Consider the following 52,596-nt stretch of genomic DNA (forward strand, 5'->3'; position numbering starts at 1 on the left):
GAATATGCTTGGTATCGCCCACCGCCCGGTTGTTGGGAATCAGCCGCTCCAACAAGTCGAACGACATTTCCTCCGTAGCGATCATATAGCTTTGCACTGGAATGGTTCGCTGACGAAGCCACTTCACCTCCGGCCCCACATAGCCGTTCAAACCCAACAAGATCTTTTCCGCATGGATTTCGACCGAGGTCCTGTTCTGGACGTCTTCCATAAACGCCACATGCCCCTCGGCGCTTTTGCGGGCACCCTTATACCGCCATCCGGTGAAAATACGCACACCCAACGCCCGGGCACGGTTGGCCAAAGCGCGCACATATTTCGCCGGATGGATGGTTCCCTGATCGTGGCGAACCATCGCGCCGCGGTAAATATCCGTCTTGAGCACGCTATGGATCTGTGACTCATCAAGGATTTCGTATTTCTCCCGGTCCTGTGGGGCAAGACCATCACGAAATGCGCGCAGTTTGGCCAAATCCTTGCGTGAATGGGCAGCAGCAACACTTCCGGCAAGGTTCAGATCAATCGGGTCCTGCAGAGACTGCGCGCGTTTGACCATGAAATTCATCGATGAACCATAATCATCCATGATTTCCCGAGCTCGCTTTTCCCCAAAACGCGCAGTTGCCTGAGCAAGCGTGAACTTCGGCGCATTGCCAATCTGCCCACCATTACGCGAACTGGCCCCTTCACCTATGCGCATGGCATCCACAACCATGATGTCGGTCTGCCCGGCTTCCGCCAAAGTAATGGCCGCCGAAAGGCCCGTATAGCCGGAGCCGATGATCAGCACGCTGCACGACGTCTTGTCGAACACTCGCTCGCCATGTTGCGGTTCGGCCGCTTCCCACCAGAAAGGCGTCGTCTTCATAGTATCCCCTCCGTCATAACCTGACATTCACTCAGACAGCACAAGCCGCTCAAACGCGGCTGTCCAAAGCTGATCCGTCACTGGTTGTTGTGAAATAGATCTTCTTGACTGTACTGGTGGTCTTCCAGCTGCCGGTAAATCCCGGTTCAAGCACAACAAGATCGCCCGGACCAAAATGTTTGGGTTGCTCAACGCCATCCTCGAACAACGTGATCTGGCCCTCGAGAATATAGAAGGTTTCAAACGTGCTTGTGTCGCGCACAACGCGATGATGGCCCGTCGTTGCCGACCAGACCCCACTGGCTATCCGTCCGTCGAGCAGAGGCCAGGACCGAAACTCCGGAGCGCCCTCAAGCACGAGAGCGGGATTGGGATAGCTAGCCTCACCGGACCCTAGATCCCCGGTTGCTGCCGATTTGAGTTTATCCACGAATTCATTCCCCATTTAATTGAGCAAAATGCAGTCTTTTGCATCGAAAGCGATCTGTACCGGAGCATCTGTCAAGAGCGCCCCGTCGCGCGCGCTGCCATAAGTTGTAATTGTGCGACCGTTCGGCAGTGAGACCGTGTAAAGCACTCGATCACCGGAATAGGTTGACGTGGCCACCACACCGGAAAGCATGATGTCGCCAACTGCGTTTGCAGTACCGGATGATGCGCCGAGCCGAATATCTTCCGGACGCACCACCAGTTCAGCCTTTCCGATGCGGTCAGCACCTGCGTTAAAATCTACGCCCGCGAGCTTGAATTCGGCAGCGGCGAATTGCGGCCCCGATGCCGTGTGGGTGAGTGCGCCTTCAAATATGTTCGACTTTCCGATGAAGTCGGCCACGAAACGCGACCCCGGCTTGCGATAGAGGTGATGACCGCTGTCATATTGTTCGATCCGCCCATGGTTCATGACCGCAATGCCATCAGACATGTGCATGGCCTCTTCCTGATCATGGGTCACATTGATGAAGGTGGTCCCAAGCCGATGATGGATATCTCGCAATTGATCCTGCAAGTCGATGCGCAGCTTTTTGTCCAGCGCCGACATGGGTTCGTCGAGCAACAGGAGATCAGGTTCGAACACCAATGCCCGCGCAAGCGCCACACGCTGCTGCTGCCCGCCTGACAGTTCGTGTGGTTTCCGCCGTGCAAACTTATTGAGCTGGACCAGTTCAAGTATGGCGTTAACCTGACTGGAAATCTGATCGCGGTTCTTGCGACGAACTTTGAGCGGATAGGCAATATTGTCAAAGACACTCATATGCGGAAACAACGCATAGCCCTGGAAAACGAGGCCAAAATTGCGCTTTTCCGGCTTGAGGGCAGTGATGTCTCGACCTTCCAGCCGGATATCGCCGCTCGACACATCTTCGAACCCGGCCAGAATTTTCAGCAATGTGGTTTTCCCGGAGCCGGACGGCCCGAGCAAGGTGACGAAACTGCCCTTGGTAATGCTCAATGATACATTGTGCAGGGCCTGCATGGTTCCGTAGAATTTGTTGATGTCGTGAATATCGATAAACGCCATGGTAGTGCTCCGCTTTATCGGAATTTCAGTGTTTGGCCGGTTTGCCGAGTTGCTGTAGCCAGTGCATCACGGCCAGCAATGCGAAGCTGATGAGCGATAGCAGCAGCGCCACAACAACCAGCGTTGGCTGCAAGCGATCCCGCAGTCCTGAAAACAGCATGACTGGCAGGGTTGTCGATTCCGGCGAGGCAAGGAAAAGCGCCGCCACCACTTCATCAAACGACGTCGTGAAGGCGAAGAGTGCGCCAGCCATAAAGCCGGGCGCGGCAAGCGGCAGGGTGACGGTCATGCAGCGGTGACGACGCGATGCTCCCAGTGAAGCAGCGGCGCGATCAAGGTCCGGGTCGAGCCCACGCAAGGATGTCATCACCGAAAGGAAGACCAGAGGGGCGGCGAGAATGGAGTGGGCGAGCACTAGCCCCATATAGCTGCCGGATAGTCCCATACGACCGAATGAATAGGCAAAGGCGACGCCAATGACGATACTGGGAACAACCATCGGCGATACAAACAGTGCGGTTAGAATAGTTTGCAGCCAGCGGTTAAGGAGCATAACGCCCGTCGCGGCCAGACCGCCCACCAGAAGCGCAACTACTGTCGTACCGATTGCCACTTTTAAGCTATTGAAGAATGAGCGAACCCATTGTTCTTGCGCAAAAACCTCATGGAACCATTTCAGCGAGAAGCCTTCCATCGGATAAGTCAGAAAAGAACTTTCATTAAAAGCCAATGGCATGATGAGCACCAGTGGAACTATCAGAAAAGCCAGCGCAAACAGGGTCGAAGCCCAGAAGATGATACGGGACATCAGGCAACCCCTCCTCTGCGATTTGCAAGCCAGCGAAGCGCGCCGAAAAGAGAAACCAGCATCACAACGATAGACAGAAGCAGCACCGAGAGAGCCGAGGCCATCCCCCAGTTGAGCGCGCGCTTGACGAAGTCAGCAATATAGAAAGACAGCATCTGGTCTTTCGGACCGCCCGTAAGCGCGGGTGTGATGTAGAAGCCAAGTGCCAGAATGAACACCGTTCCTGCTGCAACACCAACACCACGCAAGCTTTGGGGGAAATAGACGCGCAGGAAAGATTCCGCCGGGCCTGCACCAAGACTACGGGAAGCATCAACCTGTGACTGCGGAATTGTCCGCATCACATTCATCATCGGAATAATGGCAAATGGCAGCAGCACATGTGTCATTGCAACGATGACGCCGAAGCGATTGAAGATCAGTTGCAGCGGTTCATTTATCAAACCAGTCCAGAGCAGAAATGTATTCAAGACACCAGAAGTCTGAAGCAGGATCACCCATGCGGTCGTGCGCACGAGGATGGAGGTCCAGAAACTCATCAGCACTGCAACCAGAATGAAGGCTGCCATTTTGCGCGGAGCGTGCAAGGCGGCGTAGGCAAGAGGATAGCTGATCAGCAAGGTGACGAGAGTAACCTGGATCGCGATGGCCAGCGTACGCCACATGATCTGAAGGTATATGTCGTCGCCACCAGTCGTAAGCTTGCCTTCCTCGTTCACCTTGAAACCCGTGGCCCGTTCGAAGTGACGGAAGCTGATCCGGTCGGAATTCTGTGCGATAACCGTCCAGTATTTTTGTTCGTTCCAGCGCGGATCAAAGCCTGTCAGTCCAACGAGATCAGGCTCAATCGTATCGGCGGCGCGGGCCGTCTTGAGGAACAGTGTTCGAAAGCCGCTTAATTCCTGATTGAGCTCACGAGCAACCGCCGCCTGCTGACTGCCATCCATGGCCCGCATATCGGCAACAAGAGCGGCCGCCTGTGCATTTCGGTCCAGACTGTCAGCCGCCCTAAAATGCACCAAGCTGCCCGATAGTTCCCGATTGTCGAGACTGAGCGAAATGACCGAGCCTATTGGCACGAGATAAAGAAATACGTATATGACTAGCGGCACGGCCAGGCAGACAAGTGCTGCCAGTCCGCTGCCGCCCGGCTTGCGGGACGCTGCAATCATTCTGCTAACCTTTTTGGGACTTTTGCTCCGGCGGACCAACCGCCGGAGGAACTCGACAGGAATTATCGATAGACGAGACTTTACTGGGTTGCCCAACGGTTCCAGCGCTCGGTCAAGTCGTCCAGATGTTCCACCCAGAAAGAGTCTGAATAGAAGGCTGCATCCTTGATATTGTCTGCAGCAGGCAGTTCTTTCAGCATTTCGGGCGTCAGGGATTCTGCTGCCTTGGTGTTGGAAGGGCCATAGGGCATCAGAGACGAAAATTTGGCCTGATTCTGCGGATCGTTGACGATCTTGAACAGATCATTGATCTTGTCCTTGTAAGGCGAACCTTTGACCATTGCCCAACCATCCATGTTTACCAGATGGTTTTTCCAGACAAACTCGATAGGCTTGCCTTCGCGCTTGGCCATGACTGCGCGACCATTATAGCCGGTCGACATGGCGACATTGTTGGAGGCGAGCCATTCGATAGGCTGGGCACCGGATTCCCAGAATTGCAGCAGATCCTTGATCTTGTCGAATTGCGCAAAGGCCCGGTCGACGCCCTCAGGCGTCGCCAACACTTCATAGACTTTATCTGGCGCCACACCATCGGCCATGAGCGCATATTCGAGGTTCATGCTCGGACTATTACGAATGCCGCGCTTGCCAGGAAATTTTTCACGGTCGAAAAAGTCTTTCCAGTCCTGTGGGGGCTGCGGAAAAGTTTTGGAGTTATAGGCATAACCATTGCCAATCACCACATTGCCGACACCACATGGGGTCGCCGCGCCCGGCAACAGATTATCCTCGCCAATCGCCTTCCAGTCGAGCTGCTCCAGCAGGCCCTCATCGCAAGCGAGCTGAAGCTCCGAACCGCCCATGATGAGAAAATCCCACGTGACATTGCCGGTATCGACCATGGCCTTGATTTCAGCCAGACCGCCCAGATAGGTCGTTTCGACAATGTTGACACCCAGTTTTTCTGCGATGGTTTTGAAATAGGCTTCGCGCTGGGCGTCCTGATAATTGCCGCCCCAACCTGCAACGGTAAAATCTCTGGCCATCGCAACAGCGGAAACGGACGTCATAACAGCGCAGATTGCTGCAATTTTCATAGCTCTCATGATGATTCCTCCCAAAATCCCGAGATATTATTCCCCACGCTTGATCGGCACTAATAGGTCTGTTCTTGTTTGCGATCTGTACGTGTTGTGCTAAAATTATGACTGCATTAAAATTTTTGTCAAATATTTTTAATGCTATTAAATTGTCGATCATTATTTATAATCGTTCAAGTTGAGTCTAAGCGAGGGTGGCGAATGTCGACGGAACTGAATGTCCTTGATCCGCAAAGCGATGCTGTTCAGGTTGGTGAGACGTTGCGCCTGCGCCGTCAAATGCGCGGCATGTCGCTTAAGCAGGTCGCAGAACCGGCAGGAATATCCGTCGGTATGTTGAGCCAGGTGGAACGTGGGCTGGCAGCCCCGTCAATCAAGACGCTCCGGGCCATTTGTTCCGCTATGGATATGCCCGTCAACTGGCTCTTCCACCGCGACACGGACCTGGAAAATCAGGCCAACGAATTTATTGTGCAGCGCAATTGCAGGCGCTCCCTGACCTATAATGACGGCGCGCTGATCAAGGAATTGTTGACGCCTGACACCCAACCACAAATTCAAATGCTTCGCTTTCTGATGGAGCCTGGCGCAGATTCAGGCGAGCCCTATTCCAACACGGATGGCGGCAAATGCGGATTGGTTCTACAAGGAACGCTTGGTCTTGAACTCGACGCGCGCCAGTTCGTCATCAATGCGGGCGACAGTTTCGCCTTTCCGGCCCGATCTATGGTGCGATTCTGGACGGTGGGCGACAATACCTGCGAGGTCATATGGGTGGTATCACCGGCAACCGTTTAACGTTGCGGGCGCGTTGATCACTCCACTGTATAGATGGATGCATGCAGAACGTTCCGTTCAGGCAACCTCACTTGAACAGTGGCCTGAGAACACGATAAAGGCGCGGCTTTCAAACCGCGCCTCTTCTTTATTCACCGTCCGGTAGATCCTAGTGCTCTGAGAACTCCAGCACTGTACCGCTGGCGCTCTCGGGCTGCACCGCTACACCTGCGGACGTTTGCGCAAACGAAACGCCACGTGCGGACAGCGCATCGCGCGCTTTATCCAACGAACGGACCCGAATGCGAAGCGCTGCAAATGCGCTGGCGGGTGTCTTGCTCAGATCAACTTCCGGATAAAGCGATGCGGCCCGCTCACGATCGACAACCAGTAGATCGGCTGAATTTGGACCGGTCAGAACCTTCCAGCCACCGTCGTACTCAACAGCTTCCCCGGCCTTGAACAGACGAGCAAATTCTTTTGCAGCCTGTGCGGGTTCATCCGAAATGGCTACGATGGCAGATAGTCCAATCGCCCCATTTTCGTGTTCGATCAGTTCCGGCAACCAGACCGTCTCACGCGTCTTGTGCTGGCACATGAACACCATGCCCTGCGGAACTTCGCTATTTGCGAAGGATACAGTTTCGAACGCTGCAACGCCTTCACCACCACTCGGCAATTGCACAGGGCGCTGGAAAGCACCGACTTCGCCCGTCGTTATGCCAAGCGCTGCAAGCTCCGCCTTTGCCTCACGCGCGCTGTCGATCCGGCAGGCAATAGCATGCAGCCCTTCCCCTTGCGCGGCCAGCTTCTCGCGCTGGTGCAGATTACCCGGCGTTTCAGCAACAATCCCCAGAAGCTCGAAATAATCATCCGGGAACATGATCGTGTAGTTGCCGGTGCCTTTCTCCTTGCTGTGCAGCCCGCGTGGGCTCAGCGTGAAACCAAAGCGGCGATATTGCTCGGCACTTTTCTCCAGATCGTTAACCAGCAGAAAAACGTGATCGACGCCTTTTACCGGATGAGACATGTGGAGTTTCCTTTTTTCATAAAAACAGATGCTTGGAGTTGAGGCTTATTTCTTTGTCGGCGCCAATACAATCTCATGGATGGTGACGCGCGGATTCATATTGGCAACATAGAGGGCGGTTTCGGCCATGTCTTCAGGCTGGATGACGTCATCCATGCGCGCGGGGTCGAAACCCGGGCGACGTGCCAGAAGCGGTGTAGCCACCTCGCCCGGGCAAAGAACGGTGGAGCGTATACCATTTTGCCCTTCCTGCGCGTTCAGGCTGGCGCTCAGATCATTGAGCGCATGTTTGGATGCGCCATAGGGCACGCCGCCAGCCGGTGATGAAAAACGTCCCGCCCAGGACGATGTGTGGATCATCAGACCGCCACCCTGCCTGCGCATGGGCGCAAGTGCGGCGGCAATCACATTGATCGCCCCCTTGATATTGATGTCGATAACATCTTCCCATGAATCGAAATCGATATCCGCCCAGCTGCGACGCGGAATATTAAGACCGGCATTGTTGCAGAGTATATCGAGACGCCCAGCCCAATTGACGATGGCATGGGCCGTATCTGTCATCGCTTTGCGGTCAAGCACATCAGCCGGGAATGTTCGTACCTCGCCGCCAGCCGATGTTATTTCATCCGCGACAGATGCCAACGCGTCCGCTTTCCGGCCTGTCAGAGCCACCGGCCAGCCGTGGCTCGCGAACCGTCGCGCCATGGCCGCGCCGATGCCCGACCCGGCACCGGTGATCCAGACCGCACCTGGCTTGGCTTTGCCCGCATTTTCGCTCTGTTCGGGAGAAATCTGGCTCATCAACAAACTCCAATATAGAAAATCGACATTTATTAACGCATGGTTGTCGAGAAATTATACTAATTTTATCATTCAAATTAGTTTATCTTGACAAAATCATAGCGGATTCTAGCATAACCGTGCTTGCATAAGAAAAAGCCCCTTGAAGACTGCTTTAAAGAGCGTTTTCAGGGGGTTGAACAATATCGGGACGTGCGGGAAAAGAGGTCTGAAAGCCCTCCTCAACGTCCTTCAGGGGAACAAAGAATGCATATCAGAAAAGCTGGCCTTGGCCTGTTTCTCGCGGCCTTTTCGCTTGCGACGGCGTCGTCCCACGCCGAAGAAGTAAAGCGCGGCGGCACAGTCATTGTCCATATGAATACCGAGCAGGGCGTCCTCAACCCTGCGCTTCGCGCCTCCACCGGCGTTTATCAGATCACCGGCCGCATCATGGAGCCGCTGATCGACCGCACCTATGAGGGCTATGTGCCGGTTCTGGCAACGAGCTGGTCTTCGTCGGAAGACGGCAAGGCCATCACCTTCAAGCTGCGCGAGAATGTGCGCTGGCACGACGGCCAGCCGTTCACCTGCGATGACGTTTCGTTCAGCGCGATGAACCTCTGGAAGAAGCTGCTTAACTATTCGACGACGCTTCAGGCCAATCTTGAGGCTGTCGACTGTACCGACCCGCATACCGCCGTGTTCCGCTATTCCAAGCCGATGCCGCTGGAATTGCTGGTCGCAGCCATGCCGGATCTCGGTCATCCGGTGCCAAAGCATCTTTATGAAGGCACCGATATTCTGAAGAACAAGTACAATTCCGCGCCGGTCGGTACGGGTCCGTTCAAGTTCGTCGAATATGAGCGTGGCCAGCACATCATTGCCGAACGCAATGACGATTACTGGCGTGGCAAGGAATATCCTTACCTCGACCGCATCATCTGGCGTTTCATGCCGGACAAGGCTGCAGCTGCCGCAGCGCTTGAAGCTGGTGAGATGATGGAAACCGCCTTCAACGGCATTTCCATGTCGGATACCGAGCGCCTCCAGAAGGATGGCCGTTTCGACACCGGCACCAAGGGCTTCGAAAACAACGTCGCCCACTCGACCATCGAGTTCAACCTGCGCAATCCGATCCTTGCCAATCTGAAGGTTCGTCAGGCGATCTATCACGCGCTCGACATTGATTTTGCGATCAAGACGATCATGCGCGGCTACGCAAAGCCGGGCCGTGGTCCGATCCCGAGCGCTGGTGGCGCAAATTATACCGATCAGGTCCAGACCTATCCTTATGACGTCGAAAAGGCCAAGAAGCTGCTCGATGAGGCCGGCTATCCGGCAGGCCCCGACGGCATTCGCTTCAAGCTGCGCCATCGTCCGGCGCCATGGGGCGAATATACGCAGCTTTGGGCTGAATATTATGCGCAGGCCATGAAAGAAGTCGGCATTGACGTCGAAATCCTGACCAATGATGCCCCGGGCTTCCTGAACGGCGTTTATCGCGATCACGACTTCGACACAGCAAGCGGCTGGCACCAGTTCCGTTCTGACCCGGCAGTCTCGACCACCGTCTGGCTGCGTTCCGGCGCTCCGGTCGGCACGGCATGGTCCAACCAGTTCGACTACAAGTCTGACGAAATGGACAGCCTGATCGACAAAGCCGCAAGCGAGCTCGACCCTGCCAAGCGCGCCGATCTCTACCATCAGATCCAGCAGCTTGAGATGAAGGACCTGCCGGTCATCTTCGCCATCGAACATCCGTTCGTCGGTGTGACCAACAAGGTTCTCAAGAACCACCACAATACGCCACGGTGGGATTCCTCAAGCTGGTACGACCTCTGGATCGACCAATAAGCAATAAACAACCGCTGCCGGTTTCCGGCAGCGGTTCCCCCACTTTTATGAATGCTGACTATGAATATCTTGCAGGATAATCCGCAATGTCCCTGCCCCCAATTCTGACTTTTGCGCTGCGCCGTATCTTGCAGGCAATCCCCGTCATTCTCCTCATCATGATCGGGGCGTTTCTGCTGATCAAGCTTGCGCCCGGCGACACGGTTGACGCGCTTGTTGGCGACATGGGCGGCGCTGATCCGCAATTTGTTGCCAATCTGCGCACCGAATATGGCCTCGACCAACCGGTCTGGGTGCAGCTGTGGATTTACATGACCAAGCTGGCGCGGTTCGACTTCGGCTGGTCCTATGTCTATGAACTGCCTGTACTCGATGTGCTGAAGGCACGTCTTGTGCCAACGCTCCTGCTCATGCTCTCTTCCCTGTCAGTAGCCTTCATTTTCGGTATCGCGCTCGGCGCTTTCGCGGCGCGCAAGGCCTATTCGCTGACCGACAATGTCATTTCAACACTTGGCCTTGTCTTCTACGCCATGCCGAGTTTCTTCCTCAGCCTCATCTTGATGTTCATCTTTTCCGTCAAGCTGGGCTGGCTGCCGGTCGGCGGTTACAAGACACTTGGCGGGTTTTATACCGGCTGGAAGAATGTCTGGGATATCGCGGTTCACCTCGTCATGCCGACGACGGCGCTTTCGCTTATCTATCTCGCCTTCTACATGCGCCTGATGCGCACAAGCGTGCTGGAAGTAGCCGACCTCGATTATGTTCGTACCGCTCGCGCCAAGGGCGCCAGCGGCGCAAGGCTGATGTTCCATCACATCATGCGCAACGCTTTTCTGCCCGTCGTAACGCTGCTCGGCCTTCAGTTTTCCACCGTGCTTGGCGGCTCGGTTGTGATCGAAACGATCTTTTCGCTGCCGGGCCTTGGCCAGCTTGCCTATACCTCGGTGATCAAGCGCGACCTCAACACACTGATGGGCATCATTTTTCTGTGCTCGGTGCTGGTGGTGATCGTGAATTTCATCACCGATCTCATCTATGCGCGGCTTGATTCCAGGATCGAACTGTCATGACATCCCAGGACCTCTCCCTCACTCGCCCTCAGGTTTCCCGCACGAAAATTCTGTGGCAGCGCTTTAGTCGTAATCGTGCTGCCGTGCTGGGCCTCGTCCTTTTCATCGCTGTGGTTTTGATCGCGCTTCTTGCCGATTTCATTGTTCCAGGCGACCCGCTACGCCGTGCTGGGGATCCGCTTGTCTGGCCCTTCATCAATGGCGCAACACCTCTCGGCACTGATCAGCTTGGTCGCGATATCATGGCCGGCATTTTCCATGGCGCGCGCATCTCGTTGCTGATTGGCGTCGTCGCAACCTTGATCTCGATCATCATCGGCATCGTGATCGGCGCACTCGCCGGTTATTATGGTGGCTGGGTGGACGACGTTCTCATGCGCATCACCGAAGCGTTTCAGACCGTACCCAGCTTCGTTCTGCTTTTGACGCTGGTTGCCATTTTCGGCTCTTCCATCGAGAACATCATCATCTGTATCGGCATCGTGTCATGGACTGCGCCTGCCCGTATGGTACGTGCCGAGTTTCTGGCGCTGCGCAAGCGTGAATTCATCGACGCGGCGCGCAATCTGGGCGTCGGCAACATGTCGATCATCTTCCGCGAAATCCTGCCAAACGCTTTGCCACCGGTGATCGTGTTCGCCTCCGTCGTTATGGCCACGTCCATCCTCATGGAAAGCGCGCTTGCATTTCTCGGTCTCGGCGATCCCAACTATGCAAGCTGGGGCAACATGATCGGTCAAGGCCGCGCCGTACTGCGCACCGACTGGTTCTGCTCAGTCATTCCGGGCATCGCCATTCTGCTCACCGTTCTTTCCTTCAGCCTGCTCGGCGAAGGCCTGAACGACGCGCTTAATCCGAGGCAGAAAAAATAATGACCGCCGCACCCGTTCTAGAAATCAGCAACCTGAAAATCGCACTGCCAAAGGGCGGCGACCGTCCCTATGCATTGCAGGATCTGACACTGACTATCAATCCCGGTGAAATCGTCTGCCTCGTTGGTGAAAGCGGCTCCGGCAAGTCGCTTTCGGCAGGCGCGATCATGCGCCTTCTGCCGGAACCGCATGTGCGTGTAACGCACGGCACGATCAAGCTTGAAGGCGCCGATCTTTATTCGCTCAGCGAAGCTGACATGAAGAAACTGCGCGGCAACCGCATCGGCATGATTTTTCAGGAACCGATGACTGCGCTCAACCCGCAAAAGACGGTCGGCTGGCAGATCGATGAAGTGTTGCGCCTCCACACCAAGCTGAGCCGCAAGGAACGCCGCGCTGCCGTGCTCGATATGCTGGCAGAGGTGAAGATACCGGACCCGGAATCCGCTTATAACGCCTATCCGCACCAGATTTCCGGCGGACAGCGCCAGCGTGTGATGATCGCCATGGCACTGATCCTGAAGCCGCGCCTCATCATTGCCGATGAGCCGACCACAGCGCTTGATGTCACGACGCAGGCGCAAATCCTGAAACTGATCCGCGATCTGCAACGCGAGCATGATACCGGCATCCTTTTCATTACGCATGATTTCGGCGTCGTGGCAGAAATTGCCGACCGCGTCGCCGTGTTGCGACTTGGTGAGCTTGTTGAGCAAGGCCCGGCAAATGAAGTGCTGAACCATCCCCAGCACGCTTACACAAAAGCGCTAATCGCATCGGTTCCAGCACTCACCCCGCCCGAGCCAAAGCCATCCGTTGAAGCGCAACCGATTATTCTCAAGGCGAGCGCTTTACGCAAAACCTTCAAGGCGCGTGGCGGATTGCTCAGTGGCAAACGCAGCGCGGTGCCGGCCGTCAAGGATCTTTCGTTCGAGCTGCGTCAGGGAGAAACACTCGGTGTCGTGGGTGAAAGCGGTTCGGGCAAGACAACAGTTTCGCGCATCGTCACGCGTCTGCTGGAAGCAGATAGCGGTAAGGTCGATGTCAACGGCAAGGATTTTCTGAGCGCTAGCCCGCGTGAAGTGCGCGCCATGCGCAAGAATATCCAGATGGTTTTTCAGGATCCGATGGCCTCGCTCAACCCGCGCCGTCGTGTCGTGGACCTCATCGCACAAGGCCCTATCGTCCACGGTGTACCGAAGGCTGAGGCGCACGCAAAGGCCCGCGAGTTGCTGGAACTGGTCGAGCTTTCACCCGCTGCTGCCGACCGTTTTCCGCATGAGTTTTCGGGGGGGCAGCGCCAGCGCATCGGCATTGCCCGTGCACTCGCCTTGGAGCCGCGCATCATCGTCGCAGACGAGCCCGTCTCCGCGCTCGATGTTTCGGTACAGGCACAGGTTCTGCGGCTTCTGGCCGATCTGCGCGAAAGGCTGAACCTTTCACTGCTTTTCGTCACGCATGATCTGCGCGTCGCAGCCCAGCTTTGCGACCGCATCATTGTCATGTCCAAGGGCGAAATCGCCGAAACCGGCCCAACGGCAGAGGTTTTCGCCAATCCTCGCCACGAATACACACAGCGCTTGCTTGCCTCCATCCCCGGCAAGAACTGGACACCACCTCGTTTTGAGAATGCGTGAAGCCATGCAAAAAGTTGAATTCCCACCCTCCATCTGGGCAGCCACTGCACCTCCCCGCACACCGGCCAAGCCGCTGAACAGTGACGCAGAAGCCGATGTCGTGATTGTCGGCGGCGGTTTCACGGGTCTGTCGGCCGCATTGCATCTGGCGAAACGCGGCAAGCGTGTCATCCTGCTGGAGGGCAATGCTGTCGGCTGGGGCGCATCCGGGCGCAATAACGGTCAGGTCATCCCGACCATGACATCTGCCGAACCGGATGCGATTGCCAAGCGCTACGGTGCTTCGGGCGAACGTTTCGCCAAACTGATCGGCAACAGCGCGGATATTCTCTTTTCCATCGTGCGCGACGAAAATATCGAAGCTGAAGCCGAACAAACCGGCTGGTTCCAGCCTGCCCACTCGCCGGGCCGCGTGAAGCTTTCACAATTGCGCGTGGACGCATGGAAACGGTTCGGCTTTCCAGCAGAGTTTCTTGACCGGGCGGCGACATCGCAGCTGCTCGGCACTGATTTCTGGTATGGCGGCATGTTCAACCCCACTGGCGGCCATATCAATCCGCTCGCCTTCGCGCGCGGCCTTGCCGCTGCTGCAGAACGCCATGGCGCGATCATTCATGAGCAAAGCCCTGTCACGTCCTATCAGCAGGTCGGCGATCACTGGGAAGTACGCACCGACAACGCTACCATACGCGCCAAGGGCTTTTTGCTCGCCACCAATGCCTATACCGGTGAGCTCCGCGAAAGGCTCGCCCCACGTCTTGCCCGCACGATCGTGCCAGTACTCTCGTGGCAGATGGCGACCACACCCGTGAGCGACAATCTGCGTGCAACAATTCTGCCGGGACGACAGGCCGTATCCGATACGCGCGGCGACCTGCGCTTCTTCCGCTACGACGCACGCAACCGGCTGATCACCGGCGGAGTGGTGATGGGGAATTTCAACATCGCCGAACGCGTGAAGCGCAAGACCGCGCGTAATATGGCTGAATCTTTCCCGGCGCTTGGTGAACCGGAGATCACCCATGTGTGGAGCGGCTATATCGGCATGACGTGGGATCGTTTTCCGCGCGTTCATCAGCTTGGCGCCAATGGCTGGGCATGGATCGGCTGTAACGGGCGCGGGGTTGCGCTCGGCACATCGCTTGGCCGCGAATTCGCACGCGCGCTTGACGGAGAGCCGGTGCAGGAACTCGCCTTGCCCGTTTCGGAGCCAGCTCCGCTACCCTTTCATAAAGTCGCGCGGAAGATCGCGCCCTTCTATCTCGCCTGGCTTCGACGCAAGGACCTTTCCGAGCCTAATCTCTAAGCCAGCTCATTCAACGTTCATGTGAAAGGTCAGATCCATGAATCAATTGCCAATTCTCGAACGTCGCCGCATAGAGGCGATGGTTATCAAGAACATCTATGATGTTCTGCGCGAACGCTCCGGCGAAGAAGAAGCTCAAGCCGTGGTGGGCGAAGCTGTCAGCCGTTCAGCAATAGAACAGGGCAAGATCTTTGCCGATGAGCTGGGTCGCACGCCCACTCTGCAAGACTTTGCCGATATTCAGCCGCTCTGGACGAAGGAAAACGCGCTTGAAATCGACGTGATTTCGCGAGACGAAAATCATTTCGATTTCAATGTTACGCGCTGCCGCTATTCGGAAATGTATCGCGAGATGGGTCTCGGCCATATCGGGCACCTGCTTTCCTGCAATCGCGATGGCGATTTCTGCATTGGCTATAATCCCGCCATGAAGCTGGAGCGCACGCAGACCATCATGAAGGGCGCAAGCCACTGCGATTTCCGTTATACCCTCGACGCCACCGAAGAAAATACGAAGGAAGCCTGATATGCCGGTTGAAAACTGGACGTCGAACCAGCTGGATGAACTCGTCGCATTCCGTCGCGACCTGCATGAAAATCCCGAGCTTCTTTACGATGTAAACCGGACGGCGGACAAGGTTGCCGAAGCGCTTCGTGCGGCTGGTCTTGATGAAGTGGCAACCGGAATCGGGCGCACCGGTGTTGTCGGCGTCATTCGTGGCCAAACCAACAATTCGGGTCGCACTGTTGCTTTGCGTGCGGATATGGATGCCCTGCCGATTCTGGAAGAAACCGGCGCAGAATGGTCCTCCAAAGTGCCGGGCAAGATGCATGCCTGCGGCCATGACGGTCATACGACGATGCTTCTCGGTGCCGCCCGTGAACTGGCGCAGAGCCGCGCTTTTGACGGCACGGTGATCGTGATCTTCCAGCCTGCCGAAGAAGGTGGCGCTGGCGCCAAGGCGATGATTGACGACGGCCTTTTCAAGCGCTGGCCCGTCAACGAGGTCTATGGCATGCACAACCGCCCGAACCTTGAGGTCGGACATTTCACCATCAATTCCGGCCCGATCATGGGTTCAGTCGATGTGCTCGACATCACCATTGAAGGCGTCGGCGGACATGCCGCTTCCCCGCATCAGACCATCGATCCCATTCCGGTAACGGCGGCGCTCATTCAGGCGATCCAGACACTGACCGCCCGCACGCTCGACCCGCTGGACTCGGCCGTGATTTCGATTACGACCATTCAGGGCGGTGACGCATTCAACGTTATTCCGCAGAAAATCCGGCTGACCGGGACGGTCCGCACGCTGCGCGAGGAAGTGCGCGACCACATCGAGAAAAAGCTGGCCCGTGCCGTGCAGGGTATCGCCGATGCTTTTGAGGCCAAAGCCACACTGGACTATCAGCGCAACTATCCCGTGACTGTCAACCACGAGCAGGAAACCGAGCTTGCGGCCCTCGCTGCCGAGGCGGTCTCCGGTGCCGAACGCATCACGCGCGACATGCCGGCAACGCTGGGCGGCGAAGATTTCGCGTTCATGCTCAACGAAGTTCCGGGGGCGATGATCAATATCGGCAATGGTCCAAGCGCCAATCTCCATCACCCGAAATATGACTTCAACGATGACGTTATCGCCTGGGGATGTTCTTATTGGACAACACTGGTTCGTCAAAGACTGCCCGTATAATGGGTTTCAAGCCCTGACTGGTTGATGTGCTGCCTTTTTTGGTGAGGCCGAAACCGCCTCACCAAAGATGTTCAAGCCGCGCTTTTCACAGGCGTTTGAGCTGATATTGGGAACAACCAGTCATACGCGATATTGAAGAGAAACGCATAGGCCAGGTAGAAAAGCACAATCACCACGTCCATCATCAGCGCCGCGATAATCGAAATGCCCAGATACCAGGCGATAAACGGTATCAGCAGCACAACAAGTCCTGCTTCAAACAGGATGGCGTGAACAACGCGCAGAGCCATGGTTTTCTGCACTGTTCCTCTGAGCCCCAACAAGGTTCGGTCAAATCCAAGATTGAAGAGAAAATTCCATATTGTTGCAGTTGTCGCGGATATGATCCCGATCACGCCCATCGCTTCGACCGGCTTGTTAAAAAGAATAGCCGAGGCCGGGATGAAAATTGCCAGTCCAATAATTTCAAACATCGCCGCGTGGCGAACACGATCCATAAAGCTACGCACTTTGATTTATTCCTTGATATTGGTGCGGCCTTTCTATCTACTATTATGGATTTTAAAAGTTAGATACTATCTGGATTTTAGATAGATGAATGTCGATCTGGACCAACTGGAAGCATTTGTTGCCGCCGCAGAACAAGGCTCGTTTTCAGCTGCAGCCCGTCATTTGCGCAAAGCACAATCAGCGGTCAGTGTATTGATTTCGTCTCTTGAAGACGACCTCAATGTCAAACTTTTCAGCAGGGCGACACGCAGTCCGATACTCACCGAGGCAGGGACAAGGCTGTTGCCGGAGGCGCGCCTCATGCTGGATCGGCGCGAACATCTTATCTCCATCGCCCGTAACTTTGATGAACTTGTCGAATCCAGACTGGTTGTCGCTCTCGACGAACTTTATCCCGAGCCGGCAGTCGCTGCACTTTTTGCCACCTTTGCGCAGCATTTTCCGCACGTTGAACTCGAACTCCAGTTTCCTCATTCGTCAGTGATCGCCGGGCTCTTGAAAGACGGTAAAGTTGACCTTGGCGTCATGTGGCGTCTCGACCAGATGCAGCCTGAACTTGGGTTCCAGACAATTGGCTGGGTGCCTCTCGTGCTCGTATGCGGGCGAAACCACCCGCTTGCCAGCACATCCGTAAGCTGGGAGGACCTGAGGACTCATCGGCAGATCATGGTTCGCAAGCGCAGCGACGAGGATGAAAAACACAGGCTGAGAGTTGCCGCAGAAGTCTGGTGGGTAGAAAGCCACTGGGTCATTTTGCAGATTCTGAAACAGGGAATCGGCTGGGCCTATATCCCGGAACATATCTTGCGGGGTTCACCTTTGGCGGACGAACTTGTCATTCCGCAATTACAGTTCGATGGTGGGGCGCATCCGGTGGCGCTTGAACTCGTCTGGAACAAGCACCGTCCGCATGGCCCCGCCGCCAATTGGCTCAGACAGCAATTTGCCTCAAACAGGTTCTAATCAGGTCCATCTTGGAGAGGCTTCGGCCCTGCATTGCAGCACTGCTGCACTACTCGACAATCATTGACGCAACGATCCTGTCTTCAGGTTCTGCACTTTCTGCAAGCCCATCTCGAACACCGATGCGATCTGCCATTGACCGGTTCTGGCTCATCTTGCACTTGCCTTCCAGCGTTTGGATTGGCATGCGCAAACCGACAATTCCGCGCAACTGGCCGATGATATAGGCTTCCGGCGCATCGCTGACAGCCCATGGATGACTCCGCTCCTTCTCATAAAGACCGGTGAGCCGGTTGACGACATCAAGCAGTCGTTCCGGCTCTTCGAAAAACTCGACGGACCCAGCCGCATGGACGGCGGTATAGTTCCAGGTTGGCACTACCTTTCCATGCTCCGCTTTGGTCGCGTACCACGACGGTGTGATATAAGCCTCAGGTCCCGTGAAAACCGCAAGACCCTGCCCCAAAACCGGTGCTTTCCATTGACTATTGGCGCGCGCGACATGACCGTATAGCGTGCCATATTCCCCCTCGTTCTCGTCCAGGAACAGAGGCAGCAGGGTCACCATCGGCCCATCGACTGTCGCCGTCACAAAATTGGCCGTGCGGCATTCGCGCATCATGCCGTGCAGCTTGGCGAGATCGTTCACTTGGAACGCTGGCGGATTGTACATCGATATTCTCCTTGTATCGAAGCCGCTCTACGCCTTAACTGGCTTTATAAGAATGACCAGTTTTATCTATTACGAGCATACCAATTTTCAGGATACTGGCCGTTAAGACCGCTTTTCAGCTGCACTGTGTTATTTCTTGACCGGGAACTGGAAATTGACACCCGCGAATATCTGCCACTTCGGTTGGCCGTCACCTTGATGCCAAACTGTGTATTGCGGTTCGATAAAGGCATTCATAGTGATGCCTTTATCCAGCTCAAAGACCTTACCAATACCGAAACCAACCGGAATATAGCCTTCATTGTCTTCGAGATTGAAATTCCATGTTGCTGTCGAGCGCAGATACCATCCATCCTTCAAATTGTAGTTGATGATCGGCTCAACCGTCGCCAAACTGACATTGTCTCTGTCACCGTGACCTGCGAACGACGTTTGATACGTCACCAGACCGCCCAATAGGCCCCAGCTTTGTGGAGCAACAACTACTCCCGAAATGCCAATTTGCCATTTGCCGCTGCCAAGAGCGTCGTCGGTCGCAGTTGGTATGACCAGTATCGGCCCGCCACCGAATGTGATGTCGCCATGCTTTGGGAGGATGAAAATATCCATAAGCGTCAGATCGCCCAGCCCCGTTACGTAACCGTCGGGAAACTGAGGCGCAGTGGCGATGGGCAGCGTGTAACGTAACAATTGCGGCAGACCGGCTATTTCTGCGGGTATCAGACCGCGCAGGAGAAACTGGTTGGATCGACGGTCGGGCAGTCCGTAAATTTCTGGCGAATAGTAATTATGGAAGTTGACCGTAATCTTCGGCGTTAGCGGATTATTGGCATCATTGACTGCCTGATGCTCTTGTGCTCCCGCCGCGCCCGTCATCGCAACCAACACTAACGCGCCGCAACTTATGCGAATGAATACCGACATACCGATTTCCCCACAGTTATGCAGGTGAAATGGTATCGAAAACACGCTGAGAATGAAGTTCGTTACAGTAACAAACAGAGTGCTTTTAAGTGTGCGGCGAACGCAGATTGATTATCATCGACAGACACCGTCAGGTCCCGATCACTGCCGACATCCGCACCAGATCAGCCAGCGACCCCGCCTGCATCTTCTGCATCACATGCGCACGGCGCACCTTCACCGTGATTTCCTTCACATCGAGTTTCGCCGCGATCTGCTTGTTCAAGAGACCTTCCACAACGAGCGCGAACACATCGCGTTCACCGGCAGTCAGACTTAGCCAACGGTCATGGATATCCGAACGGGCCTTGTCATCCTGCAAGCGCTTCTTCTCGGCGTCAATCGCCCGGTACACCGCATCCAACAGGTCGTGATCCCGGAATGGCTTCGGCAGAAAATCGACCGCACCATTCTTGATAGCCCTCACCCCCATGGCAATATCGCCGTGCCCTGTGATGAAAATAACCGGGATAACAATACCGAGCCCAGCCATCTGGGCGAAGAAATCCGTGCCTGTCTGCTCCGGCATCCGCACATCCAGTATGAGACAACAGGGACCGGGTTGACGTTCAAAGTCGAGAAAAGCACGCACAGATGCAAAGCTGATCGCCTTCATGTTGATGGAGGCAAACAGATCTTCCAGAGCCTGCCGGACAGAGAGGTCATCGTCAATAATATAGACGACTGAAGCTCTTTCATGTGTTGCTGTCATGCTCACCCGCCCTGACTGCTGGCACTTCTAAAACAAAAGTCACCCCATTTGATCCAGCTCCCAAAGCGCCTTGGGCATCTATCCAGATACGACCGCCATTCGCTTCGACAATCGTGCGGCTGATCGTCAAGCCCAGTCCAAAGCCGCCTTCCTTCGTCGTCCAGAACGCATCGAAAAGTCGTTCTCTGGCAATATTGGTCAATCCCGGCCCAGTATCAGCTATTGCAAATCGCAAACTGGCGTTTTCACCCAATGAGGACGTGATCAAGAGATGGCGCTCCCCATTCTCGATTTGTGACATAGCTTCCGCGCCATTGAGGATCAGGTTGCCAAAGACCTGCTGTATCTGAACCCGGTCTGCCCAAGCGGGTGGGAGTTCCGTGGCCAAGTCGAATTCAAAATGGACGTCGTTGCGATAAAGTTCGGCGGATGCGAGATCAACCATTTCGCGGATCGCCATATTGAAGTCGAAACTGCCCACCTTCGGCTTTTCGCCCTTAGACAGCCGACGAACACGATCAAGTATCTCACTTGCGCGATGAGAATCCGCAGATATTCGTTCGAATGCCGATAGGGCGCGCGCGGTGTTTGGTGGATCCTGCAAGAGCCAGCGACGCCCTGCCCCGGCACTCGTCTCAATTGCCACCAGAGGCTGACTGACTTCATGGGTGATAGAACCGGTCAATTGGCCAAGGGTGGTCAGGCGCGCAAGACGCAGCAAACGCTCGCGCGTCTCATGCGCTTCGGCTTCAGCATCGACCAACTTCAGGCCCAGATAGGCGGTGCATGCGATAGCGAGAATGCTGATCAATGTGTTGATGAAACCAACATTATACGCGCCTGAGCGCGTCAACCCGAAGCTCACGACGGTCAAGGCAATGCAACCTGCCGCAACGCCAATGACGGTACGGTGGGTGAACATTCTGGCCGAAACCAGCACGACCGCGGTATAGAACACAGCCGCCGCAATCGCGTAGTCGGTGACCGTATCGAACACGAAAATAGCCGCACTGATAAGTGCCAGCCCCAGAGATGTTGCAACGTTCCGAGGAGACATGCGGCGAAAGCCTTTCATTCGCATCCTATGTCTCCCTTCTGGTCTGCCGCTCATCGGCTCTTGCAACCTTATAGCTCCAATCCTTGCGCTTGATCTACCATGATCCACCGACAAGTAACCGAACGGATTTCGCGTGAATACGAGTCGACCGGCGCAGCAGCCAGCATGTCTGCCGCTGATTGAGCAAGCCAGCACGGGATAGACTGTAAGTTGCCTGCGCCAAACCGATAGCAGCAGTAGCCAGTATCCAGCAACAAAGCCGCTGCCCCAGATTTCTGATCCGCGTCCAAAAGCCTTTCTGGCGTGGACGCAATGGGGCGTTTTGACGAACATGCTTGGGCCCTTTAGGTCCGCTTTTAGGATGACCGGGCGTGCCGTTCGATGGCGGGGTAAATGCATATAGGTGTTCAGCGGTCATGTTTGTTTCTCTAAACAGCCGTTTCAAACAGGGATAAAAAAGTGACCAGCAGCAGAACTGCTGGTCACTTCCTTCGATGTGGCGCTGCGAGGCACCGACAGCGTCACATCAGAACCATTGGCCAAAACGGCGAATGTAGAAGGTCTTCATGGTCTGGGCGACGACGCAGTAAGCAAACAGCGTCGCGACAAGCCACGGGAAGTACGCCCATGGTAGCGGCTGCAAGCCGACCATTGCCCCAAGCGGAGAGAATGGAATGTAGATCCCAAGAGCCATGATCAGTCCCGTCATCAGCATCACCGGCAAAGCCGCCGTGCTCTGGATGAACGGTATCTTTTGTGTGCGCAGCATATGCACGACGAGTGTCTGCGACAGCAGACCTTCAATGAACCAGCCAGACTGGAACAGCGACTGCATTTCTGGCGTGTTGGCGGCAAAGACATACCACATCAGGGCAAAGGTCGTGATGTCGAAGATCGATGACGTCGGGCCAATCCAGAGCATGAAGCGGCCAATATTTCTGGCGTCCCATTTACGGGGCTTCGCGAGAAACTCCTTATCCATCCGATCCCATGGAAGCGAGAGTTGGGAAATATCGTACATCAGGTTCTGGATCAGCAGATGGATCGCCAGCATCGGCAGGAACGGAATGAAGGCGCTTGCCACCAGAACCGAGAACACGTTGCCGAAATTCGAGCTGGCAGTCATGTTGAGATACTTGATGATATTGCCGAAGGTTTCGCGCCCTTTGATAACACCCTCCTCCAGCACCATCAGGCTCTTTTCGAGGAGAATGATATCGGCGGATTCCTTCGCAATATCGGTACCGCTATCGACCGAAATGCCCACATCCGCATCCCGCAACGCCGGTGCATCGTTGATGCCATCGCCAAGAAAACCAACCGTGTGGCCATTTGCCTGCAATGCCTTGAGTACCCGGGACTTTTGCAAAGGTGTTAGCTTTGCAAAAACCGTTGTCTGCTCAACAATGACGCGCAGGGTCTCATCGCTCATCTTCTCGATTTCGCGTCCAAGAATTGGCGTGCCGGGCGCAAGCCCAACCTCGCGGCAGATCTTGGTCGTGACAACTTCATTGTCACCAGTGAGGACTTTGACGGCAACACCATGATCGGCCAGGGCGGCAATCGCAGGACGAGCGGTTTCCTTTGGCGGATCAAGGAAGGTCAGGAAGCCCTGTACGACCAGCTCCTTCTCGTCGGAGATACCATAGCGCGTCTGTGTCATGTCTGGGGCGATCTCGCGCGTGGCAACCACAAGCACACGGAAGCCATCGCGATTGTAATCACGTGCCAGTTCGACAAGCGCATTCCGGCGTGCATCGTCCAACGGCTTGATTTCGTCGCCGTCGCGAATTGCGGTTGAGATTGCCAGCATTTCTTCGACTGCACCCTTGCAGACCAACAAATGTTCGCCACCAAGCCCCTCAACCACGACCGACAAGCGACGTCGCACGAAATCGAAGGGCAGTTCATCCACCTTGTTGTAAATCCGGGCGGGCGCAGTCAGTGAAGACAAATCTTCGGAAAAGCGAATAACTGCCTGATCCATAAGGTTTTTCACGCCACTTTGATGGAAGCTGTTGAGCCAGGCCAGACGCAACACGCTGGGATCAACCTGACCATGAACGTCAAGGTGATGTTCAAGAATGATCTTGTCCTGTGTCAGTGTACCGGTCTTATCCGTGCAAAGCACATCCATTGCACCGAAATTCTGGATAGCATTGAGACGCTTCACCACCACTTTGCGGCGCGCCATGGCAACAGCGCCCTTGGCAAGATTTGACGAAACGATCATCGGCAGCATTTCGGGCGTCAGACCTACCGCCACCGCAAGCGCAAACATGAATGCGTCCGGCCAGTCTCCCTTGGTGAACCCGTTGATCAGCAGGACCACAGGCACCATCACCAGCATGAAGCGGATCAGCAACCAGCTCACGCTGTTGACGCCGCGATCAAAGGCTGTTTCGGCACGCGAGCCTACAATCGCTTTGGCGAGTGAGCCAAAATATGTCCGCGCACCCGTGGCGACCACCACGGCAGTCGCCGTACCACTGACGACATTTGTGCCCATGAAGCAGACCGACGGCAGGTCAAGCATGTCCACCTGATCGCCCGACATTGCTGTCGCATTTGCGGATTTTTCCGCGATGGCACCAAGCGTATCGTATTTTTCAACCGGTAAAGCCTCGCCCGTCAAAGCAGCCTGACTGACGAAGAGATCACGCGATTCAAGGAGGCGCACGTCGGCCGGAATCATGTCACCAGCAGAAAGCTTGACGATATCGCCAGCGACGAGGTCCGCCATTGGAACTTCAGCCAGCTTTGATTGCGAGCTTTGACCCGCCCCACGCTCCTGGCGACGCAACACCGTTGCCGTGGTGCGCACCATTGCCTTAAGTGCTTCCGCAGCATTTCCGGAGCGAAACTCTTGCCAGAAACGCAACAAGGCACTTAGCAACACCATCGTGAGAATGATCGTCACCCCGGTATATTCCGGCTCCTCGCCATTGCGCAGCGGCAAGATTATATCTGTGACGGATGATATAGCTGCCAGCGCAACCAGCACCGCAATGAACGGGTTCTTGAAGGCGAGCAGGAACTGCACTAAGGCATGCGGGCGCTTTTCATGCGCCACATGGTTGGGGCCGTCTTTGACGAGGCGCTCCCTGGCTTCGGCCTCAGTCAGTCCGTTGAGGTTTGTTTTGAAATTGGCAAGCGTCGTGTCGACGCTGTTTTGTGCTTCACGCACCGCACGCATCGACAGCTTCCTGTCGTCCTTACGTGTAGTCGTTGCCACAGGCTGTTTTACGATGGCATTCATGTCTTTATCCTCATGCCGCGATAACCGGCACGAGCACAGACATGCCCATCCTGCTAAAGGATGTGCAGAGCCATGCCGCACCGTCGAAGCGACGCCCGGTTTATGTGTCTGTTGAAATCCTGAGACGCCCGCCCGGATCGCGCCAAAGGCTGAATCCGAGCGGACCTACTAGGGTCATCGTCCATGGTTGATTTCCTCGTCGTCAATCGCACCTGATAGAGCAAGATTGCTCATCAATGCGCCCAGGTTGATGTCCGGTTCTGCTGACCAGCTGCAAGGAGCAGGCCGAAACGCTCCAGCACCGGCAAAGACCGGTACTGGGCGATTTCGTCGGAATCCTTGGTCCACCGGCATTCCACGCGTCCGTTCTCCGGGTTCACGTACCAGATGGTCATCAGCCGGGAAGCAGTTCCAACGGCTTTGTCGCCGCTGGCTTCAGCTTCGTAATGATGACGATACGTGGTTTGCCCACTGGAAGCGGTGGCGTAGTTGGCGGTACGCATATGCGCGCCAAAGCGCGCGCCAAAATTGGCGATTGCTGCTGCAATATTCATCTCTTACCTCATGACGCGCCACTGCAAGCGTCCGGGCAAGAGCATGAAGTCAGCTCTCTCCGAACAACCCCAGTGGCGACAGCTTTCGACTACTGTCGCTGGGCATTGTGGTTTCCTGTGTTAAGGAGCTGAATTCATTCGCTCCGACGGCATTTCAATAACAGATGCCTCTGTCATGAGCTACCATAATGCATGCCTTGTCCAAGGTGCATTATGGTACTTGAGATATACCAAGGTATATGGCTCACACTGAGCAGATCATTGATCACGGCGTTTTGCCAAACGCTCGGTTATCCGCTGTACAATGAAATACAAACCGGGCGTCAGCAACAAGCCGATCGTCGTTGCCGCTACCATACCGCCAAAGATCGTCACACCGACCGCCCGACGCGCGCCAGCACCAGCCCCCGAGGACAGGATCAAGGGCAAAATACCCAGAATGAACGACACGGCTGTCATCATCACGGCTCGGAAACGTTGCTCGGCTCCGGCCCTCGCCGCTTCAGCTGCAGTTAATCCCGCTTCTCGCTGTTCCTTAGCGAACTCCACAATCAAAATTGCATTTTTTGCGGCAAGGCCGATCAGCAACACCATCGCGATTTGAACATAGAGACTATTTTGAAGTCCGAAGGCCTTCAGGGCAGCCACCGCACCGAGCAAAGCCGCACCCAAAGAAACGATGACCACCGCTGGCAAGGCCCAGCTTTCATATTGCGCAACCAGGAAGAGATAGGCGAAGAGGAATGCAAGGGCAAAGACCAGTCCTTCCTGACCGCTGCTTCTGCTTTCCTGGAAAGACAGGCCCGACCATTCATAACCGTAACCATCAGGAAGTTTTTGCGATGCTACCGTCTCCATCGCTGCCATGGCCTGACCGCTACTTGCGCCGGCAGCCGGAACCGCATTGACCTGCGCGGAAACAGAGAGGTTGTAGCGCGTGATCACAAAGGGCGCGAGAACAGTGGTCAAGGACACCACACTGCGCAACGGGACCATTGTTCCGTTGCGGTTTCTCACATGGAGTTTCAAAATGTCTTCGCTATGGGCGCGAAAATCGGAATCCGCTTGCAGGTTGACCTGAAAGACACGCCCGTTAAGGGTAAAGTCGTTGACATAGCGCGAACCAAAATTAGCACCGATGACGGAGTAAATATCCGAGACACTGAGCCCGAGCGCTTCGGCGCGGGAGCGGTCCACATCGACATAAATTTGCGGCACATTCGCGTTGAATGTCGTGGCTGCGCCGCCGATTTCCTTGCTCTGATTGAAATAGCCCAAAAGCGCGTTTGTCACCTGCGCAATTTCCTCAGTCGACTGCCCTTGCAAGGCTTGCAAACGGAAGTCGAGCCCGCCGACAGATCCGATACCAGCAATCGCTGGCGGCGCAAATACTGATACAATTGCACCGGGGATTTGAGCGAATTGCGAACGCAGAGAGCCGATAATGTTATTCAGCCGCAGTTCTTCCTTCTCGCGGTCCTCCCACGGCAGGAGTGCTGCGACCGCCATGGCCCCGTTTGGTGTGCTGGTCGCTTGCAAAATACTGAAGCCCGCGACCGTTATAACGTCCTGAACCCCGGGCGTCTCGGTGAGAACCTTTCTGACATTCTCAACGATGCGATTGGTGCGGTCGAGTGAAGCTGCACTTGGCAACTGGATATCAACGAACAACGCTCCCTGATCTTCATCAGGAAGAAACGTGGCGGGTAGATTGACAAAAATGAGATACGCACCGGCAAAGCAAGCCGCAATGGCCGCAAGTGGAACATACCAATATTTGACGAGAACACCGACACACCTGCCATAGGCATTGCGGGTGCGTTCCATGAAACTTGAAAACCAGGCCAGAGGACCTCGTCGAAAGCCGCTCTGTCTCCGCCTGAGCAGCAGCGTCGCCAAAGCCGGGCTGAGCGTTAAACCAACGAATGAGGATATGACGAGAGCCGACGAGATCGTGACCGCGAACTGGCGATAAAGCTGCCCCCCAATGCCCGCCAGAAACGCTGTTGGTGTGACGACAGCGAGAAGCACCAGCGTTGTTGAGATGATCGGCCCAGTGATCTGATGCATCGCCTTGCGCGTTGCTTCAACGACGGTGATATCAGGTGTATCATCCAGCACATGCTTGACGTTTTCGACGACAAGAATGGCGTCATCAACAACGAGGCCAATGGCGAGAACGAGAGCCAGCAACGATATCATATTCAGCGAATAGCCAACCGCCAGCAGGACAGCGACCGCACCAAGCATGGAGACCGGTATGGCAAGGGCGGAAATCAGCGTCGCCCGCCAGTCCTGCAGGAAGATGAATGTTACCGCCAGCACGATGACGAATGCTTCAAACAATGTCCGCGTGGTCAATTGCAGGCTGGCATCGACAAACCGCGTTGCATCATAAACAACGTGATATTGCAGCCCTGCAGGAAACCGCGAAGACAACCGCTTGAGTTCAGCCTGAACGGCTGTCGCGGTCTGTATCGCATTGGCGCCGGGCGATTGGTTGATCTGCAACATCGCAGATTCATGACCGGCAAAACTAGCTCGTGAGGCATAATTGCGTGCACCAAGTTCGAGACGTGCTATATCCCGAAGAAATACCTTCGCGCCATCGGCTCCGGTGCGGATGACGATAGCTCCAAATTCGTCCGCATCACGCAGTCGCCCCTGCGCGACCAGCGTATACTGAAGCTCCGTTCCCACCTCCATGGGAGGCGCACCTGACTGCCCCAGTGTAGCCTGAATATTCTGCCGCTGGATGGCGGCTGAAACCTCATCAACGGTTATTCCAAGAGCATCCATTCTCTGCGGATTGAGCCAGACACGCATCGAATATTCAGACGCGCCGGTAACGCTCGCCTCACCGACACCGGCCACACGCGAAATCGCATCGACAATCGTCGTCGTGGTAAAGTTGGTGATCTCCAGCGCGCTCAGGCTATCGTCAGGAGAGTAAAAAGCTATGCCCAGCACAAAATCGGGCGAGCGTGATCGGACAGAAACGCCCTGCTGTGCGACGGCAGCAGGCAATCGAGAAATTGCCAGTTGCGCACGATTTTGCACATTGATCTGCGCAAGCTCCGGGTCAGTGCCCACTTCAAATGTGACGGACAGCGAGTACTGTCCGGCATTGGAGCTCGTGGATGACATATACATCATATCATCCACGCCATTGATGGCTGTTTCTAGCGGACCACCGACCACGTCGGCAATGACTTCCGCACTGGCGCCCGGATATGTTGCCGACACAGTGACTGTTGGTGGCGTAATCTGCGGATATTGCTGGATAGGCAAAGAGAAGACGGCAATTGCACCAGCAATGGAAATGAGAAGGGAGATAACGATTGCGAGACGCGTTCGCCGTATGAAAGTTTCAGAAATCATTGAGCGGCCCCCGGTTCTTCCGGCGACGCTTCCTGTGGCGAAACCGACTGTCCGTCCGCAATTCTTTGCAAGCCTTCGACGACTATCGTCTCACCCTCATTGATCCCCTCTTTAACGGACCAGTCATTGCCAATACGAACGCCGGTCACAATCTGACGCCGGGTGACCGTGTTATTATCGTTCAGAACAAAGACGAACTTGCCTTCGCGGTCCTGCAGAACGGAGGCCATGGGAACAATCGGCAATATCTTGGCCGCTTCATCCATCAGACTGACGGCAACAGTCTGGCCTGGGAGCAGAATGTGGTCCGGGTTTGCAAACAGGGCGCGCACCGCAATTGTGCCCGTCTGCGCATTGACCTCGTTATCGATGAACTGGATGGTTCCGGCAGGCTCATAGCGCTTGCCATTGGCGAGCGTGAGTGTGGGCTGGAAACTATTCAGATCGACTGTCCCACCGCGCGCCTCTTTTTGGCGAATAGCGATGAGCGTCCGGTCTGTAATGGAGAAGACAACCCGAACAGGATCGAGCTGGACAATGCGCGCCAGCGGTCCGGCACCAGGGCCAACGAGATTGCCAACGGTAAAAAGCGATCTGCCAATGGTGCCGTTGATCGGGGAACGGATCTGTGTGTAGGAAAGATTGAGCTTGGCCGTATTGAGCGCAGCCTCGGCGCTTTGAACATCCGCCGACGCAATATCGAACGCGGCCTGAGCATCATCCAGAGACGCCTGAGAAGCGGTATTGCGATTGGCCAGTGTTCGCGTTCGCGTCAGGGTCTGTCTGGCGGCATTCTGGGACGCTTGCGCGCGCGCAACCTGCGCTTCAGCGGACGCTGCTGCCGCCTGCATCTGATCCGGCTCAATTTCGAAAAGGAGATCGCCCGCTTTTACGGCGCTGCCCTGTTCGAAGCTCTTACCTTTGAGAAATCCGGTGATCCGGGCCTGAATATCAACGGCTTCTATCGCTTCGACCTGCCCGTTGAATTGAAGTGGTGCGGTGGAAGGCGCGGAGCCAACCTTCCTGACAACCACTGATGGTGCAGGCTGTGCAGCTGGCGATTGCTGGGCCAGAACCGGATGCATGAACATGAGTGAAAGCACCCCGGAAAGGGCAAAGTTCAAGGAGACAAAACCGAGGGTCTTCATCAACTGTGCGTCCTCCTGCGGCCAGACATTGACCGATCATTCATGCATTTCGTGTGCTAAAGGCTATTCCCACATAGGCCAAACCGGCTATCAGCAAGGCAATTCCCGCGATCGACCCGGATGCGAGTTCGCGTGTCAACGGCCATTTCAAAAAGAGAGCTGCACTGGCCATCCAGGCGATAAGCCCGGAAACTGCAAACCAGTACCAGCCTTTGGTTGGATGAATCTTGATCGCTAATGCGATCTGAAGAAATCCATGTACGAAAACGACAATCGCAATCAGCAAAGTTATCGCGAGTACACCTTTGAGTGGATTGAGATAGATCATAATTCCACCGACCAGTTCCACCACACCTGCCAGCTCTTGCCAGACAAAACCAGCCCAGCTTTTAACTTTGAGCGACTGGACAATCTTGACAATGCCGATTGCCATGAGAACCACACCGAAGATGGTACTTGCTGCAAACTCTGAGAAAACCGGCAGAAACAGAGAGAGGGCACCACCCGCTAACAATAAGACGCCGATGCCAAGAAAACCCTTCCATTTCTTCTGCTCAATCGTCTTGCGCTCCAGATGTGGTAAATCGTGAACTTCCATGCATAAGCCCTTTCAGCCACGATCATGATCTAAGCGCACCCTCTACTGAACGAGAGACTAAGAAGAATATGGCGCCCGTCAGCGGCGCCACCTTACAGTGCGAACATTGGTTATGCGTCCATCGCGTGCACGAACCGTCACATCGTAGGTGCGCCTGAAACGATCCCCACGATAGAGAAAGTGACTGCCTCTACAGTCAATTGCACGAACATTTCGGAAACCGCGTGTTCTCAGGATTCTGGTCCCTTCGGAACAGCGAATTCTGTGACCGCTATTCAGCCTTGTACCAACCAGGGCGGCCTGGTTCTGGCTGAACGCCTGAACGGGTTCGGCCACCGTACCCGCGACGGTTAATGCAAACAATGCGAGAATGGCGGCAATGGATCGAAACATTCTCCCCTCCTCTCCAAACCCTCGTCGAGAGATGTACTTTACGAAGGCCCTTATCGACAAGGCGCTTCAAATATGCGGCCATGTTGATCCCGATAACGGCAGTACTGAACGCCATTTCGGGTCTGCGCGACCCCGACCAGCGTTCCTGCTGCAGCGCCAATCGCAGCACCGGTAAGCGCACTGCGCGTATTGCCGCCAATCGCGGCACCAGCGAGACCACCGATTGCAGCACCGCCGACGCCATATCCAGCGGTTCTCTGCTCCGAAGACGTACAAGCACTCGCGGCAAAACCGACAGCGGTAACAACCAACACGCTGAACATGTATCTGTTCATGACATCCTCCCTCCAAGGCAGTGAGCGTCAGAATTAATTCCAGGTTAGTCAGAATAGAAAATATCTGCATGTCACCAAAACATATGCTGCTTTGGCACTTCATCCAGTCGACCTAGAGTTGCAGAGTATTGAACTTACTTCGATTTTTAGAACAGACCGTGTAGGGACTTATCTACGGCCGGGCCGATGCCACCGATCAACGCGCACGACGCGCCCATCACGCGCTCTAACCTCAACTCGTAATGCCTGCTGATTGCGCGTGCCGCGGATGACATAGTGTGGTCTGCGGCAGTCGATTTCACGAACATTCGTCAAACCGCGCATTGCAAGACGCCGGGAGGCTTCTCTACAGGTTAAAGATCGACCGTTGTTCAATTCCGTACCAACAACGACGCTTCTGTGCATAGGACGCGCGTTTGCGTCAATGGAGAAAAAAAGCGTAGATAACGCTGCCAGAAGGATTACGGCTTTCGATGCAGGAGCAATTGCATACATCTGTGACCCTCCACTTTGCTATGGATTATTTGAATATAACTACATTTAAAACTTAACAGCAATCCCTTTTATTTAAGTTCGCAGATAAACAATAAGCCAACCTACCGCGTAACGTAGATTGGCTTATTGCGACTGACTGGTGTTGTAACGTCAGAAAATGCGGATCATGACATGCTGGCAACCACTGAAAACCGGGTTATGGCTAAACCGCACCTACGGCAACATGGCTTCGGCTTTTGAAATGCCGTTGAGCTGGAATGAAAATGCCAGATCTCGCCCATCTCGTGACTTGAGCGCCGTTGTCATGGTCTTTCCGCCACGCAGCGCTTTCAGCCATTGGGCATCGACCTTCGCATCAGCATAGCAGCCACCCGCATCGCAGCTTTGCCATGTGAGCGAGCCCACCTGCTTTTCATCGATCAGAATTTTGACAGGATCGGTCAGGCTTACCCCATAGGGCAAAGTGAATGCAGCTGCGGTTTCAGGCTTGCCGGCAACACGGGTAAACGATGCTGTCGCCACACGCTGGCTCTGATTGCCTTGTCGCATCACGATGCTCTGCGAAACTTCACATAGCAGCTGTTCCGGCTGCAACTGATTGGAGCATGTCATCAGCCAGAGCGGTGCCGCCGGAGCGGCGTTTTGGTCGGCTTGTTGCGTATCGCTCGCCGCAGCTGGCGGAACCTGCGCCAAGGCAGCAGCAGAACCGCAGCTCATCATTGCAGTCATAGCGATCATCGTTGCAGTCAGTCGGTTCATGGTCTCTCTTCTCTAACGAATATTCTAGAAACGCAGGCCCAGATTCACAGTGGCCGTGTGACCAACCGTGTCGTCGCTCCATTGGCCTTGATAACCAAAGGTCAAACGTGTGGTGTTCTTGGCATCGTAGAATGTCAGACCAGTGTCCACACGCCCGGTCAGGTCGCCAGTCTGGCTATAATTGCGGAATGTACCGTCCGCACTGCTCGCACCAGCGAAGGTTGCGTTGATGAAGACGTCATTCTTATTGGCAAAGCTGACCTCGCCACGCAGATAAGCCTGCATCCACAATGTGCTGGTGATCTGTGTCTCGACGCCCACTTCAAGCGATGGCGTTGCCGCCAACACCCATTGACCCGTGCTGTCCAGCTCCAACCCGTAATTGGTGTTGTTTTCCGAAGCGCTGCCCGAATAGATATAGCTGGCATCGAAATCGAGCGCAGGTCGCAGATAGACGGCACCACCATCGGGTCGATAGTGATAGGCGGATCCTAGCCTGAAATTGGCCTGGCTAATCCGTTGTTTCGCGGTCGCCGTTCCCCCGATCACGAGATCCCCACCGGGCAAAGCGCCATAAATATCGATCAGACGTGTGCTGTCATATTGCGCTGTCGCGCCATTGAGAATTCCGTAAAGCTCCCACGGACCCTTATACTTCGACAGAGATACACCCAGCATTGCCCGCTGGCCGTCTGCCGAAAAGCGGTCGCCGCTCGTCAGACTGAAATCTTCAAAGCCCGTTCCGAAGCCCAGATAGAGATCCTCCTTGAGAGGCATACGAACACCGGCATATAGGCCGGCGGTCTGCGTATCGAAGCTTCTATACTGAAACGAGGAGTTGCGATCCAACGTGCTGGCACTGCCTGTGAACCAGTAACAACTATGATCATCTCCCATACGGGCTGCGAAATTGTCGTAGCCGCAATCAGCCATCGTTCGCGCAAAGCGATAACCGGACTGCAAGGCGTCAACCTGCGTCGTGGCATAGTCCTCCGAGCCAAGATTGTCGACCGCATTGAGGACTTCGGCACTGGTCTGCATGTTGGCAATCAGTGCGAACATCGGTCCCATACTGGTTGAACCCTGTCCCGACAGCACCCGTGCGATATGTTCTGCGGTATTGGTCTGATTGCGGTTCATGCCGGGCATATGGAAATCGGCATGTGGGATCAGGTCGATAGTGCTACCGTCACCAGTCGGTCCATTCAACCCGATTTCATAGCTCATCACGGCAGTACCAAGCACCGTCGTACCGGCATTGGCGGTTGTTCCGCCTGCATTGATGAGCACCAGCGGACGTAAACGGTCCAACTGATGGAGCACCGGATTCACTGTGCCGGCAATGGTGGCATTGCCGGTGACATTGATCAGATCACTCGCGCCGCCAGCGGCTGTATCCTGACGGAAATAGACATCTGCCGTGTAGGCCGCCGTGCTGCCGAATGTCAAAGAACCGTTGACTGCGGTCGTCTGGCTGACATTTTCGGTCACCTGCAGATCCGAAGCAGCCATACGGGCGCTCAGGGCTGTATTTGGCACATAATAAGCGACGCCGCCCAGAGACAGATTGCCGTCGATAGTCAATTGACCCGACGCGCCAAGATTAACTTCATCCTGGGCGTAGAAGGTTGCACCTTGCTGAACCGTTACGCTGTTGGTGCCGCCACCGAGATCGATGTTACCAACCGCGCGGCCATTCAGCGTCACTTGTTCGGAACCGCTTCCTCCACTGATGATACGATTATTGAGCGCCATCAGGAAACTGTCGGAATAAAGAGACAGCGTATTGGCCATCCCGCCATCTATCATGATGGCGGCTGTTTTGGAGGCGATGCTGTCGGCAGAACGTCCGTCGCTGCCACCGACTATAACGCCGTTCAGTGCAATATCGATATCGCCTGCGCCGTCGTTGCCTTCAGATTGCGCCAATACGGCAATGCCGCGTTCACCAAGCGACAGAATATTTCCTGTCAGATCAAGCGCAAGGCTTCCGCCACTGCCTGCGCCGCCAGCGCTACCATGGAACAAACCGTCGACACTGCCGCCACCGCCACCGAGGCTTTGTGCCAATACGCCGATCGAGTCCTTACCCATCACCATGACGTTGCCGTTATTGGTGAAATCGATTGCACCGCCACTACCGCCATTACTATCCGACAGCAGCAGATTGACAGCCGATGGCGCCAGATCCGTTCCAACCAGACCACCGCCGCCGCCAATACTTTGCAGAACAAAGCCGTGGGAGCGGTCACCTGTTGTCGTGATATCGCCGCTATTCTGGAGGGTGATGGCTCCACCATCGCCGGTTGAGCCATCGCTTGCGCCAAGAGTAATCGTGGCCTGATCGAGGCTGGTCAGATAGACTTCACCGCCACCTGCACCGATGGACTGAACGATCTGACCGCTGGCATTATCGCCTAGCGTGCTGACTGTGCCGCTCAGGTTTAGGGTGATATCGCCGCCATTGTTGCGGAAGGAAGGATCTGCGCCGAGCGTAACCACTGCGTTGCGCTGACCGGAGCTTCCGCTACCCGATGCACCTGCAATGATCATGCGCCCACCGCCGCCGCCGATAGATTGCGCGAGACCGCCGCTGGAAAGATTGCCGAGTGTCGTGACATCTCCAACACGATTGGCAGTCAGATCACCGCCTGAAGCATCATCTGTGTTGATTGCGCCCAGCATCGCGCTCAGGGCGATATCACCATTGCTGAGCGCGCCGAGTGTCGTCGTCGACATACCGCCGCCGCCGCCGATGCTCTGGAGCAACATGCCCGCCGAACGATCTGACGTAGTGACGATATCACCGTTGTGCGTCTGGTTCACCGATGCTCCTGCATTTCCATCCACGTCATTGCCGCCCAGCGACAACGAGCTGCTCAAGGACGCAACTGATGCGCCGCCCGCGCCTTCTTCCGAAGCTGCCGCGAAATCGAGGAATGTATCCACATTGCCGCCGCCGCCATTCACCGACTGGCTGAATATGGCCTGACTGCCTGCACCGGTGACAATGATGTCGCCCGTACTGTTGACCGTGACTATGCCTGCGGTGCCTTGTGTTCCAAGGCGTGCGCCAAGCACTGTCGAGATGACGTAATCTGCCGCCACGACGGCCGGAGTGGAGATTGAAAGCGCAGCATTGCCGCCGCCACCACCGACCGACTGCGCGAAAATGCCATAGCTGTTCTCGCCGCTGACACGGATCGTGCCACTGTGGTTGACCGTGACATTCCCACCGTCTGCGCCATCGCCGCCTGCGCCGCCAATAGCGATCTTGGAGTAGGATTGGCCTCTCGCCTGATTGACCAGATCATTCAACGACAATGCAACCGCCATGCCGCCATTGCCGCCGCCACCGCCAATGGATTGGGCCAGCACGCCATAAGACTGTGCACCCGATACGCTGATTTCGCCAGTGTTGGTAACTGTGACATCGCCAGCCGCATTACCGCTGCCACCGGAACCGCCGATATTCAGCGCCATGGTCGGATTGGCTTCCGTTCCCTTCTGCAGGGCCAGACTACCGGTTATCGAGTAACCACCATTGCCGCCGCCGCCGCCAATGGACTGAGCCAGGATACCATGCGCCTTGTCGCCACGGGTAACAATGAGGCCGTCATTGACGACATTGACCGCACCGCCGGTACCGCCCGTGCCACCAGCCCCGCCGATACCGAGCTGCAAGCCCTGCTCCGTATTGGCCGTGCTGGCAGGTTTGGTGACCGTAACGGAAAGAACCTCACCGCCATTACCGCCGCCGCCGCCAATTGATTGGGCGAAGATACCGTGGCCTTCGTCGCCATCGGTTATAATTCTAGCGTCAAAGGCGTTGAAAACGTCCACAGTGCCACCGGCACCGCCAGTACCACCAGCCCCACCGATCAACAGCGCATTGCGTGTGCTGTTATCGGCATCACTACCAGCAATGATGTTGCGAACATGCTGAGCGTCACCCCCGCCGCCGCCAACAGCCTGGGCAAAAATGCCTGCCGCCTGCTTGCCCTGCGTACCGATATCGCTAGTGTTCGTCACGCTGACATTGCCGGAAACAGCACCCGTGCCCCCTGTGCCGCCAATTGCAAGCGTCGACGTGCTGGCAATGGTCGAGCGAAGATTGACAATCGTATTCTCGACCAAGCCGCCTTTGCCGCCGCCGCCGCCAACAGATTGCGCCATGATGCCATGAGCGCCATCTCCAAGGGTGGTGAGAACGCCGCCATTTGCGACGGTGACATCTCCGGAAGACATGCCATCGCCGCCAGACCCGCCGATATTAATCGAAGTCGTTGTGCCGATTTCGGTGCCTTTAACCAGGTTCTTGATAATACCAAGCGGAGATGTACCCGCTTTTGCATAGCCACCTGTACCACCGGCACCACCAACGGACTGGGCCAGAATACCAATCGAGCCGCTGCCCTCAGTTGCAATGCGCGCAGTGCTCGCCACATCGACATCGCCTGACGTGCCACCACTTCCGCCCGTGCCGCCAATATTCAACGAATAGGACGTCGCCTTCCCGGCCGAGCCGGTTGCACCGCCGCCATTGCCGCCGCCGCCGCCAACAGATTGCGCGAAGATGCCATGCGAGTCGTCGCCAAGCGTATACAACAAGCCATCGGCTTCGACCGACACATTGCCTGAAGTGCCGCCTTGACCGCCTTCCAGACCAACGCTGACCGAGAAACTGCTGCCGGTCTTGTCGCCATCTTTCGGTGTCGTCAAGGAGACTGATGTTGCCGAGGAATTGCCGCCACCGTTGCCGATCGACTGCGCAAACAGAGCATGCGATCGGTCGCCTTGTGTACGTATCAGACTGTCGCTTCTCACCGTGACGTCGCCAGCGGAACCGCCAGTACCGCCAACACGGCCAATGGTGATGCCGATATTGCCATCTTCGCCACCTGTGGAGAGCACGTTATAGCCGGCATTACCGCCGCCGCCGCCAACCGATTGCGCGAAAATGCCGTGCGCGTCATCACCAAACGTATCAACGATGCCGGTATTATCAACCGTGACATTACCTCCTGTGCCGCCAGCGCCCGTACCGCCGCCGATAGCCATGCCGAAACCCTTGTTCTTGGAAGCATCTCCCGTTTCAAAGACCAGCCCGGCATTAAATGCAGCGTTACCGCCGCCGCCGCCAAGCGATTGTGCGAAGACGCCGTAGCTTCCGTCCTGAAGGGTAACAATATCGCCAAAATGGCTGATATCCACCTGACCGCCATTGCCCGCATTGCCCGCAGAACCACCGACCGCGATGATTGCGGAATTGACAGTTTTATTGCTCCCGCTGCCGCCCCCACCGGTCGAGGTTTCGGCCTTATCAAGCGTGTCCGTAATGCCGGTAACCGCTGACGAATCCACACCGTTATTGACGGTTTCCTTGCGGTCGCCAGCAGAACCGCTATCGCTACCGGAGCCAGTGGTTTTGCTTATACCGAGAACTGCGTTGATCCCGGCATCACCACCGCCACCGCCAATACTGCTTGCTTCGATACCATGCGCACCAACGCCGTCGGTCAGGATCAGTCCCGCCGACTGAAGCGAAGTTCCTCGTGTGACAGTGACATTGCCTGCATTGCCGCCGCTGGTGCCTGTACCACCAATGCCGATACCGACCGGCGTGCTGTCCTTGGTCGCGACTGCTGTTACATTGATACCACCAGTACCGCCGCCACCGCCGACCGACTGCGCAAGGATACCGCGGGAGTGATAGCCGTTCGTTGAGATGTCACCGTTTGAAACAACATCGACGTTGCCAGCATCGGCACCCACACCGCCATAGCCACCAAGCCCTGCAACGATACTGAGATCGGTTGCACCGCCGGAACTGTTGGAACTGCCCCAGTTCAACTGTCCGCTGACATTGAGCGCGCCATTACCGCCGCCGCCACCGATAGATTGCGCCAGAATGCCGTGCTTCCAGTTACCCTCGACCGCAATGGTGCCTTCGTGGTCAACGCTGACATCGCCCGATACGTTGCCTGCACCGCCCGAGCCGCCAACACCAAATGTAACTGATGGGATCTTGCCGTCTTTGCTGAGGGCTATACCGCCTGAGACGTTCAGCCCACCATTGCCACCGCCACCGCCGATGGATTGCGCCAGAATACCAGCCGAACCTTCTGTGTCAGGTAGTTTGTCATCGCTATTAAACAATCCGAGGTCGACGAAGAGCGACTTGAGACCGAATGAATCGACCAATCCTGTTGTGGTGTCGACCACCGAGTTACCCAACACATCGCGCAGTTTTGTTTCAAAGCTCTGGTCGGTCGGTTTTCCGAAATCGCTGGGATCCGTCGTGACCTGAATGTCGGCGCGCGCAGTAACGGTGACATTGTCCGCGCGGCCCGCATTGCCGCCCATACCGCCAACACCGACGATCAGCGATGTATCCGAAACGATCCCGCCAGAAACATTCATGCCACCATTGCCGCCACCGCCGCCAATGGACTGTGCGAGGATGCCCGAACGTCCCGTACCATGGGCAAGGATGGTGCTACCATCCCCGACATTAACATCGACCGTACCCGCATCGCCACCGACACCGCCAAAGCCACCAACGCCGATCAGCACGCCGTAGGACTTGCTGTTATCGGATTGGCCTTCACCGGGCTTGCTGCTGATTGCGACGCCACCGCTGACATTCAGGCCGCCATCACCGCCGCCGCCGCCGATGGATTGCGCAACCAGACCATCCGCGCCTTGCGTTTCATTGAGCGTGACGCTGCCATCGCTGTTGATGGTGCGTGGCAGCGCGGTCAGCGCGCCTGTATAGGAAAGGCTGACAGCTCCTGCATCGCCGCCACCGCCGCCAAAGCCGCCGACACCAGCGGAAACGGAAAAGATCGTGCTTGATCCGGATGGCTTAGTCAAAGCCAAAGAACCTGAAATATTGGTACCGCCGACACCGCCACCGCCGCCAAGGCTTTGAGCCATCAGACCGGTAGAACGGTCGCCGAATGTATTGACTGTTCCGATCACATCGAGATCAACAGACCCGGCATTGCCACCCGCGCCGCCAAACCCGCCCAGACCAAGCGATACCGCCGCGCCCGATTGACCCGTGACGCTGACTGCGCCTGAAACATTCAGGCCGCCCGTACCGCCACCACCGCCAACCGACTGTGCCATCACGCCTATGCTCTGATCACCAATGGTGGTGATGTTGTCATGGTCAGCCGTTACACGGACTTTACTTGTTACGTCGCCCGCATTGCCGCCACCGCCGCCGAAACCGCCCAAGCCGAGTGATGCTGCGCCGCCACTTTGTTGCGTGAGGTTGACCGTGCCGGAGACATTCATCCCCCCATTGCCGCCGCCGCCGCCAAGGCTTTGCGTCACAATGGCCGAGCTTCTGTCGCCGATGGTGAGGACGCCGCCGGTCACATCCGACGCCGTCAGAGCCCCTGCATCAGCACCCGCACCACCAAATCCACCCAGACCAAGCCCGACAGCCGCACTTGTCTGACGCGACAAAGATACGGCTCCACTGACATTGAGACCGCCATTGCCACCGCCGCCGCCGAGGCTTTGGCTGAGAATACCGATAGAGTCGTCGCCCAGTGTTTGAACGTAGCCGATAACCGTCTGATCAACGGACCCTGCAACACCGCCATCGCCGCCAAAGCCGCCGATACCCAATCCAAGAGATCCGGAAAATTGCGGCGCGACCGAAAGACCGCCGGAGATATTGATGCCACCATTACCGCCGCCGCCGCCAAGGCTTTGTGCGACGATACCCGACGAACGGTCGCCGAACGTGAAGACATTGCCTGAATAGCTGCCGGTGACATCGCCAGCATAGCCGCCAGAACCGCCGAAACCGCCAATACCGACAGCTGCAACACCTGAACCGTTGCCCGCAATACTGACCGCACCGCTAATGTTGATACCGCCATTGCCACCGCCACCACCAACAGACTGAACCAGCACGCCGGTCGAATCCACGCCAAGCGTGACCACATCACCGGTAAAATCATTGGTCGCGGTATCTGCGTGACCACCGTCACCGCCAAAGCCTCCGATGCCAATGCCGACAGCACCGCTGTTCTGCGCAGCCAGACTAACGGCACCGGAAACATTGATCCCGCCATTACCGCCGCCGCCGCCAAGCGATTGCACCACTACACCAGCGGAACGATCCCCCTGGGTGACGACATTTCCGGTCATTTTTCCAGCAGCGGTCCCAGCATCGCCGCCACCACCGCCCGAGCCGCCAATGCCGATGCTGGCCGCACCCGATCCATTGCCTGAAAGGCTGACGACACCGGCGATATTGATTGCGCCATTGCCACCACCGCCACCGGCGGACTGGACGACCACACCGCTCGCATCATCGCCCGACGTTTGGACATTGCCGTTGATCGTGCTGTCTGCTGCGGCGGCGTTGCCGCCATCGCCACCACTGCCACCCAGTCCAACGGCAACACCGCCAGCGCCTGTACCGGCTGCTGTCACTGTTCCCGATACATTGAGACCGCCGTTGCCGCCGCCGCCGCCAAGTGACTGGACGACCACGCCGCCAGAGCCGTTACCTTCCGTAATAACATCGCCGGTGAGAACCGATGTGGCATTGCCCGAAGCGCCGCCAGCGCCACCTGAACCGCCGATGCCGACAGACGCACCGCCGGCCCCGGTTCCTGCGACTGCAACCGTCGCCGAAACATTCATGCCGCCATTACCGCCGCCGCCACCAAGTGACTGAACGAGCAGGGCCGTCGAGTTGTCGCCGATTGTGGTGAGATTGCCTGTGACCTTGCTGCCAACTGTACCACCTGTGCCGCCTGCTCCCGCACTACCGCCGAGACCGACACCGACTGCACCCGATCCGGTTCCCGCACCGGTACCGGCTGCCGAGACATTGAAGCCGCCATTACCACCGCCGCCGCCAATCGATTGTGCGACAACAGCCGACGATTGGGCACCATGAGTCAGCACATCATTTTCAACCGTCAGGTTGACCGTGCCACCGTTACCGCCGCCAGCGCCGCTACCGCCTAGACCGACCGAGATCGCACCTGCTCCCGTACCTGCACCGGATACCGTTGGCGTGATATTGAAACCGCCATTACCGCCACCGCCGCCAACCGACTGCGCCAGGACACCTGTTGAAGCATTGCCGCGCGTTTCAATATTCGCCGTCGTGTGGGCGGTTACCGTTGAACCATTACCGCCGCCAGAACCACTACCACCAAGTCCGACGCCGACCGAACCTGCACCAACACCTGCAACGGACAGCCCGGCACTGACATTGAAGCCACCATTGCCACCGCCGCCGCCAATTGACTGTGCAACGAAGCCAGATGACGCAAAGCCCTCCGTCAGAATCTCTCCGTTCGATGTCGCGTTGACCGCGCCACCGTTGCCGCCACCCGCACCATGGCCACCGAGGCCCACGCTGACCGTTCCGGTTCCAGTTCCGGCACCGGCAATCGATCCGGAGACATCGAAACCACCGTTACCGCCGCCGCCGCCGATGGACTGCGCGACAACGCCTGACGAACGATCCCCTTGCGTCCAGACATAGCCGTTGCTGGTAAGCGTGACTGTATCGCCCTTAGCGCCCGTGCCACCACTACCGCCCAATCCGACGCTGACCGCACCGCTGCCGACACCCGATCCGCTCACAGCACCGGAAACATTAAACCCGCCATTGCCGCCACCGCCGCCGACAGATTGCGCCAGAATGGCGGTGGAGTCTTTACCTTCGGTCGTTACGTTTCCGTCGACCGTTGCCGTGACCGTGGAACCGTCGCCGCCGCTACCGCCCGAACCGCCAAGTCCGACCGAAACCGAACCGCTTCCAGCACCCGCTCCAGACAAGGTTCCCGATACGGAGAAACCTCCATTACCACCACCGCCGCCGATCGATTGCATCACGACGCCCGCGGCGCGTTCGCCTTCAGTTCCAACATCGTTATTGATATGGGCGGTCACCGCGCCGCCCTTACCGCCAGCACCAGCTGAACCACCAAGTCCAACGGACACCGCGCCTGCACCGGCACCCGCGCCAGCACCACCAGCTGCAACAGAGAACCCGCCATTGCCGCCGCCGCCGCCAATCGACTGGATCAAAATTGCGCCGGAGTCGTCTGCCTCCGTCGTAACAACGGCATCCACCTGAGCATTCACCGCGCCGCCGTTGCCACCGCCATCAGCCGAACCGCCAACGCCAACGCTGACTGTCCCGGCACCGGCGCCACCACCCGCAAGCCCCGCTGCGATTGAATAACCACCGTTACCGCCACCACCGCCGATTGACTGGGCAACAACCGCAGTCGAAAACTGACCGGTCGTGCGGATCAGGTCGCCACCGGCGATAAGGTCGACCGCGCCACCGGTACCGCCGCCCGCACCACTTCCACCTACGCCGACACTAATATTTGCCGCAACGCCTGCGCTGCCCGCAACACCGGCTGCAATGCTACCGCCGCCGTTACCGCCGCCGCCGCCAATCGATTGAGCAATCAGAGCAGACGAGCTGTTGCCGCGTGTCGTAATATCGGAATCCGTGTAAACACGCACCAATCCGCCACTGCCGCCAGCGCCTGCTGAGCCACCAATGCCTACGGACAGATTACCGGAAAAGAGGAGAGACCCGCCGCCCGTTGCAGCCACCGCGAGACCACCGTTACCGCCGCCACCACCAACCGATTGAAAAATCATACCGGCGGAGCGCTCGCCCGTGGTCACAACACTACCGGAGAAGCCCGGCGCGACCAGATTGCCGCTTCCATCGACGGTGCCGACAAGGACTTCACCGCCCTTACCACCTGCGGCGCCTGATCCGCCAACGCCGACAGCCAAAGAACCCGAAACCGGGCCCCCAGCCGCTGCGACTGAAACCGCGTAACCGCCATTACCGCCGCCGCCGCCGACGGATTGCAGTATGATGCCTGCCGCATCCGCACCACCGGTCTGGATAGCGGCATCACCACTACCGGCCAATATAGCAGTTCCGCCGTCGCCACCGACACCACCCGATCCGCCCACGGAAACAGAAGCAGCACCGAAAGCACCGACTGCCACGCTGACAGCGCCGCCGCCATTACCGCCACCGCCGCCAATGGACTGCGCGAATACGCCGGTTGACCGGTCTCCGGTCGTTACAATCCGGGAAGGCTGGCTGGCATCTGTGTCGGAAAGCGTCACATTGACCTGACCGCCAGCACCACCCGTACCGCCTGCGCCGCCGACCGCAACGCCAACAAAGGCCCCTACTGCACCAGACGAGCCGCCATTACCGCCGCCGCCGCCAATCGATTGGGCTAGGATGCCCATTGCATCCTGGCCGCCGGTCGTGATGACGCCGTCATTGGTCACGCTAACCGCTGCCCCGTCCCCGCCGCCGCTGCCGCTGCCGCCAACCGCGACCATACCTCCGGTCGAACCACCATCACCACCACCGCCGCCAATCGACTGCGCGATAATCCCGCGAGCGCCGTCACCTTCGGTAACGATACGACCAAGATTGCTAACAGAAACGGCCGACCCGCTACCGCCCTTCGAACCGTTTCCGCCAATGCTCACCAGACCGTAGGCGTTTGTCCCCTGACCGCCGGAGCCGCCAATGGATTGTGCCATAATGCCATCGGCGAGATCGCCTTTCGTATAGATCGATCCGGTTCCCGCATTCGTCACACTGACTTCACCACCGGATCCGCCGTTGGAGCCCACGCCCCCAAGTGCCAACGCAACCAGACCTGCCGCCGTACCACCAGCACCGCCGCCACCGCCAATCGACTGCGCCATGATCCCGCGTGAAGCCAAACCATGCGTTTCAATGGTGCCGCCATTCGTGACGTTAACCTCGCCGCCGCTACCGCCATTGTCGGCACTGCCTATGAGCGAAACCAACAGGTTGCTACTCGCCCCTGCAGATCCCCCGGTACCACCGATGGATTGTGCAAAGATGCCGTTTGAGAAGTCTTTCTCTGTCAGGATGGTCGCACCGGCGAAGGTTTTGACGTCAACCTGCCCGCCATTCCCGCCATAACCACCGTCGCCCGCAGTACCGACAAGCCCCCACTGATCGCCACCTTGACCGCCATTATTGCTGACGCTCAGAGCATAGATGCCGTGGGCATTCGTTCCGTTGGTGGATATCGCACCGTATTGGTTGACCGTAACCTGCCCGCCATTGGAGGAATGACCGCCAGTGCCGCCGCCAGGTGCAGCATAACCACTGCCGCCGTCTCCGGCTTCGCCGCTCCGGCTATAAGCAAATATGCCATAATGATTATCGCCGCTTGTCTGAATCGTGCTTGATGCAGCCTGCGTCGCAAGAACAGTTCCGCCAGCGCCGCCATCACCACCATCGCGACCGCTCCAGAAACTGGCATAAGAATTACCGCCTTTACCGCCATTTCCGCCGACGCTGCCGATTTCCCAACCCACATTGGAAGTCGCGTTGACATTTGTCGCTAAGGTTTTCTCGTTGGTTGGTCCGGTCGCGCCATCCCCACCTGAGGATGGCGGAACGAACAGCGCCCCGGCCCGACCATTGCTGCCATTTTTGCCGTAGTTGACTTGCTTTACGCCATTGGGTCCATTCACATCGACCGGCGGAGTGAGCGTTCCTTGAGTGTCAGAACCACTGAAATTGGCTTCAAAATCTGTGGTCTCCTGACCAAGTGGGATCTCTACACTCCCAGATGCAGTGGCACTGGTGACCACAGCCTGACCGCCGGTAATAGAGGCGACCGCAAAAGCGACAGGCGGCGCGTCGCCGTTATAGAAAACTTCGCCAGCGGATTTTACCAGGAACGTATAGCCATCCTGGGTCTGAACAAATGCAGTCGTTCCAGCTGTCGCCGTCCCCGCGGGGTCAACGACCAATGCAGTGACGGTGGTCTCCTCCCCAGTCAGTGGATTTGTTACCGTTTGACCAGGCACCGATGTCTTCGACGGTGCAGGCGGCGGGTCAGCAGCAAAAACTGTGGAACTACCAACCGCGAGGTAGATACCTGCCATAACCGCAAACTGCACCGGCAAACCCGCCGACGACTGATGCCCACGCGCACGCTTCCTGTTTTTCATGACGGTCCCACCCGGTCCCGCTGCTGCCCCTCAACCTCCGCACGCCGCGGTCACGCGTGCAGAGTCGCAGTCCGATGTCTGAAAACTAGAAACTGATCTTGGAATGCCCCAGTATCGACCATAGAGACCTGACGACTCGGCCAGGAAAAACTATGTTCGATAATAATTACCAGCTTAATTGTGATAAACCGCATTGGCAAGATTATTATTCAAGCTATTACTCATTTAAGAATAGTCGCTATCAACCGTTGTAGATCGGCCAATTCTATACTTCGTATGCCGCCGGGTGGCGTGCGTCGACAACACTCCCGAAGCCTTTGAAAAATCACTCTTTCAGGCGAAAATTCCTGACATCTACGCCTTATAGCCGAGACGTTCCGAGATTTTGCGTGCGGCTTCGACGGTGCGCGCGATCTGTTCGTCCGTTGGCACTTCACCGACCGATTGAACCATGTCGACAATGCCTGTCGCCCCGCACACCATCCCCGATGCGTCGAATACCGGGCTTGCAAGCGTGTTCAATCCGAGAGCCGTCTCATGCGGCGCGACCGCCCAGCCATGTCGTCTGATTTCGGCAAACTCCTTCTCCAGCACAGCGGGTTCAATGATCGTGGAGGGGGTGAAGGCTTCGAGCTGCCCCGTGAGCACACGGGATTGAAATCCTGCTGACGAAAACGCCGCGGCAACCTTGCCCTGCGCAGAGCTATGAAACGATAAAAGCGACCCTACGCGCACGCCAATTTCAATTGGCGAGCGCCCGGGAACCGTCGCAATGACAAGCATCCCGTCCGGCGTGAGCTGGGAAGCGACAGCGGAATGTCCAAGCGCATCCCGCAGTGCAAGCAGCGGATCATAAGCGGCGTGCACCATGCCCGCATTGTCAGACACCGACTGCACCAATGAAACCAGCCTGTGACCGACCTCGTAGCGCTCGGAATCCTCGTGTTGAAACACATAGCCCTGGCGCACGAGCGTCTGCAGATGTCGATGAATACGGCTTTTGCTGGTGCCTAATGCTTTAGCAAGGCTGGTCACGCCGACGCCCTTTGCGGTGCGCACGACCTGTTCCAATACCTGCATTGTTAGAACGACAGACTGAAGGCTGCCACCGTCTTTTTCATCGTCATCGACCATGCCAGATCCTCAATCGATATTCTTTGCACGTTTATACAGAGCGATTCTCACTATGAAAACAACCGGACAGACGGCCCAAGCAACCTTAGCGCTCCCGCGCATTCAATGTCTTACCCTCCCCCTCCGCCGCCAAGGAAACGAGCACCCAATCATACCACTTGACACCGATAGTCGATTGCTTGATAAAAATCAGAACAAAGTTCCGCTGAACGGAACATTGTGATTGAGGAGGATGGAATGACGACCGCTGACACAACTTCTGCCGATGAGCTTCATCATCAAATCAATGATATTCTGCGCGGCGGCGTTGATCCGCATGTCCATAGCGGTCCGTCAATTGCCCCAAGAGCTCTGGATCATCTCGAACTGGCGCGCCAGTTGTCAGAGGCTGGTTTCATAGCAGCTGTCACCAAGGATCACGATTATTCCGGCGTCGTAGCGGCGCAGCTGATCCGAAAGCACCACCCGGAACTCACGACGAAGATTTATTCGAGCATTGTGCTCAACAATGTTGTTGGCGGGCTTAACCCCTATGCGGTCGAGCATACCGCAGCGCTAGGCGGGAAAATCGTGTGGCTTCCCACGCTGGCCGCTGAAAATCATCTCCGCTGGGAAAAGACATCCGGCTGGGCGCACCCTGCCTCCACCCAGAAAATGCGCCCGGCAACGGCCGTTCCGCTTTTCGATGCCGACGGTAGAATGCTTCCCGAACTTCTCGATGTCCTTGATGTTATTGCGGCCAACGACATGGTGCTTGCAAGCGGCCATATTCATGTGTCGGAAACCAGAACCGTTTTCGCAGAAGCGTTGAAGCGTGGCGTCAAACGCCTGGTCTTTACCCATCCTGAAGACATCGTTGGCGCAACACCTGAGGATGCCCGCGAGATTGCCGACATGGGTGCCTATGTCGAACATTCTCTGGCCTTCTTCCTCGACGGCTCGAAATTTCAGACACGCGACAGGCAGGATTTCCGGGCGCATATCGATGCCGTCGGTACGTCTCGCACCATTCTTTGCTCGGACCTTGGGCAGGTTGGAACCTATAGCCCCCTGGAAGGCTTCCGTCGCGGCGTCACGACCTGCCTTGAGCTTGGCTACCGCGATGGAGACATTCACGACATGGTGGCGCAAAACGCCGCCGATGTTCTCGGACTGAACGGCTGAGCAATCGATTGCTCCGGCCCACCCTGACAAAGAGGATCAGGGACAATAATCGCCTTTGGGAACAGCCGGGTGCAATGAGACCCGACTTTGGGAGGACAACATGTTTCAATGGTATCGCGAGCTCAACGCTCCCGAACGAAAGACCTTTCACGCTTGCTATGTCGGCTGGGCAACGGATGCGCTCGACACACAGCTCTTCAGCTTCTTGATCCCGACACTGGTAGCCTTATGGGCAATTACCAACAGTGAAGCCGGCTGGCTTGGAACATCGGCTCTGATTTCCTCGTCAATCGGTGGATGGATCGCCGGTATCATGTGCGACCGTATCGGCCGCGTCACCGTCATGAAGATCGCTATTGCCTGGTTCACTGTTTTTACGATTGCCAGTGGCTTCGCCAATTCCTACGAACAATTGCTTGTCGCCCGCATTCTGTCAGGCATTGGCTTCGGCGGTGAGTGGGCGGCTGGCGCGGTACTGATGGGCGAAGTGATCCGACCTGCCTATCGCGGCAAAGCGGTTGGCAATGTGCAAAGCGCCTACGCTGTGGGCTATGGCTTTGCCGCATTGTTGTCGTCAGTCCTGTTTGCTACCATGCCACCTGAAAATGCCTGGCGCTGGATGTTCTGGATCGGCGCGCTCCCGGCATTCTGGGTGTTCTGGGGATTGCGTGGCGTCGAGGAACCCGAAGTTTTTCTCAAGACCCGCAAGGCGCTTGCTGACCGTGGAGAGAAGATCAGTCCTTTTGTGATTTTCCACCCGCGCTATCTGAAGACAACAATCCTGTGTTCATTGCTGGCGCTTGGCATTCAGGGCGGAGGTTTTTCAATCCTGATCTGGCTACCAACCTTCCTCAAGTCGCATTACCAGATTTCATCGGTCACTGTTGGTTACTACGTCTTTGTCATGACCTTCGGCTCGTTCGTCGGCTATATCGTTGCTGCCTATCTTTGCGATCTGATTGGACGACGTCGCAATTTCTTCCTGTTCACAGTGCTGAACTGGATTATCATTCCGATCTTTCTTTATACCCCGCCGATGGGTGCACTCTCCCTCGTCATTAACTTCATGCTCGGCTTCTCGCTGCTCGGAATCTATGCCGCTCTTGGACCCTACTTCACGGAGCTTTTCCCCAACACGATCCGCGGTAACGGTCAGGCATTCTGCTATAATTTTGGCCGCGCTGCGGGTGCTTTCGGCCCCGCAATTGTCGGCATGATGGCGACCGGCAGTTTCCTGCCGCTGCGCGATGCAATGGCTCTGTGCGCCATGCTGGCCTACATCTTCGTCCTTGTGGCCGTTGCACTTCTTCCCGAAACCAACGGTCGCGATCTCAGCTTCGAGGATGACCAGCCAATTGCTGGAAAAGAAGACAGCACTGTCGGCGACGCCTCCGGAACACAAACAATTTGAGGATGTGTCAGGTGAAACAGCCTTCAGATAAAACACAACCAAGCTTACGGTCCCGTATCCGGAACGGTGAACTGCTGATCGGCAGTTTCATCAAGACGCCCGCACCGCATATCGTTGAGATTCTCGGCTTTGCGGGCCTCGATTTTGCAGTCGTCGATCAGGAACATGCCCCGATCAGCATTGCGCAGATGGATATTCTGGCGTTAGCCGGACGTGCAGCAGGTCTACCGCTTCTCTCTCGTCGGTGGGGTAACTCCACCGACTGGATTGCCCCCCTACTCGATCTCGGTCTTGAAGGTGTCATGGTTCCTCATGTCATGGATGCGGCGCAGGCCGCCGCTGTCTGTGATGCTGTCCGCTTTTCCCGGGGCAAACGCGGCCTTTCTCCTTCGCCGCGCGCAGGCAACTACGGCAGTTATGGCATTGCCGAATATCGAACCCATTGTGATGCGCAAAACGTAGTGATGGCGCAAATCGAAGATCAAGCAGCGCTCGCTCGACTGGATGAAATCGCACAAGAACCGGATGTCGACGTGCTCTTCGTCGGCCCAGCCGATCTCTCTCAATCCATGGGGGTGGGTTTTCCGTCGACGGAACTTGATACAGCCATCGAAAAGGTTATCGACGCTGGCAAGAAAGCCGGCGTTGCTGTCGGACTATTTGTCGGTAATGCCGCTGATGTTCCGCGCTGGCACAAGCTTGGCGTCACCGTCTTCGTGTGCGGATCAGATCAGGCGCTGTTGCGCAAATCAGCAGCGCAAATGCTGGCAACAGCCAGGGAATGAAAGGAAACCCAATGTTTAAGGACAAGGATCCACGAGCAGACCTCTTTGCTGCCGCATCCAAGCCGAACCCCACGGGTCTCATCGCCGAAGAACAGCTGGCAGAGTTTTATGCCTCAGCTCCTGATCACACGGCTCCCGGCGAGCGCACTTGGTTCTTGCGAGGATGCAATTTCATTCTCGCCTATTCGGAGCTTGAACCGGGAACGGTATTGGAACGCAAAACCCAAGCCGACGAATATGTTCTTTATCTCGCAGACCAGAACCACATCGCCACGGTCGAATGGGGCGGCGTGACAACTGAGGTAGCAGGCAACTCGGTCACATTTATTCCGCCGGGTGACAGCCTTATTACCTTTCCAAATGGCGCAAACGTAGTCCGACTCTTCACAGTCGCATCCAAAGACCTCGTAGAAATGGCGCCAAATGCCCACGCCTACGACAAGTCTCGCAAACATATACCGCCCTTCCAGTCGTGGCCCCAGCCCGTTGGCGGGTGGAAGGTGCGCTCTTATTCGCTGGCGGTTCCCGACGAGCCGGGACGCTTTGGCCGAATTTTCCGCTGCACCACCTTCATGATCAATGCTCTCCCGGCCCAAAATGGCCCGCGCGACCCTGCCAAGATGTCGCCACATCATCATGATGATTTTGAACAATGTTCACTGGCATTGGCTGGGAGTTTTACTCACCATCTGCGTTGGGCTTGGACGACGGATATGAGTGACTGGAAACCTGATCAGTCTATAGAGGTCAAATCTCCATCAGCTCTCGTCATTCCACCGCCGGTTATTCACACAACACGGGCAACCAGTGAAGATCGCAATGATCTCGTAGATATTTTCTGTCCGCCACGCATGGATTTTTCGCTGAAGCCCGGCTGGGTCCTCAATTCTGACGACTACCCGATGCCGCAGGATGGTGCGCCCAAACAACCATAAACCGGTAGACGGCACTAGTTGATATTATACCCGCATATCCACATACGGCATGAAATTATGCCGTATGTGGACCAACTATCACTTTGTTTTTAAGCCTAACTGGCGCGTCAGCCAATCTGGCTTTATGGCAGCTCGAGAAAGTTCAAGGTCGGCAAATAGCCTTTCTTGCGACAGTTCCGGCATATCGGATGCACGCGGCGCTCCACTCGTGCGGCTGACATGCATCAACACCTGTTCGCAGAGAGCAACGTCCTGCCCGCCCTCATTCAGTATACGCATGAATAAGTGCATACGCTTGCGATCTGCATCCAGAACAGTCAAGTCCACACTCAACGCTTCACCGACATGACACTCTTTCAGATAACCAATACGGCTATCGAGCGTATACAGCGTGGCATTATTTGCCTCGCGATAAGTAGCGTCGATGCCAATTCGATCCATATAGGCAGTCGCGGCATCCGAAAAGACAATGCCATAGGCATAGTCCCCCATATGCCCGTTATAGTCGATCCAATTTGATGAGACGGACGTTCTATAGATGAATAAAGGGCCGCTCATTCTCACTTCCTCCGTTCAAACCAGGCATAGAACTCTCCGACGATACCTTTACGGAAGAGGATGACACATGCCATGAAGATGAGGCCTGTGACGATTGTGACGGGGAAGTCGGATGTTGCGAGATAATTCTGGAGGGCGACGACGAAGGCGGCGCCGACGATGGGTCCGATCAGCGTGCCGATGCCGCCAAGCAGCGTCATCAGGATGACCTCGCCCGACATCTGCCAGCCGACATCGGTCAGCGTTGCAAACTGGAAGACGAGCGCCTTCATGCCGCCCGCAAGGCCCGCAAGACCTGCCGACATCACGAATGCGGCCAGCTTGTACTGATTGACGGAATAGCCGAGCGATATGGCGCGGTTTTCATTCTCGCGCACCGATTTCAGGATCATGCCGAAGGGCGAGTTGGTGATGCGCCAGATGGCGAAGACCCCAAGCACGAACACAGCCAGCACAAAGTAATACATGTTCATCGGACTGTTGAGATCGATGAAGCCGAACAGATATCCGCGCGGCACGCCCTGCAAGCCGTCCTCACCATGGGTGAAGGCCGCCTGCAGACAGAAGAAGAAGAACATCTGCGACAGCGCAAGCGTGATCATGGTCGAATAGATGCCCTGACGGCGAATGGCCAGATAGCCGATGACAAGGCCAAGTGCGGCGGCGGCAAGAACACCGAGGATCAGCCCCACTTCCGGCGTCACGCCCCATTCCTTCACCGTATGCGCGGTGATATAGGCAGCGCCCCCGAAGAAGGCCGCATGGCCGAACGAGAGAATGCCGGTATAGCCAAGCAGAAGATTGAAGGCGGAGGCAAACAGCGCAAAGCACAGCATCTTCATCAGGAAGATCGGATAGACCACGAAGGGTGCGGCGGCCAGTGCGACGATGGCGATGACGAGAATGACCGCCGACAGGCTGTTGATCGCAGGCTTGCGGGATGAAGCGGTGCCATGGCTTGCAGCCGTTGCTTTAAGAGCAGTATCAGCCATATCAGGCCTCCTTCCCGAACAGTCCGGCGGGTCGCACCAGAAGGACGATAGCCATGATAACGAAGATGACGATGCTGGAGGCTTCCGGATAAAAGACCTTGGTGAGCCCTTCGGCCAGCCCCAGCACATAGCCGGTGATGATGGCGCCGAGGATCGATCCCATGCCGCCGACAACCACCACGGCAAAAACCACGATGATGATGTTGGAGCCCATCAGCGGGCTGACCTGATAGATCGGGGCCGCCATGATGCCGGCAACGCCTGCAAGACCCGCACCCAGCGC

At 56.4% G+C, this 52,596-nt stretch carries 37 protein-coding genes and 1 pseudogene (1 of these 38 running past the window's edge); 13 read left to right on the forward strand and 25 right to left on the reverse strand.

All coding sequences use genetic code 11. The annotated features are described in order from the left end of the window. From FHW03_RS18910 to FHW03_RS18935, 6 genes are all read right to left on the reverse strand, one after another. A protein-coding gene (locus FHW03_RS18910; RefSeq protein ID WP_182522018.1) for an FAD-binding oxidoreductase crosses the window boundary here: on the reverse strand, window positions 1-868 show its 5' portion. It extends 437 nt beyond the left edge of the window; the window shows 868 of its 1,305 coding nt (coding positions 1-868); the start codon lies at window positions 866-868; the stop codon falls past the left edge of the window. A 49-nt stretch (window positions 869-917) separates the two neighbouring features. After that, window positions 918-1,298: a cupin domain-containing protein gene (locus FHW03_RS18915; protein WP_182522019.1), complete on the reverse strand. Its 381-nt coding sequence runs from the start codon at window positions 1,296-1,298 to the stop codon at window positions 918-920. A gap of 15 nt (window positions 1,299-1,313) precedes the next feature. After that, a complete protein-coding gene (locus FHW03_RS18920; protein ID WP_182522020.1) occupies window positions 1,314-2,387 on the reverse strand; it encodes an ABC transporter ATP-binding protein in 1,074 nt (357 codons plus the stop codon). A gap of 25 nt (window positions 2,388-2,412) precedes the next feature. Further along, window positions 2,413-3,195, reverse strand: coding sequence for an ABC transporter permease (locus FHW03_RS18925; RefSeq protein ID WP_182522021.1), 783 nt, complete (start codon window positions 3,193-3,195; stop codon window positions 2,413-2,415). Next, window positions 3,195-4,367: an ABC transporter permease gene (locus FHW03_RS18930; protein ID WP_182522022.1), complete on the reverse strand. Its 1,173-nt coding sequence runs from the start codon at window positions 4,365-4,367 to the stop codon at window positions 3,195-3,197. Before FHW03_RS18930 ends, FHW03_RS18925 begins: the two co-directional genes overlap by 1 nt. 80 nt (window positions 4,368-4,447) lie before the next feature. Further along, entirely contained in the window at window positions 4,448-5,476 is a 1,029-nt protein-coding gene (locus tag FHW03_RS18935) for an ABC transporter substrate-binding protein (RefSeq protein ID WP_182522023.1), read from the reverse strand. A gap of 195 nt (window positions 5,477-5,671) precedes the next feature. On the opposite strand from FHW03_RS18935, the gene FHW03_RS18940 reads away from it, so the two are divergent. Then, window positions 5,672-6,268, forward strand: a complete 597-nt coding sequence (locus FHW03_RS18940; protein ID WP_182522024.1) for an XRE family transcriptional regulator — start codon at window positions 5,672-5,674, stop codon at window positions 6,266-6,268. A gap of 148 nt (window positions 6,269-6,416) precedes the next feature. On the opposite strand, the gene FHW03_RS18945 is transcribed toward FHW03_RS18940, so the two are convergent. Further along, a complete protein-coding gene (locus FHW03_RS18945; protein ID WP_182522025.1) occupies window positions 6,417-7,277 on the reverse strand; it encodes a VOC family protein in 861 nt (286 codons plus the stop codon). A 45-nt stretch (window positions 7,278-7,322) separates the two neighbouring features. Next, a complete protein-coding gene (locus FHW03_RS18950; RefSeq protein WP_182522026.1) occupies window positions 7,323-8,081 on the reverse strand; it encodes an SDR family oxidoreductase in 759 nt (252 codons plus the stop codon). A gap of 246 nt (window positions 8,082-8,327) precedes the next feature. On the opposite strand from FHW03_RS18950, the gene FHW03_RS18955 reads away from it, so the two are divergent. From FHW03_RS18955 to FHW03_RS18985, 7 genes are all read left to right on the forward strand, one after another. Further along, on the forward strand, window positions 8,328-9,914 hold the full coding sequence (locus FHW03_RS18955) for an ABC transporter substrate-binding protein (protein WP_182522027.1): 1,587 nt from the start codon (window positions 8,328-8,330) through the stop codon (window positions 9,912-9,914). A gap of 86 nt (window positions 9,915-10,000) precedes the next feature. After that, window positions 10,001-10,984, forward strand: a complete 984-nt coding sequence (locus FHW03_RS18960) for an ABC transporter permease (RefSeq protein ID WP_078340684.1) — start codon at window positions 10,001-10,003, stop codon at window positions 10,982-10,984. After that, window positions 10,981-11,856 (forward strand): ABC transporter permease, encoded by an 876-nt coding sequence (locus FHW03_RS18965; RefSeq protein WP_182522028.1) that lies wholly within the window; start codon window positions 10,981-10,983, stop codon window positions 11,854-11,856. Before FHW03_RS18960 ends, FHW03_RS18965 begins: the two co-directional genes overlap by 4 nt. Beyond that, the gene (locus tag FHW03_RS18970; RefSeq protein WP_182522029.1) at window positions 11,856-13,493 is read left to right on the forward strand and encodes an ABC transporter ATP-binding protein; all 1,638 of its coding nucleotides are present in this window, start codon (window positions 11,856-11,858) and stop codon (window positions 13,491-13,493) included. The genes FHW03_RS18965 and FHW03_RS18970 overlap by 1 nt, the downstream gene beginning before the upstream one ends. Window positions 13,494-13,497: 4 nt before the next feature. Continuing rightward, on the forward strand, window positions 13,498-14,799 hold the full coding sequence (locus FHW03_RS18975; protein WP_182522030.1) for an FAD-binding oxidoreductase: 1,302 nt from the start codon (window positions 13,498-13,500) through the stop codon (window positions 14,797-14,799). Between the two features lie 37 nt (window positions 14,800-14,836). Then, complete coding sequence (locus tag FHW03_RS18980; RefSeq protein ID WP_182522031.1) at window positions 14,837-15,325, forward strand: L-2-amino-thiazoline-4-carboxylic acid hydrolase; 489 nt, start codon at window positions 14,837-14,839, stop codon at window positions 15,323-15,325. Between the two features lies 1 nt (window position 15,326). Then, window positions 15,327-16,493, forward strand: coding sequence for a M20 aminoacylase family protein (locus tag FHW03_RS18985; RefSeq protein ID WP_182522032.1), 1,167 nt, complete (start codon window positions 15,327-15,329; stop codon window positions 16,491-16,493). A gap of 71 nt (window positions 16,494-16,564) precedes the next feature. Here the strand turns inward: FHW03_RS18985 and FHW03_RS18990 are convergent, their stop codons facing one another. Continuing rightward, entirely contained in the window at window positions 16,565-17,002 is a 438-nt protein-coding gene (locus FHW03_RS18990) for a PACE efflux transporter (RefSeq protein ID WP_182522033.1), read from the reverse strand. Window positions 17,003-17,087: 85 nt separating this feature from the next. On the opposite strand from FHW03_RS18990, the gene FHW03_RS18995 reads away from it, so the two are divergent. Next, complete coding sequence (locus FHW03_RS18995) at window positions 17,088-17,966, forward strand: LysR family transcriptional regulator (RefSeq protein ID WP_182522034.1); 879 nt, start codon at window positions 17,088-17,090, stop codon at window positions 17,964-17,966. 49 nt (window positions 17,967-18,015) lie between these two features. Here FHW03_RS18995 and FHW03_RS19000 read toward each other — a convergent pair whose 3' ends face one another. The 13 genes from FHW03_RS19000 to FHW03_RS19060 form a co-directional block, all read right to left on the reverse strand. Then, on the reverse strand, window positions 18,016-18,639 hold the full coding sequence (locus tag FHW03_RS19000; RefSeq protein ID WP_182522035.1) for an FMN-binding negative transcriptional regulator: 624 nt from the start codon (window positions 18,637-18,639) through the stop codon (window positions 18,016-18,018). 129 nt (window positions 18,640-18,768) lie between these two features. Beyond that, window positions 18,769-19,563, reverse strand: a complete 795-nt coding sequence (locus tag FHW03_RS19005) for a hypothetical protein (RefSeq protein WP_182522036.1) — start codon at window positions 19,561-19,563, stop codon at window positions 18,769-18,771. A 130-nt stretch (window positions 19,564-19,693) separates the two neighbouring features. Next, window positions 19,694-20,314, reverse strand: a complete 621-nt coding sequence (locus FHW03_RS19010) for a response regulator (RefSeq protein ID WP_182522037.1) — start codon at window positions 20,312-20,314, stop codon at window positions 19,694-19,696. Beyond that, on the reverse strand, window positions 20,298-21,371 hold the full coding sequence (locus FHW03_RS19015) for a sensor histidine kinase (protein WP_377515203.1): 1,074 nt from the start codon (window positions 21,369-21,371) through the stop codon (window positions 20,298-20,300). The genes FHW03_RS19010 and FHW03_RS19015 overlap by 17 nt, the downstream gene beginning before the upstream one ends. Before the next feature lie 526 nt (window positions 21,372-21,897). Next, a complete protein-coding gene (mgtA, locus tag FHW03_RS19020) occupies window positions 21,898-24,630 on the reverse strand; it encodes a magnesium-translocating P-type ATPase (protein WP_182522039.1) in 2,733 nt (910 codons plus the stop codon). 233 nt (window positions 24,631-24,863) lie between these two features. Continuing rightward, window positions 24,864-25,184, reverse strand: a complete 321-nt coding sequence (locus tag FHW03_RS19025) for a hypothetical protein (protein WP_182522040.1) — start codon at window positions 25,182-25,184, stop codon at window positions 24,864-24,866. A gap of 258 nt (window positions 25,185-25,442) precedes the next feature. Next, window positions 25,443-28,565, reverse strand: coding sequence for an efflux RND transporter permease subunit (locus tag FHW03_RS19030; RefSeq protein ID WP_182522041.1), 3,123 nt, complete (start codon window positions 28,563-28,565; stop codon window positions 25,443-25,445). Continuing rightward, window positions 28,562-29,713 carry an efflux RND transporter periplasmic adaptor subunit gene (locus tag FHW03_RS19035; protein ID WP_280993843.1) on the reverse strand — a complete coding sequence of 384 codons (1,152 nt, stop codon included), beginning with the start codon at window positions 29,711-29,713 and terminating at the stop codon, window positions 28,562-28,564. Before FHW03_RS19035 ends, FHW03_RS19030 begins: the two co-directional genes overlap by 4 nt. A gap of 40 nt (window positions 29,714-29,753) precedes the next feature. After that, window positions 29,754-30,311: an HdeD family acid-resistance protein gene (locus FHW03_RS19040; protein ID WP_182522043.1), complete on the reverse strand. Its 558-nt coding sequence runs from the start codon at window positions 30,309-30,311 to the stop codon at window positions 29,754-29,756. 443 nt (window positions 30,312-30,754) lie between these two features. Next, complete coding sequence (locus FHW03_RS19045) at window positions 30,755-31,039, reverse strand: glycine zipper 2TM domain-containing protein (protein WP_182522044.1); 285 nt, start codon at window positions 31,037-31,039, stop codon at window positions 30,755-30,757. A gap of 708 nt (window positions 31,040-31,747) precedes the next feature. Further along, window positions 31,748-32,293, reverse strand: a complete 546-nt coding sequence (locus FHW03_RS19050) for an invasion associated locus B family protein (protein ID WP_182522045.1) — start codon at window positions 32,291-32,293, stop codon at window positions 31,748-31,750. 24 nt (window positions 32,294-32,317) lie between these two features. Beyond that, window positions 32,318-45,334 carry an autotransporter outer membrane beta-barrel domain-containing protein gene (locus FHW03_RS19055; protein WP_182522065.1) on the reverse strand — a complete coding sequence of 4,339 codons (13,017 nt, stop codon included), beginning with the start codon at window positions 45,332-45,334 and terminating at the stop codon, window positions 32,318-32,320. Between the two features lie 354 nt (window positions 45,335-45,688). Next, complete coding sequence (locus FHW03_RS19060; RefSeq protein WP_182522046.1) at window positions 45,689-46,468, reverse strand: IclR family transcriptional regulator; 780 nt, start codon at window positions 46,466-46,468, stop codon at window positions 45,689-45,691. 237 nt (window positions 46,469-46,705) lie between these two features. On the opposite strand from FHW03_RS19060, the gene FHW03_RS19065 reads away from it, so the two are divergent. The 4 genes from FHW03_RS19065 to FHW03_RS19080 all read left to right on the forward strand — a co-directional run bounded on the left by FHW03_RS19065 (window position 46,706) and on the right by FHW03_RS19080 (window position 50,763). Continuing rightward, window positions 46,706-47,632, forward strand: coding sequence for a DUF6282 family protein (locus FHW03_RS19065; RefSeq protein WP_182522047.1), 927 nt, complete (start codon window positions 46,706-46,708; stop codon window positions 47,630-47,632). Window positions 47,633-47,732: 100 nt separating this feature from the next. Continuing rightward, the gene (locus FHW03_RS19070) at window positions 47,733-49,043 is read left to right on the forward strand and encodes an MFS transporter (protein WP_182522048.1); all 1,311 of its coding nucleotides are present in this window, start codon (window positions 47,733-47,735) and stop codon (window positions 49,041-49,043) included. Between the two features lie 11 nt (window positions 49,044-49,054). Beyond that, window positions 49,055-49,828 (forward strand): aldolase/citrate lyase family protein, encoded by a 774-nt coding sequence (locus FHW03_RS19075; protein WP_210277333.1) that lies wholly within the window; start codon window positions 49,055-49,057, stop codon window positions 49,826-49,828. Next, a complete protein-coding gene (locus tag FHW03_RS19080; RefSeq protein WP_377515208.1) occupies window positions 49,825-50,763 on the forward strand; it encodes a hypothetical protein in 939 nt (312 codons plus the stop codon). The genes FHW03_RS19075 and FHW03_RS19080 overlap by 4 nt, the downstream gene beginning before the upstream one ends. Window positions 50,764-50,841: 78 nt before the next feature. Here FHW03_RS19080 and FHW03_RS19085 read toward each other — a convergent pair whose 3' ends face one another. The 3 genes and pseudogenes from FHW03_RS19085 to FHW03_RS19095 all read right to left on the reverse strand — a co-directional run. Beyond that, the gene (locus FHW03_RS19085; RefSeq protein ID WP_182522050.1) at window positions 50,842-51,321 is read right to left on the reverse strand and encodes a thioesterase family protein; all 480 of its coding nucleotides are present in this window, start codon (window positions 51,319-51,321) and stop codon (window positions 50,842-50,844) included. A 2-nt stretch (window positions 51,322-51,323) separates the two neighbouring features. After that, window positions 51,324-52,313, reverse strand: coding sequence for a branched-chain amino acid ABC transporter permease (locus FHW03_RS19090; protein ID WP_182522051.1), 990 nt, complete (start codon window positions 52,311-52,313; stop codon window positions 51,324-51,326). A gap of 1 nt (window position 52,314) precedes the next feature. Then, window positions 52,315-52,596 (reverse strand): annotated as a pseudogene (locus FHW03_RS19095) (branched-chain amino acid ABC transporter permease); the annotation flags it as partial.

The organism is Ochrobactrum sp. RH2CCR150 (genome assembly GCA_014138095.1).
In the GTDB taxonomy this organism is placed as follows: domain Bacteria; phylum Pseudomonadota; class Alphaproteobacteria; order Rhizobiales; family Rhizobiaceae; genus Brucella; species Brucella gambitense.

Bases quoted from the DNA above. Each gene is read 5' to 3' on its own strand.
- FHW03_RS19015 (WP_377515203.1), bottom strand. From the start codon at position 21,371: ATGTCTCCTCGGAACGTTGCAACATCTCTGGGGCTGGCACTTATCAGT.
- FHW03_RS18925 (WP_182522021.1), bottom strand. From the start codon at position 3,195: ATGTCCCGTATCATCTTCTGGGCTTCGACCCTGTTTGCGCTGGCTTTT.
- FHW03_RS19055 (WP_182522065.1), bottom strand. From the start codon at position 45,334: ATGAAAAACAGGAAGCGTGCGCGTGGGCATCAGTCGTCGGCGGGTTTG.
- FHW03_RS19065 (WP_182522047.1), top strand. From the start codon at position 46,706: ATGACGACCGCTGACACAACTTCTGCCGATGAGCTTCATCATCAAATC.
- FHW03_RS19045 (WP_182522044.1), bottom strand. From the start codon at position 31,039: ATGAACAGATACATGTTCAGCGTGTTGGTTGTTACCGCTGTCGGTTTT.
- FHW03_RS19050 (WP_182522045.1), bottom strand. From the start codon at position 32,293: ATGAACCGACTGACTGCAACGATGATCGCTATGACTGCAATGATGAGC.
- FHW03_RS19000 (WP_182522035.1), bottom strand. From the start codon at position 18,639: ATGTACAATCCGCCAGCGTTCCAAGTGAACGATCTCGCCAAGCTGCAC.
- FHW03_RS18955 (WP_182522027.1), top strand. From the start codon at position 8,328: ATGCATATCAGAAAAGCTGGCCTTGGCCTGTTTCTCGCGGCCTTTTCG.
- FHW03_RS19030 (WP_182522041.1), bottom strand. From the start codon at position 28,565: ATGATTTCTGAAACTTTCATACGGCGAACGCGTCTCGCAATCGTTATC.
- FHW03_RS18950 (WP_182522026.1), bottom strand. From the start codon at position 8,081: ATGAGCCAGATTTCTCCCGAACAGAGCGAAAATGCGGGCAAAGCCAAG.
- FHW03_RS19040 (WP_182522043.1), bottom strand. From the start codon at position 30,311: ATGGAAGTTCACGATTTACCACATCTGGAGCGCAAGACGATTGAGCAG.
- FHW03_RS18970 (WP_182522029.1), top strand. From the start codon at position 11,856: ATGACCGCCGCACCCGTTCTAGAAATCAGCAACCTGAAAATCGCACTG.
- FHW03_RS18995 (WP_182522034.1), top strand. From the start codon at position 17,088: ATGAATGTCGATCTGGACCAACTGGAAGCATTTGTTGCCGCCGCAGAA.
- FHW03_RS18940 (WP_182522024.1), top strand. From the start codon at position 5,672: ATGTCGACGGAACTGAATGTCCTTGATCCGCAAAGCGATGCTGTTCAG.
- FHW03_RS18980 (WP_182522031.1), top strand. From the start codon at position 14,837: ATGAATCAATTGCCAATTCTCGAACGTCGCCGCATAGAGGCGATGGTT.
- FHW03_RS18975 (WP_182522030.1), top strand. From the start codon at position 13,498: ATGCAAAAAGTTGAATTCCCACCCTCCATCTGGGCAGCCACTGCACCT.
- FHW03_RS18930 (WP_182522022.1), bottom strand. From the start codon at position 4,367: ATGATTGCAGCGTCCCGCAAGCCGGGCGGCAGCGGACTGGCAGCACTT.
- FHW03_RS19070 (WP_182522048.1), top strand. From the start codon at position 47,733: ATGTTTCAATGGTATCGCGAGCTCAACGCTCCCGAACGAAAGACCTTT.
- FHW03_RS19005 (WP_182522036.1), bottom strand. From the start codon at position 19,563: ATGTCGGTATTCATTCGCATAAGTTGCGGCGCGTTAGTGTTGGTTGCG.
- FHW03_RS18960 (WP_078340684.1), top strand. From the start codon at position 10,001: ATGTCCCTGCCCCCAATTCTGACTTTTGCGCTGCGCCGTATCTTGCAG.
- FHW03_RS18935 (WP_182522023.1), bottom strand. From the start codon at position 5,476: ATGAGAGCTATGAAAATTGCAGCAATCTGCGCTGTTATGACGTCCGTT.
- FHW03_RS18985 (WP_182522032.1), top strand. From the start codon at position 15,327: ATGCCGGTTGAAAACTGGACGTCGAACCAGCTGGATGAACTCGTCGCA.
- FHW03_RS19060 (WP_182522046.1), bottom strand. From the start codon at position 46,468: ATGGTCGATGACGATGAAAAAGACGGTGGCAGCCTTCAGTCTGTCGTT.
- FHW03_RS19010 (WP_182522037.1), bottom strand. From the start codon at position 20,314: ATGACAGCAACACATGAAAGAGCTTCAGTCGTCTATATTATTGACGAT.
- FHW03_RS18920 (WP_182522020.1), bottom strand. From the start codon at position 2,387: ATGGCGTTTATCGATATTCACGACATCAACAAATTCTACGGAACCATG.
- mgtA (WP_182522039.1), bottom strand. From the start codon at position 24,630: ATGAATGCCATCGTAAAACAGCCTGTGGCAACGACTACACGTAAGGAC.
- FHW03_RS19025 (WP_182522040.1), bottom strand. From the start codon at position 25,184: ATGAATATTGCAGCAGCAATCGCCAATTTTGGCGCGCGCTTTGGCGCG.
- FHW03_RS19080 (WP_377515208.1), top strand. From the start codon at position 49,825: ATGAAAGGAAACCCAATGTTTAAGGACAAGGATCCACGAGCAGACCTC.
- FHW03_RS18945 (WP_182522025.1), bottom strand. From the start codon at position 7,277: ATGTCTCATCCGGTAAAAGGCGTCGATCACGTTTTTCTGCTGGTTAAC.
- FHW03_RS19090 (WP_182522051.1), bottom strand. From the start codon at position 52,313: ATGGCTGATACTGCTCTTAAAGCAACGGCTGCAAGCCATGGCACCGCT.
- FHW03_RS19035 (WP_280993843.1), bottom strand. From the start codon at position 29,713: ATGAAGACCCTCGGTTTTGTCTCCTTGAACTTTGCCCTTTCCGGGGTG.
- FHW03_RS19085 (WP_182522050.1), bottom strand. From the start codon at position 51,321: ATGAGCGGCCCTTTATTCATCTATAGAACGTCCGTCTCATCAAATTGG.
- FHW03_RS18965 (WP_182522028.1), top strand. From the start codon at position 10,981: ATGACATCCCAGGACCTCTCCCTCACTCGCCCTCAGGTTTCCCGCACG.